The following is a 55,486-nucleotide window of genomic DNA, read 5'->3' as shown; positions in this document are numbered from 1 at the left end:
TGCCCTGGCCGGCGATGACGTCCGGATGGTCGTAGGGCGGGATCAGCGTCATGCCGTGCTCCTCGGCGAGCCGGCGGCCTATGGCTTCGCGGTCCTCGGTGTAGCGGTTGTAGAGCACGACCTTGCCGCCGTAGCCCTTGGTGGCGGCCACCTTCGCGGCCGGCGCGTCCTCCGGCATGACGATGGTGGCGGGGATGTCCAGCAGCCGCGCGGACAGGGCGATGGCTTGCGCGTGGTTGCCTGACGAGAAGGCGACCACGCCGCCCTTGCGCTGCCGCGCGTCGAAGCGCGACAGCGCGTTGTAGGCGCCGCGGAACTTGAAGGCGCCCATGCGCTGCAGGTTTTCGCATTTGAAGAACACTTGCGCGTTCAGTTCCTCGTCCGCGGTGCGGGAGGTGAGCACGGGCGTGCGGTGGGCGTGGCCCTCGATGCGGCGCGCGGCGGCGGCGACATCCTCGTAGGTCGGTGAAGCGAGCATGTGGATTTCCTTTTTTTCAGTGGTGATTACCAGGGCCAGGCGACGGCGGTGCCCACGCCGCGCGCGAGGGCCCGTTCATGGATGAGCCGCGCCACCGTCAAGTCCTGCAGCGCGATGCCGGTCATGTCGAAGATGGTGATGTCGTCCGGCTTGCGGTGCGCGTGCGCGCGGCCGCCCAGCAGCTCGCCCAGCTGCGCGCAGGGCAGCTCCGGCGCCCATTGCAGCTCGCCGATCTGGCGCGCCTGCACGTGGTCGTCCACGAACAGCCGCGCCCTGCGCAGCAGGCCCTCGGGCAGTTCGCGCTTGCCCCGGGTGTCGGCGCCGACGCAGTTCAGGTGCGTGCCGGGGCGCACCGCGTCGGCGTGGAACAGCGGGCCGCCGGCCGGGGTGGCGGTGATGACGATGTCCGCCAGCGCCACCGCGCTGTCGCGGTCCGCCGCCGGGCCGATGTCGCAGCGGTCCGAGAACAGCTGTTCGAATCCCGCGTCGCGCCGCCCCGTGGAGCCGACGTAGTCGACCCGCACCAGCGAGGGCATCAGCTCCAGCGCGAAGCGCAGCTGGACGCGGGCCTGGGTGCCGGTGCCGAACACGCACACGCGGGCGCTGTCGGCGCGCGCCAGCTGCGTCAGCCCCAGCGCGCCGGCGGCGCCGGTGCGCTCCGTGGTGACGGCGTTGCCGTCGATGACGCAGCGCGGCCGGCCCGTGGCGGGGTCGATCAGCATGATGGTGGCCTGGTGGGGCTCCGCGCCAAGGGCGCGGTTGCCGGGCCAGAAACCGGCCGTCTTGAAGCCCAGCAGGCCCTGGCCGGGCACGTCGCCGGACTTGATGCCCCACACGCCTTGTGGCAGCTGCTGGCGCACCATGGGGAACACCCTGCCCTCGTCGCTGTTGTGCAGCACGAAGGCGGCGCGCACCGATTCCAGCACCGCGCGGGTGTCCATCAGCGATCGCGCCTGGGCGCCGTCGATCAGCAGCAGTTCGTCATTTCGCATAGCCATACACCGTCGCCCTTGAAACGCCCAGGTGCTGGGCGATGATTTCCATGGCGCGCCGCACGTCCAGGCAGCCCGCCTCCCTCAACTCCGCGATCAGCGCGCGCCGCTCGTCCGCCTTCAGCGCCCGCGGCGTGCTCGATAGCCGCGCCGCGTACTGGTCGATGCGGCGGCGTATGCCGTCCGCGCCCACCGGGTCCAGCGACTCCAGCGGACCGGCGGCGCCGCCGGCCACGCGGCCGAACTGTTCCAGCACGCTTTGCAGGCCGTGAAACATGGTCAGGTCGACATTGATGCACAGCGCCGCCACGTAGCGGCCGGTGGAGTCCTTGACGCCGATCGAGGTGCTCTTGGCCTGCCGGCCGTCGGCGAAGCGGTTGGCGTAGTTGGCCAGCACGGCCGGGTAGTCCGGGTCGCCGATGCGCGCCAGGCCCAGCTCCGTGGCCGGGCCGCCGGGCTCGCGGCCGGACAGGTTGTTGTGGATGGCGGCGATGGCGTGGCGCGGGTCCAGCAGGTCGTGCACCACCACTTCGCAGAAGGGCGCGAGCGTCTGGCCCAGGCCTTCGGCCACGGTCTTGAGCTGCTCCAGCAGCAGCTTCTGTTCGGGGGTTTTGCGTATGGTCTTAGGCATCTGGACAGAATATCCAAAATTGGACATTCCGTCAAATCCCTTTCAGCGCATGGCCGGCGTGACGCTGGCGGGGAATTGCGGCACGCGGCGGTGCCTGGTGGCCTGCTCGAAGGCGTAGGCCATGCCGATCAGCGCGGCCTCGCTGTAGCTGCCGCCCACCAGCGACAGGCCGATCGGCAGGCCGTGCACATAGCCGGCCGGCACCGTGATGTGCGGGTAGCCGGCCACCGCCGCCGGCGACGAGAAGCCGCCGCCGAAGTGGTCGCCGTTGACGAAGTCCGTGAGCCAGGCGGTGCCGCCGGTGGGCGCGACCAGCGCGTCGAGCTGGTGCTCGGCGAGCACCTGGTCGATGCCCTCGTCGCGGGCGTAGCGGCGGTTGTTGGCCAGCGCGTCGAGGTAGGCCGGGGTGTCCAGGCCGCCCTTCTGCTCCGCGCGCTCCAGGTACTCCTGGCCGAAGTAGGGCATCTCCTTGTCGCCGTGGCGGCGGTTGTAGGCGATGACGTCGGCCATGCTCTTGACCGGCGCGGACGGCGCGTAGGCGGCCAGGTATTCGGCCAGCCCTGCCTTGAATTCGTACAGCAGCACGTCGGTCTCGGTGTCGCGGTACTTGCCCGCGTTGGGCACGCGCACCTCGACCAGCGTGGCGCCCTGCTCCTCCAGCACCTTCAGCGCCAGCGCGATCTGGGCGTCGATGTCGGCGCGGCGGCCGAAGTAGTTGCGCGCCACGCCCAGGCGCTTGCCGCGCAGGCCGTTCGGGTCGAGCGCGGCGGCGTAGTCCACCGCGTGCGGCGCGCCGCCCAGCGTGGCGGGGTCGGCGGGGTCGGCGCCGGCCATGGCGGCCAGCATCAGCGCGGCGTCGGCCACGCTGCGCGCCATCGGGCCGGCCGTGTCCTGCGAGTGGGCGATGGGGATGATGCCGCCGCGGCTGACCAGGCCCAGCGTGGGCTTGATGCCGACCAGGCCGCAGATGGACGCCGGCGAGACGATGGAGCCGTCGGTCTCGGTGCCGACCGCCAAGGTGGCCAGGCCGGCCGCGACGGCGGCGGCCGAGCCGGAACTGGAGCCGCTGCAGCTGCGGTCCAGCGCGTAGGGGTTGCGCGTGAGGCCGCCGCGCGCGCTCCAGCCGCTGACCGACTGGGTGGAGCGCATATTGGCCCACTCGCTCAGGTTGCTCTTGCCGATGATGACGGCGCCGGCCGCGCGCAGCCGCGCCACCACGTGGGCGTCGCGCTCGGCGCGCACGCCGGCCAGCGCCAGCGAGCCGGCGCTGGTGCTCATGCGGTCGGCGGTGGCGATGTTGTCCTTCAGGATCACGGGGATGCCGTGCAGCGGGCCGCGCAGGCGGTGGTGCAGGCGCTCGCGGTCCATCTCGAGCGCGATCTTGAGCGCCTCCGGGTTCAGCTCAATGATGGCGTTCAGGCGCGGGCCGGACTTGTCGACGCTGCGGATGCGCGCCAGGTATTGCGAGGCCAGCGCGTGCGCGGTGAGCTTGCGGGCCGCCATCAGCTCCTGCAGGGCTTGCACGCCGGCGTCCAGGATGCCGGGCTTGTAGACGGCGGCCATGGCCGGGCCGGCCGACGCCACGGCCGCGACGGGGCCGGCCGCCACGCCCGCCAACACCCCCATCCGTACGAATTCTCTGCGATCCATGCCGCCTCCGCCTCATTGGCATTGCTCAGCAGTACCGTGCGACGGTATTTTTCTTAGCTGATGCACAATTTGTCGGCCAATTCCTGACAACCTTTAATAAGAACTTCAGACCATGCAAGCAAACACCACAACTGTAATCCAGAGCGGCCTCGCCACCACCGACATCGGTCCCCGGCTGTCGGCCAATGGCCGCTACGCCGCGTTCGCCACCACGCAGAGCCTGCTGCCGGCCGACACCGCCGCCATCGCGGACATCTATGTGAAGGACTTGCAAACCGGCGCGCTGACCCTGGCCTCGACCGCCTCCAACGGCGGCCTGCTGACGGCGGCCTCGAGCGGCGTCAGCGTCAGCAACGACGGCAACACCATCGTTTTCCAGAATAATGGCACGCATGTGGGCGTCATGGTGAAAAACCTGGTCAACGGTGCGCTCGGCAGCGCCTCGACCAACGCGGCCGGCGTGGAGTCGAATGGACACAGCTACAACGCCGTACTGGCCGGCAATGGCGGCCATGTCGCCTTCCTCAGCAAGGCCACCAACCTGGCCGGCACCGACAGCAACGGCTTCGACGACGTGTACGTGAAGAACCTGCAGAGCGGCGCGGTGGTCAACGCGTCCACCACGGCGGCCGGCGCGCAGGCCAACGCGCCGAGCTCCGAGCTCAACATTTCGGCGGACGGCCGCTACGTCGCCTTCACCAGCTACGCCGACAACCTGGTCGCCAACGACAACAGCAACGCCGACATCTTCCTGAAGGACTTGGCGAACGGCAACCTGATCCGCATCTCCACCGATTCGAACGGCGCCGCCGCCAACGGCAACAGCGACCACGCGTCGTTCTCGGCCGACGGCCGCTACGTGGTGTTCTCCAGCTCGGCCAGCAACCTGGTGGCCGGCGACACCAACGGCGTGCGCGACGTGTTCCGCAAGGACCTGGTGACGGGCCAGACGGTGCGCGTGTCGGTCAACGCGGACGGCGGCCAGGGCGGCGGCGAGGCGGCCGACGCGTCGATCTCGGCCGACGGCCGCTACGTCGCCTTCTCCAGCGCGTCCAACCTGACGGCGGGCGACGGCGATGGCAAGGTCGACGTCTTCATCAAGGACGTGCTGACGGGCGCGCTGACCCGCGTGTCGCAGAACGGCGGGACGACCCAGTTCAACTACCTTGAAGGCAACGCGCTGGCCGGCAACGGCCTGGAGCTGCTGTACACCAGCATCACCGGCGGCACCCGCGCGCTGGTGCACGCCAAGGTGGGCGCGGGCTTCGGCTCGACGACGGGCGAGACCCTGTCCGGCACCGCCGGCGCGGACGTTATCAACGCCAACCAGGGCGCCGACACCATCACCGGCCAGGGCGGCAACGATGTCATCGACGGCGGCGGCGGCCTGGACACCGCGGTGTACCTGGGCGCGCGCGCCAACTACACCATCACCGCCACAGCGGCCGGCACCGTCATCGCCAACACCAGCGGCGGCGACGGCACCGACACGCTGGCCAACGTGGAGCGGGTGCACTTCGCCAACGCCGACGTGGCGCTGGACGTCAACGGCACGGCCGGCGTCGCCTACCGCCTGTACCAGGCCGCCTACGACCGCGTGCCGGACGCCGCCGGCCTGGGCTACTGGATCAAGCAGATGGACAACGGCCTGGGCCGCTTCGACGTGGCCGGCCACTTCATGGCGGGCGCGGAGGCGCAATCGGTGTACGGCGTGAACCCCAGCAACGACACCGCGCTGAACCTGTTCTACAACCACGTGCTGCACCGCAACGCCGACTCGGCCGGCTTCGCCTACTGGCTGAACGTGCTGGACAGCCATATCGCGACCCAGTCGCAAGTGCTGGCCAGCTTCGCCGAAAGCGCGGAGAACCAGGCCGCGCTGATCGGCACCATGCAGAACGGCATGACCTACGTGCCCTGGGCCGGCTGATCGCCAGCGGCATCCGCGCCGAAGCGCGCGGACGAAAAAAAAACGCTGCCGAAGGCAGCGTTTTTCATGGGGCGGGCGGTCTTAGTTGCGGACCACGCGCTTGTACTCGTTGGTGCGGGTGTCGATCTCGATGATGTCGTCCTGGCTCACGAACAGCGGCACTTGCACGGTGTGGCGCTTGCTTTCGATGGCGTTCTCGATCTTGGCTTCCTTCAGGACGTTGCCCGAGGTGTTGCCCTTGACGGCCGGCTCCGAGTACACGACCAGGCGCGCGATGGTGGTTGGCAGTTCAACCGAGATCGCCTTGCCGTCGTAGAACACGGCTTCGCATTCCATGCCGTCCTTCAGGTAGTTCAGGGCGTCGCCCAGGTTTTCCTCTTCGATTTCGTACTGGTTGTACTCTTCGTCCATGAAGACGTACAGCGGGTCGGCGAAGTAGGAGTAGGTCACCGGCTTCTTGTCCAGCACGACCACGTCGAATTTGTCGTCGCCGCGGAACACGTTTTCCAGCGGAGCGTTGGTCAGAAGATTCTTCATCTTCCATTTGTAGGTGAAGCCCGTGCGGCTCGAGCCGTTGACATCGGAACGCAGGACGATGAAAGGCTTGGCGTCAACCATGATGATGTTGCCAACACGAATTTCTTTTGCGGGTTTCATAGCGAATGTACGTATAAAGGAGGTTGCGTAAAAATCATCTGTCGCCTGCTGGCTGGCCTATGGCGCCGTGAGCTCTAGTGTGATCGAATAAAACTACGTGAGAGTAACCCGGCAGTATACCTTATTTTTCGCGGGCCGCACACTGGAGCGAGGCCGCGAAGGCCAGGAGATTGGACGCCAGATCGCCGTTTTCCAACATCTGCCGCCGCCACTCGGCGGCGCGGGCGGCGATGCCGGCCATGTCCGCCCTCAGCGACAACCACTGGGCGGACCAGTCGGCCTGGCGGGCGTCGTTCCAGCCCAGCGAGAAGTCGTTGGCGCTGGCGATGCCGGCCGAGTAGCGCTGCAGGAAGGCGCGCAGTTTCTTGTGGTGCAGGTTCTCGTCCTGCGGATAGATGTGCCAGATGAAGGGCTTGCCGGCCCACTGCGCGCGCACGATGGAATCCTCGCCGCGCACGAAGTTCAGGTCGCAGGCCCACAGCAGCTTGTCGTAATCGGGCTGGGCGACGAAGGGCAGCACGCGCACGGTGAGCGCGCCGCGCGTGCGCGAGGCGCCCGCCTTCGGCTCCCCGCCCAGGAAGGCTTGCACGGCCACCGGGGCGACGCCCTCGGGCACCAGGCAGGCGACCGGCGCGTCGCCCTCGCGCCAGGCCTCGAACAGGGCCGGCACCGGCGCGTGCGGGTAGCAGAACAGCGACACCTTGAACGACGCCATCTCCTCCGGCGTGACGCCGAAGCGCGCCAGGAAGGCCGCCATTGCCGCCGGGTCCGCCTGGAATCGCTGGCGCTGCGCCTCCAGCGCGCCTTCGCGCAGCAGGCCGCCCGTCTTGGCGGTGAAGCCGGGGAAGTAGAAGTGCTTGGTCAGCGGCAGGCGCGGATGGGAAGACGGCAGCGTGTGGCAGCCCTCCACCCACTCCTCCGCGCTCAGGCCCTCGAGGTTCAGCCACACGGGACGGGGCTCGCGTCGCGCCATGGCGGCGATGTAGGCGGGCGGGATGTCGCAGCCGAAGAATTCGATGACGATGTCGGCGATGTCGGCCGTGTCGAACTCGCCGTCCTGGCCGCGCCAGTGGCGCACCAGAATCCCCCCCGGCGCGCCACCCAGCCACTGGAACTCGGCGGCCGTGTCCACCTCGGGGCAGATGCGCTGGAATGTTTGCAGATCGTCCACCCACAGGGTGACGGCGATGCCGTGCTCGTTGTGCAGCTGCCGCGCCAGGCGCCAGCAGATGCCGATGTCGCCGTAGTTGTCGACGACCTTGCAAAACAGGGCGAGCGTGGCGCGCATGGGAGTGGAGGTCATGGTCGGGGGCGGATAAGCAAAAAGCCGCTCTCGGCGGCTTTTTCTGTAGTGGCGTCCCCACGGGGATTCGAACCCCGGTACTCACCGTGAAAGGGTGATGTCCTAGGCCTCTAGACGATGGGGACGTCGTGAAGCGTGGGCGAATTGTAGCATGGGGAATTGGCGTTCATCAAGTCCGCGCCCCTCGCGAACCCGGGCGCGATTCAGCCGAAATGGGTGGCGCGCGTGAGGAAGGTGTAGTCGCCCTCCACCATCATCATGGCGCACAGGACCAGCAGCGCCAGCGGCGGCACCAGGATGGTGTAGATCAGCGCCAGCCGCTCCCAGCGCAGGTGCATGAAGTAGGCGACGATGAGGCCGGCCTTGGCCATCATCAGGACCAGGATCAGCGTCCAGCGCAGATAGCTTTGCACGTGGAAGAAGTCGACCAGGTAGGACAGCGTGCTGAGCAGGAACAGCAGGCCCCATATCTTGAAATAGACGCCGATCGGATGCTGCGTGTGCCCTTCCTGGGCGGCGCCGGGTGTGCTTGCGGTGGACATATGCCCTCCCCTACCACAGGTAGAAAAACGCGAAGATGAAGACCCAGACCAGGTCCACGAAGTGCCAGTACAGACCGGCGATTTCGACGATGTCGTACTTGCCGCCGCCGCGCGCCCGCTCGTAGTGTCCGTTCTGCAGGCGGCGCGCCACGACGCCGAGGTAGATCACGCCGGCCGTCACGTGCATGCCGTGGAAACCGGTGATCATGAAGAAGCAGGAGCCGAACTGCGCCGCGCCCATGGGATTGGCCCAGGGCCGCACGCCCTCATGGATCAGCTTGGTCCATTCGAAGGCCTGCATGCCGACGAACATGGCGCCGAACAGCGCGGTCACCCACATCAGCCGCGCGGCGGTCTTGCGGTCGCCGCGGTAGGCGAAATTGACGGCCATGGCCATCGTGCCGCTGCTGGTGATGAGCACGAAGGTCATGATGGCGATCAGTATCAAGGGCAGGGTCGCGCCGGCGATCGTCAGCGCGAACACCTCGCTGGGATTGGGCCAGGGCTCGGTGGCGGACAGGCGCACCGTCATGTAGCCGGTGAGGAAGCTGCCGAAGATGAAGGTGTCGCTGAGCAGGAAGATCCACATCATCAGCTTGCCCCAGGGGACGTGGAAGGCGGCCTTGTCGCCGGACCAGTCGTCCACCATGCTGCGCAGGCTGCCGCCGTCTCGCGTGTCCATGATCACCTCGCTTGCGGCGGCCTGATGCCGACGCTTTCACACACCACTTGCACCAGATCCGGAGTGACCAGGAACAGCAAGGCGAACAGCGCCAGCCACAGCACCAGCAGATAGTGCCAGTACCGCGCGCACAAGGCGATGCTGCCCGCCAGGCGCGAGCGCCGCCGCGCCCGCGCCGCGCCGCCGGAATGCCCGGCGCCGCGCAGCATCGCGCCGCCGGCGATGGCGGCCGCCAGCAGGCCGCCGATGACGTGCAGGCCGTGCAATCCGGTCAACAGGTAGAAGAAGCTGTTGGCCGGGTTGCCGTCGACGCGGTAGTCCATGGCCATCATCGCTTGCCAGGCCCACAGCTGCGCCAGCAGGAAGGCCAGCGACAGCGCGCACGCCAGGATGCCGGCGCGCCGGCCGGCCGGGCCGTGCGCCGAGCGCCGCGCCACCTCCCAGGCGACGCTGGCCAGCGCCAGCAAGGCCGTGCTGAACCACAGCTGCGCCGGCACGTAGCGCAGCGGCTGCCAATCGGCCATCGCCATCCGCATCACGTAGGCGATGCCGAACAGCATGAACAGCGACGTGACCACCGCCATGAAGACCCACAGCCCCACCTTGCGCGCGTCCACCGCGGGCACGGTGCTTTTTGACAGATCGAGCGCGCTCATGCCGGCCTCTCCTTGCCGCCCAGCGGCCGTGTCGGCGCGGGCGCGCCGCCAAGCGCATCCTCGTCCGGGCCGACGTTTTGCGGGATGTAATCGCTGCCCGTGCCCGGCTGTCCGTAGTCGTAGGCGCCGCGGTACACCACCGGCAGCGACGGTCCCCAGTTGCCGTGCGTGGGCGGGGTTTCCGGCGTAAACCATTCCAGGCTGGCGGCGCGCCAGGGGTTGCCGCCGGCCGGCTTGCCGCGGAAGGCGCTGTAGCCGATGTTGAACACGAACAGCAGCTGCACCACGCCGACGATCAGCGCGGCGATGGTGATGAATTCGTTCAAGGCCTGCGCCGACGGCGGGATGAAACTGTAGTTCTCGTACGCGTAGTAGCGGCGCGGCATGCCCAGGATGCCGAGGTAGTGCATGGGGAAGAAGATCGCGTAGGAACCCAGGAAGGTGACCCAGAAATGCAGCTTGCCGAGGCCCTCGTTGAACATGCGCCCGGTGACCTTGGGATACCAGTGGTAGATGCCGCCGAACACCGCCAGCACGGGCGACACGCCCATCACCATGTGGAAGTGGGCCACCACGAAATAGGTGTTCGACAGCGGGATGTCGACGCTGACATTGCCGAGGAACAGGCCGGTCACGCCGCCCAGCACGAAGGTGCTGATGAAGCCCAGCGCGAACAGCATGGGCACGGTCAGGTGTATGTCGCCGCGCCACAGGGTCAGGGTCCAGTTGTAGACCTTGATCGCGGTGGGCACTGCGATCACCAGCGTGGTCACGGCGAAGAAGAAGCCGAACAGCGGATGCATGCCGCTCACATACATGTGGTGCGCCCACACCACGAAGCTGAGCCCGCCGATCACCACGATGGCCCACACCATCATCTTGTAGCCGAAGATGCATTTGCGGGCGTGCACGCTGACCAGGTCGGAGATGATGCCGAACGCCGGCAGGGCCACGATGTACACCTCCGGATGGCCGAAGAACCAGAACAGGTGCTGGAACAGCAGCGGGCTGCCGCCTTTGTGCTCCAGGTGCTGGCCCATGGAAACGACGGCCGGCATGAAGAAGCTGCTGCCCAGCGTCTTGTCGAACAACATCATCACGCCGCTGACGAACAGCGCCGGGAAGGCCAGCAGCGCCAGGATGGTGGCCACGAAGATGCCCCACACCGTCAGCGGCATGCGCATCAGCGTCATGCCGCGCGTGCGCGCCTGCAGGATGGTGGACACGTAGTTCAGCCCGCCCATGGTGGCGGCCGCGATGAACACCACCAGCGAGACCAGCATCACGATGATGCCCCATTCGATGCCCGGCGTGCCCTGCATGATGGCCTGCGGCGGATACAGGGTCCAGCCGGCGCCGGTGGGGCCGCCGGGCACGAAGAAGCTGGCCACCAGGATCAGCACGGACAGCAGGTAGAACCAGTAGCTGAGCATGTTCAGGAAGGGGAACACCATGTCGCGCGCGCCCACCATCAGCGGAATCAGGTAGTTGCCGAAGCCGCCCAGGAACAGCGCGGTCAGCAGGTAGACCACCATGATCATGCCGTGCATGGTGATGAACTGGTAATAGCTGGACGGGTCGATGAAGGAGAATTTGCCCGGATAGCCCAGCTGCAGCCGCATCAGGTCCGACAGCACCAGCCCGATCAGCCCCACCACGATGGCGGTGAGCGCGTACTGGATCGCGATGACCTTGTGGTCCTGGCTCCACACGTATTTGGTGACCCAGCTTTGCGGGCCGTGGCCGTGATCGTCGTCGTGCTCGTCGCCGTGCGTCATTGCTGCCTCCCGGAGCTACTACTCATTTCACGGATTTGATATACGCCACCATGGCCGCCAGTTCCGCGTCGGTGAACGGCTGCCGCGGCATCACGGGCGGGAAGCCGCGCACATTGCTGGCCTTGGGCTCGGCGATCGCCTGCTTCAGGTAGGCATCGTCCGCCACCACGGTCTTGTCGCCGTCCAGGTTTTCCGTCTTGCCGTACAAGCCCTTCCAGGTCGGCCCCACGCCGGGGGCGCCGTCCACGCTGTGGCAGGCCATGCAGCCGCGCGCCTGCGCCAGCAGCTTGCCCTGGGTGGCGACGTCGCCGGCCGCCGCCGCGGGCGCGGGCGCGCCGCCCTCCTCCACCGGCGGTGGCGCCGCGCCCGGCGCGGCCGCCCTCAGCTTGGCGAAGGTGGGCTGGGCCGCCAGCCAGGCCTGGTAGGCCGGCTCCTCGTCCACGATCACCCAGCTGCGCATATTGGCGTGGCCGACGCCGCACAGCTGCGCGCACAGCACCTCGTATTTGCCGACGATGGTGGGCGTGAACCAGAACGAGGTCACCATGCCGGGCACCATGTTCATGCGCGAGCGGAACTGCGGCACATAGAAGTCGTGCAGCACGTCCTGCGAGCGCAGCAGCACCTTGACCGGCTTGTTGACGGGGATGTGGATTTCCTGTGTGTCCACCAGCAGGTCGTCCTGTCCGTTCGGATCCTTTTCGTTGATGCCGAAGGGATTGACGGAACTGATGTGGCTGACGTCGGTCTGGCCCATCTTGCCGTCCTTGCCGGGCAAGCGGTAATGCCAGCGCCATTGCTGGCCCATGACCTCGAACTGCATCGCGTCCGACGGCGGCGTGATCAGCTTGGCGTACACGTCCAGCCCCGGCGCCAGCAGGACGACGATGCCCAGCGTGGTGACGCCGATCAGCCACCACTCCAGCTTCTTGCTGCCATGCTCGGGGGACGCGCGCACGCCTTCGCGGTGGCGGAAGCGTATGACCGCGTATGCGACAAACAGGTTGATGATGACGAAGACCGCGCCGGTCATGTACAGCGTCAGCATCAAGGCGTCGTCCATCTGCTGCCAGTTGGAGGCAAGCGGGGTCAGCCACCAGGGACTGGCGGCGTGGAACGCCACGGCGCCAATCACGATAAGGATCAATGCCAATGCAAGCGCCATGTGCAGCTCCCGCGTTCAAATGTTTCGTTGAAAGAGCCTCTGAGCCATGCTCGAACCGCCTGTCATGCCCAACGAACCACGTACACGGTGCTGTTAAGGGAGCTTCTGTTCCATCTTGCGATAAATGTAGGCCGCCGACATGCCGAAGATCACGTGGCCGATGGCCGTCGGCCAGCCGCGCAACTCGGCGAACCAGGAGAAGGCCCCGGCCATGCCGTAAAAATTCAACACATAGAGGATCAGGCCGAACGCGGCGCCCGCCAGCAGCACCATGCCGGTGCTGGAGTCGAGCTGGAACGGCGCGATGAGGGCCGCCAGCATGATGCCGAAGGCCACGCCCAGGATGTAATGCACGGCCAGCGCCGCGGCGAGCACGCCGAAGCTGTAGCCGCTGGACTGGAGCACGTCCCAGCCCATGACCATGGCGGCGATCATGCGGGTCGCGAGCCAAGGGTTGGGGTCGGCTGAAATGGCGGTCCATGCCAGTTCCAGCATCATCAGAATACCGCCGGCGCCAAAGCCGGCCACCGCCGCGGCCGCCCAATCAGGCTGACGCGCGACCCAGCGGTGCGAGTGCATATGCAGTTCCATGACCGTCTCCCGGTGCGTTCGGCAGCTTCGGACGGCTGCCATGAACCTGGTTCAGTTTAGGTCAGTTTCGCCAACATGCAAACTCGGCAAAATTGCAATCGATCCACGGCTGTGACTGGCATGAAAAAGGAGGGCGGAAACAAAAAAAGCCGCCCATGGCAGCTTGTTTGTCGCGTGTCGCGTGACACTGGCGTCCCCACGGGGATTCGAACCCCGGTACTCACCGTGAAAGGGTGATGTCCTAGGCCTCTAGACGATGGGGACCAAGGAACTTCCGTTGAAACCGCTCGTTCCGCGCGAATGGTGGAGGTAAGCGGGATCGAACCGCTGACCTCTTGCATGCCATGCAAGCGCTCTCCCAGCTGAGCTATACCCCCCGGGCGCAGAACATTTACTTCCACTTCTACTTCTACTGCCACTACGAAACCTTGGCGTCCCCACGGGGATTCGAACCCCGGTACTCACCGTGAAAGGGTGATGTCCTAGGCCTCTAGACGATGGGGACCGCGAACCGACCGTATTCTGCGCGATGGTGGAGGTAAGCGGGATCGAACCGCTGACCTCTTGCATGCCATGCAAGCGCTCTCCCAGCTGAGCTATACCCCCTCTGGCGCAGAACATTTACTTCTACTGCTACTTCCACTTCTACCGCCACTACGAAACCTTGGCGTCCCCACGGGGATTCGAACCCCGGTACTCACCGTGAAAGGGTGATGTCCTAGGCCTCTAGACGATGGGGACCCTGAACCTACCGTACCGCACTGTCCGCGCTATGGTGGAGGTAAGCGGGATCGAACCGCTGACCTCTTGCATGCCATGCAAGCGCTCTCCCAGCTGAGCTATACCCCCTCTGGCGCAGACAAAATAAAAGCCGCTCCCGGGCGACTTTTGTTACCACCACTTGCTCGCTATCCCGGCGCACCGGAACTACAACCAATCAGCACAACAAAACGTACAACCTGGCGTCCCCACGGGGATTCGAACCCCGGTACTCACCGTGAAAGGGTGATGTCCTAGGCCTCTAGACGATGGGGACCGTGGACTGCTTTTACTTCTTACTTTTCACTACAACTTCGGCATTTCTTCTCAAACTTGGTGGAGGTAAGCGGGATCGAACCGCTGACCTCTTGCATGCCATGCAAGCGCTCTCCCAGCTGAGCTATACCCCCGTTTGCGAAGAAACAGGAGTATAGCAGAGGCTCCACAGAATGCAAATACTGGATTGCAACTTTGCGAAAAAATCAGAGGGTTTTACAGATATTTCGCCACACGGGCCGCAACAGTGGCGCGGCCGAAGATCTGCAGCACCGCGTCGATGGCCGGGGTTTGCAGCTGGCCGGTGACGATCAGGCGCAGCGGCATGGCGATCTGCGGCATCTTCAAGCCATTGGCCGCCAGCACTTCCTTCAGCATCGCGGCGATCGCCTCCTTGGTCCACTCCACCGTCTGGACGCGCTCGGCGAACAGCGCCAGCGCCGGCTTGACGGCGTCGGTCAGGTGCTGCGCCAGCAAGGCCGCGTCCGGTTGCGGCTCGCGGAAGAACAGCATGGCCGCGTCCGCCAGTTCGTTGGTGGTGTTGGCGCGCTCCTTCATCAAGCCCAGCACGGTGGCCAGGTCCGGCGCGCCGTCGAAGACCGCGCCCGCCTCCAGCATGCGCGGCTTGACCAGCTCGCCCAGGCGGCCGTTGTCGGCCTGCTTGATCCAGTGGTTGTTCAGCCAGGCCAGCTTTTCGTTGTTGAACTGGGCGGCCGACGCGGTCAGGTGCTCCAGGTTGAACCACTCACAGAACTGCGCCATCGAGAACACCTCGTCGTCGCCGTGGCTCCAGCCCAGGCGCGCCAGGTAGTTCAGCATCGCCTCCGGCAGGAAGCCCTGGGCCGGGTATTCCATCACGCTGACGGCGCCGTGGCGCTTGGACAGCTTCTGGCCGTCCGGACCGAGGATCATCGGCAGGTGGCCGTACTCCGGCAGCGGGGCGCCGATGGCGCGCAGGATGTTGATCTGGCGCGGGGTGTTGTTGACGTGGTCGTCGCCGCGCAGCACGTGGGTGATCTTCATGTCCCAGTCGTCCACCGCGACGCAGAAGTTATAGGTCGGCGTGCCGTCCGGGCGGGCGATCACCAGGTCGTCCAGTTCCTTGTTGGCGATGGTGATGGCGCCCTTGACGACGTCGTTCCACGTCACCTCGCCATCGAGCGGATTCTTGAAACGCACCACCGGCTTGCGGTCGGCCGGCACCGGCGGCAGGGTCTTGCCCTGCTCCGGGCGCCAGGTGCCGTCGTAGCGCGGCTTGTCGCCGGCGGCGCGCATGCGCTCGCGCATCGCTTCCACTTCCTCGGGCGACGAGTAGCACAGGTAGGCCGTGCCCTCTTGCAGCATCTGCGCCACCACCTCGCGGTAGCGGTCCATGCGCTGCATCTGGTAGAACGGGCCCTCGTCGTGGTCCAGACCCAGCCACTTCATGCCGTCGATGATGGCCTGCACCGCTTCCGGCGTCGAGCGCTCCACGTCGGTGTCCTCGATGCGCAGCACGAAGGTGCCGCCGAAGTGGCGCGCGTAGGCCCAGGAATACAGCGCCGTGCGGGCGCCGCCCAGGTGGAGGAAGCCGGTCGGGCTGGGAGCGAAGCGGGTGCGGACGGGAGTTGCGGTGGTCATGGAGTGTCGGAGCGTATGAGGTAAAACGGCTATTTTACCGCGTTGCGCCACCGATCCGAAGCGAGCTGAGCCCCGTTTGGGGGCGGCCGGGGACGCCGAGTCCCAAATGGGGCTCAGCTCGCTGCTTCGGCGTACTTATTTGACCGTGACGTTGATGGTCTTGCTCAGGCCGCTGCCGTAGGACTGGTGCGCGCCGTTGGCGAATTGCATGGTGAGCTTGTATTTGCCGGGCGGCAGGGTGACGTCGGTTTCGGTCTGCCCCTTGCCGAAGTGCAGGTGCTTGTCGTCGAAGGGGATGGACTCGCCGGCCTTCAGGCTGTCGCCATTGATGATGAGGTGGTGGTGGCCGGTGTTGGCCGCCATCTCGCCGGCCGGCTTCACGTCCATGCCGCTGACGGCGAATTTGACCTTGAACGGGCTGGTGACGGTGGCGCCGTCGGCCGGCTCCGTGAAGGAAACCGATTGGGCCGATGCGGAGAACGCCGCCAGGCCGAGTACTGCGGAGAGAACAAATTTCATGGTGTCGCCTTTCATGAGTTATAAAAGCGACACCATTATGCCCGACCTGGCTGATCAGTCGTTTTTGATTACGATGCTGGGGAACTTGCTGGTCATGTCCTTGGCCTTCTCCGCCACCTTGATCGCGATCTTGCGCGCGATCTGCCTGTAGACCGCCGCCACCGGACCGTCCGGATCGGCCACCACGGTGGGCTTGCCGGAATCGGTCTGCTCGCGGATCGCCATCGTCAGCGGCAGCGCGCCCAGGAACTCGGCGTTGAAGTCGGCGCACATCTTTTCGCCGCCACCATGGCCGAAGATCGCCTCCTGATGGCCGCAATTGGAGCAAATATGCGTGCTCATGTTCTCAACCACGCCCAAAATCGGGATGCCGACCTTCTCGAACATCTTCAGGCCCTTGCGCGCGTCCAGCAGCGCGATGTCCTGCGGCGTGGTGACGATGACGGCGCCCGTCACCGGCACTTTCTGCGACAAAGTCAGCTGGATGTCGCCCGTACCCGGCGGCATGTCGACCACCAGGTAGTCCAGGTCGCGCCAGTTGGTCTGCTCCAGCAGCTGCTGCAGCGCCTGGGTCACCATCGGGCCGCGCCACACCATGGGCTCGTCCGGATCGATCATGAAGCCGATCGACGACACTTGCACGCCGTGGTTTTCCAGCGGCTCCATGGTCTTGCCGTCCTTGGTTTCCGGACGGCCGCTGATGCCCAGCATCATGGGCTGCGACGGGCCGTAGATGTCCGCGTCCAGCACGCCGACCGAGGCGCCCTCGGCCGCCAGCGCCAGCGCCAGGTTGACGGCGGTGGTCGACTTGCCGACGCCGCCCTTGCCGGAGGCGACCGCGATGATGTTCTTCACGTTCGGCATCAGCTTCAGGCCGCGCTGCACCGTGTGCGAAATGATCTTGCTGTATACATTAGCGGAGACCTTGCCCGCGCCCGGCAGCGCCTGCACGGCGGCGGTCACGCTGGCGCGGATGGCGTCGAACTGGCTCTTGGCCGGATAGCCCAGTTCGATATCGAAGGAAATGTCGGCGCCCTCCACCCTCAGGTTGCGGACCGCCTTGGCGCTGCAGAAATCCTTGCCGGTGTTCGGGTCTGTTACTTGCGACAATGCCGCTTTGACGTCTTCTACTGTGATGCTCATGTGAATCTCCGTGTGTGATCCCGAAGTCTAGCGCAAAATTGACTGAAAAACAGCGCGGCCGCCACGGCCCCGGTGCGCAGAGGCGGCCAGCGCTGGTAAAATGCTCTTTTTCCCACCAACAAAGCGCATCAACCATGACCCGCAAGCTGTTCGTCACCACCGCCCTGCCCTACGCCAACGCTGCCTTCCACATCGGCCACATGATGGAGTACATCCAGGCCGACATCTGGGTCCGCTATCAGCGCATGCAGCGCGACGGCGCGAACGGGGAAAATAAGCAGCGCGAGGTGCACTTCGTGGGCGCGGACGACACGCACGGCACGCCGATCATGATCGCGGCGGAGAAGGAAGGCATCACGCCGCAGGAATTCGTGGCCAAGATCGCCGCCGGCCGCGCCCAGTACCTGGACGGCTTCCACATCGCCTTCGACAACTGGTATTCGACCGACTCGCCGGAAAACGTGGAGCTGTCGCAAGGCATCTACCGCAAGCTGCGCGACGCCGGCCTGATCGCCACCAAGGTGGTGGACCGCTTTTTCGACCCGGTCAAGGGCATGTTCCTGGCCGACCGCAACATCAAGGGCGAATGCCCGAAATGCGGCGCCAAGGACCAGTACGGCGACAACTGCGAGGTGTGCGGCGCGGCCTACCAGCCGACCGAACTGGTGAACCCGTTCTCCGTGTTCACCAACGCCACGCCGATCCTGAAGCCGTCCGAGCAGTACTTCTTCAAGCTGTCCGACCCGCGCTGCTTCGAATTCCTGCGCGACTGGCTGAACACGCCCGGCCGCCTGCAGCCGGAAATGGTCAACAAGGTCAGCGAATGGCTGGGCGAGGCCGGCGAGAAGCTGGCCGACTGGGACATTTCGCGCGACGCGCCTTACTTCGGCATCCCGATTCCCGACGCGCCGGGCAAGTTCTTCTATGTGTGGCTGGACGCGCCGGTCGGCTACCTGGCCAGCCTGAAGAACTACTGCGGCAAGAAAGGCATCGATTTCGACGCGCTGCTGAACGATCCGGCCACCGAGCAGATCCACTTCATCGGCAAGGACATCGTGTCCTTCCACCTGCTGTTCTGGCCCGCGATGCTGCAATTCGCCGGCCATCCGGTCATCGACAAGCTGAAAGTGAACGTGCACGGCCACCTGACCGTGAACAATGAAAAGATGTCCAAGTCGCGCGGCACCGGCATTTCGCCGCTGCGCTACCTGAACCTGGGCATGAATCCCGAATGGCTGCGCTACTACATCGCCTTCAAGCTGAACTCCAAGGTGGAAGACCTGGACTTCACCGGCGACGACTTCGTGGCCCGCGTCAATTCCGACCTGATCGGCAAATACGTCAACATCGCCAGCCGCTGCGCCGGCTTCATCGCCAAGAAGTTCGACGGCAAGCTGGCCGCCGGCCTGTCGGACAGCGCCATGGGCTGGATCAAGCGCGCCCTGACCAACGCCGAGGGCGCCGAACGCCAGGCCAGCATCGCCGCCAACTTCGACAACCGCGAATTCGGCAAGGCGCTGCGCGAGATCATGGAGATCGCCGACGTCACCAACCAGTACGTGGACGAGAACAAGCCATGGGTGCTGGCCAAGGACGAATCGAAATCCGCCGAGCTGCACGAGGTCTGCACCACCGCGCTGATCCTGTTCCGCCAGCTGACCATCCTGCTGTCGCCGGTGCTGCCCGGCGTGGCCGCCAACGTGGCCAAGTTCCTCAACGACGAGCAGATGGTGTGGGCCGACACGGAACTTTCCACCGGCGCCGTGTTCCAACCCATGCTGAGCCGCGGCATCGGCGCCTACACCCACCTGATGACCCGCGTGGACGCGAAGATGATCGAGGAACTGTTCGACGCCCCGTCGCAAATCGCCGCGGCCGGCGCCGCGCCGGCGGTGGCGGCCAAGCCGGCTCCCGCCGCGAAAGCCGCGCCGCTGGCGCCATTGGCCGCCAATGAGGGCGTGGAGGAATTGGCGCCCGAGATTAAAATCGACGATTTCGCGAAAGTCGATTTGCGCATCGCCAAAATCGTCAATTGCGAACACGTGGACGGCTCGGATAAATTGCTGCGCCTGACCCTGGACGCCGGCGAAAGCCGTCACCGCAATGTATTCTCCGGCATTAAATCGATGTACCAGCCGGAAGACCTGATCGGGAAATTGACGGTGCTGGTGGCGAACCTGGCGCCGCGTAAAATGAAATTCGGTATTTCGGAAGGGATGGTATTGGCCGGCTCCGCCGCCGATGAAAAAGCCAATCCAGGCATTTACATCCTGAATCCGTGGCCGGGCGCCGAGCCGGGCATGCGCATACGCTAAGCGCGCCATTAAAGGATCCGCATGAACATCGTGGTACGGGAAGCGACGGATGACGATGCCAGGTTAATTGCCGACCTCACGCGCGCCGCGTGGGCCGGCAAGGTGAATGTCACTTCCAGTGGCCACCGTGAAACCGCCGTGATCGTCCTGCAGCATTTGCGGGACGGCGGCGGTTTTATTTTATTGGTGGACGATGAACCTGTGGGATCGGTGCGCTGGCTGCCTTTGGACGCCGAGCCGGATGTATGGGAAATACTGCGCATGGGCGTATTGCCCGCCTATCGCGGCAACAATATCTCCCAGCATTTATTGGAAGCGGTGATCCATCACGGATTGGAAGCGGGGATACGGGAATTGCGCATAGCCGTGCGCGGCGACCAGCCGCAGCTGATCGGTTTTTACAACGCTTATGAATTCGAATTGGCGGAAGAGCTGGAATACACCCACGCCAACCCACTGGAACCCGCCCCCTTCGTCATGCGGCGGCAATTAAGGCACTAGCGGGCACTTTCGGCTTCAATGGATCCGTTGGTTTATCCTGGCATCCCGCCAGGATCACGGCCAGCGCGATCAACGCCATTTTCACGGTAGGCATAGCGTCCTCCTCTTTTACCCCACCTTAACAAAAACACCCCCTGCCCGGCGCACGCCTGCCCGGATCACGCCAGTTTCTGGCGTGATCAGACCAATATCTGGCATGAAACGGGCGAAAAAGCGCCCCGCGCTGGGCCACGCGACGCTTTTCAGGTACGGCGGGAGGAAACGACTATGCCGCCGACAATCAGCAGGAAGGCGGCCGCGTGATATAAACGCGGCGCCTCGCCGAGAAAGGCGGACGATAACAATGCCGCGAACAGCGGCGTCAAATTACTGAAGAACGCCGCCACGCTGGGACCGGCGCGTTGCACGCCCGCGCCCCAACAGCGGAAAGCGATGACGGCCGGACCAATGGCCACATAGGCCAACGCCGCGATCAAAGTCCAGCTCCAATAAATATGCCGCTCCGCCATCGCCCATTCACCGGCGGCGAACAAGCCGGACCAGGCCGCGCCGAATCCCACTTGAGCCAGCAGGAAACTGGCCCAATTCGCGCGCAGGCTCGCGGGTTCGCTTGAGCGGGTCAATAACCAGCTATATAAAGACCAGGCGATGGTGGCCAATATCATGAACATATCGCCCGCCACCAGCCGCAATTCGAGCAGGTGATTCAATTCCCCTCGCACCAATACCAGCACCACGCCGGCGATCGATAATATGGCCCCGAATATCTGCTGTCGCGTCACGGCGGCGCCGAAAAACATCCAGCCGGTCAGCATCATCCAGACCGGCATGCCGGCGGCCACCAGGGTCACGTTAATCGGCGTGGAAGTTTGCAAAGCCAGATATTGCAAGGCGTTATACATGCCCACGCCCAGCAGGCCCAGCAGGGAATAGCGTTTCCAGTACTGCCATAATCCGCTGTCGCGGCGGAATACCGGGCCCGCCAGCGGCAGCAATATCAACAAGGCGATAATCCAGCGCAGGAAATTGAGGGTAAGCGGCGGCACCATTTCGTGCACCATGCGGCCGACGATGGCATTGCCGGCCCACAGCAGGGGCGCCAGCGTCAATAAAAAGGCGGTATAGGGATTCATGGCGACCCATTCTACCGGCATCGCAAAATGCCTGCCGAGCCCCCAAAAAAAAGCGCCCCCGGGGAGGCGCCAAGAAAGACAGGCTGAAGATGCCCGTCTTTGGAGAAAGTCAGTGTGCATCGGTGAAAGCGCCTGAAACAAGCCGCACCACCGGCATTGCTTCCGCGTTCTTTCTGATACCCGCGACCGAGATGCAGAATACGGCACGCGCGCCGCCGCGAGATCAGCACGGCGATATACATGTGGTCGGTTTAGCAATAGCTCAGCGACTTGTGGAAGGATGGCAACAACCCGCCGGCGTGCTTGTAAATGACGTTGCCACGAGTAAAATGGCACGGTCAATATTGCCTGGCGACCAACATGGAACTCATTCAACGACCGATATTCCTGTCCGCGATCGCGCTGGCGGCCGTGCTCGCCCCCGCCGTTTCCAGTGCGCAGGCCACCAATGTGCAGGTCTACGGCATCGTGGACATGTATCTCGGCCGTTCCGCCACCAGCGGCACGCCCGGCGTCCATGTCGCCAACAGCGGCGGCATGACCACCTCCTTCTGGGGTTTGGGCGGCACAGAGAGCCTGGGCGGCGGCCGCTCCATGACCTTCGCCGTCGAGGGCTTCATGCGCGCCGACACCGGCGAGGGCGGCCGCACCGCCGGCGAGGCCATGTTCTCGCGCGCCGCCTACGTGGGCATGAACGACAGCTGGGGCTCGGTCAAGTTCGGCCGCATCCCCAGCCCCTTGTTCCAGGCCACCGGCGCGCTGAACCCCTTCGGCTTCTCCACCCGCTTCGCCCCGCTGATGACGCAGATGTGGATCGCCCCCTACGGCAGCGCCGTCGCCGGCGACTCCGGCTGGAGCAACGCCATCCATTACACCTCGCCCACGGTGGGCGGTTTCAACCTGGTCGGCCAGGTCGGCCTGGGCGAGACCCCGGGCAACAGCTCGAACAACAACGCCATCGTGGTGCTGAAATACACCGGCGCCGCGCTGTCCTACGCGCTGGCCGCGCAGGAGATCAAGAACGGCCTGAACGTGACGGCCGCCGCGCCCAGCCAGCGCACCCGCTTCGCCGGCGCGTCCTACGACCTGAAAGCGGTGAAGCTGTACGCCAGCTACGACAGGAACAAGACCGAGCTCAGCGGCCGCGACACGCGCATGCTGCACGCGGGCGCCGCCATTCCGCACGGCGCGGGCCGCTGGATGCTGGGCTGGGCGCGCGCCAAGGAGCGCACGGCGGTCCGGGCGCCGTTCCGCCGCGACACCGCCAGCGCCGGTTACGACTACAACCTGTCGCTGCGCACCGACCTCTACGCGGTGGCCGTGTACGACAAACTGGGCACCGCCGGCAGCGGCAACACGGTGGCCACCGGCATCCGCCACCGTTTCTGAAGCCCCCGCCTAGATCAGAACCCACCGCCGGCGCTCCCGGCGGGGTAAAATAGACGTTGCTCTTTTTTACGCTTCCCATCGATATGAAATTATCCAAACAACACAGCATGTACGAGTCGGACCACACCCTGTTCATCAAGTCGCTGCGCGAACAGAAGCCGGGCCTGGAACAACGCCAGCGCGAAGGCCGCTCCCTCCTGTGGGACAAGGAACCGACCGCGCTGTCCGAGCAGGACCGCGTGCGCGCCTCGACGGTGAAACAGCAGGCCTACGTCTACCAGAACAAGCTGTAACAGTCCCCTAGCATGTCGCACGGGCCAGTGGCGAACGACGCGGACGCGGACCTCGCCGTCGCCGTCGCAGACGTGGCGCCCCCCGGGGCGCAGGCCGGGGCCGATGGCGCGGTCGCGGCCGACGGCGCCGCCTTGGCGCGCCTGTACGGCGAGCCCCTGCTGCGCATGCCCACCGACCTCTACATCCCGCCGGACGCGCTGGAAATCTTCCTCGAGGCGTTCGAGGGACCGCTGGACCTGCTGCTGTACCTGATCCGCAAGCAGAACTTCAACATCCTCGACATTCCGATGGCGCAGGTCACCCTGCAATACCTGAAGTACGTCGACCAGATCCGCCTGTCCAACCTGGAACTGGCGGCCGAATACCTGCTGATGGCGGCGATGCTGATCGAGATCAAGTCGCGCATGCTGCTGCCGCAGCGCCAGTCCGAGATCGAGGTCGAGGCCGGCGACCCGCGCGCCGAGCTGGTGCGGCGGCTGCTGGAGTACGAGCAGATCAAGCTGGCCGCCTACGACCTGAACACCATCCCGCAAGTGGACCGCGACTTCGTCCGCACCCAGATCTTCATCGAGCAAAGCCTGCAGCCGACCTGGCCGGACGTGGTTCCGGCCGACCTGCAGGCGGCCTGGCTGGACGTGATGAAGCGCGCCAAGCTGGTCCAGCACCACAAGATCAGCCGCGAGGAGCTGTCCGTGCGCGAGCACATGACGGCCATCCTGCGCAAGCTGCAATCGATGCGCTTCATCGAGTTCGGCGAGCTGTTCGACGTGGCCGGCGGGCCGCCGGTGGTGGTGGTCAACTTCGTCGCCATGCTGGAGCTGGCCAAAGAGACGCTGATCGAAATAACCCAGGCCGAGCCGTTCGCGCCCATCTATGTACGGCTGGCCTATTCCCCGGCTTGACCATTCCGAGAAAACAACCATGAAAATCATCTCCTCCATCCAAGAACTGCGCGACCAGCTCAGCGGCCAACTGCGGACGGCCTTCGTGCCGACCATGGGCAACCTGCACGAGGGCCACCTGTCCCTGATGCGCCTGGCGCGCAAGCACGGCGACCCGGTGGTGGCCTCCATCTTCGTCAACCGCCTGCAGTTCGGCCCGAACGAGGACTTCGAGAAATACCCGCGCACCTTCCAGGCCGACGTCGAAAAGCTGGAGAAGGAAGGCGTGTACGTGCTGTTCGCGCCGACCGAGAAGGACATGTACCCGGAGCCGCAGGAATACCGCGTGCAGCCGCCGGACGGCCTGGGCAACACGCTGGAGGGCGAGTTCCGGCCCGGCTTCTTCGGCGGCGTGTGCACCGTCGTGACCAAGCTGTTCTCGTGCGTGCAGCCGCGCGTGGCCGTGTTCGGCAAGAAGGACTACCAGCAGCTGATGATCGTGCGCAACATGGCGCGCCAGCTGGGCATGCCGACCGAGATCATCGCGGCCGAGACCTACCGCGCCGAGGACGGGCTGGCGCTATCGTCGCGCAATATGTACCTGTCCGAGACCGAGCGCGCCGAGGCGCCGGCGCTGTTCCAGACCCTCAATTTCGTCGCCAATGAAATGCGCGCCGGCCACCTGGACATCTTCCAGCTCGAGCACAAGGCGATGGACGACCTGGCCAAGCGCGGCTGGAAGCCGGACTACATCTCCATCCGCAAGCGCAACGACCTGCAACCGCCGTCGGCCGGCGACCTCGCGCAAGGCAGCGAGCTGGTCGTGCTCGCCGCCGCCAAGCTCGGCACCACCCGCCTGATCGACAACCTCGAAATCTAATCCGCCAACGACTGTTGCCGCCAACACATCGGTGTCAGGCGCGACATTCGGACAAATCGCGCGCATAGCGCACAAAATGTCCGAATGTCGCGCCTGACACCGATGTTTTTTTGATAAGGTGGTTAGCCGGCGATGGTTTGGGTCCAGGCGAGCGCGGCGAGGTGGGCCTGGTTGACCTCGGCCGGGCTGAGGTTCACGGCGGCGGCCAGCGAGGAGACCAGGGCGCTGTTGAGCTCGCAGGCCTCGGCCAGCGCCAGGTAGGGGCCGTATTTGCCGGAGCGCGTCAGCAGCGCGGCGACCACGTCGTCCGACAGCTGGATGCTGGACAGCACTTCCTCCATCGGGATGCCCAGCAGCCGGTCCAGCAGGGAGAACATGCCGGCCACGAAGATGTTTTCGGCGTCGGCCTTGCCCAGCGCCTTTGCGCCCAGCAATTCGGCCAGGCGGCCCCGCACCACGGCCGTTTCCAGCAGCACCGGCGAGTAGCCGCTGCTGCTGGCCGTCGCCAGCAGCAAGGTCAGCCAGCGATACAGCGGGGCGTAGCCCAGCATGGAGATGGCCTGGCGCAGCGAGGTGATCTCGCGCCCCGTGCCGAAGCCGGCCGAGTTGATGTAGCGCAGCAGCTGGTAGGAGACCGCCGCGTCGCGCTTGAGCACGTCCTCGATCTGCTTGATCTCGGCGTTCGCGTTGACCATCTGCATCAGCTGCATGATGATGGCCTGCGCCGTGTTCATGCCCTTGTTGTCGGCGCCGGGACGCGGCGTCAGGTGCAGCTTGCCGACGAAGGCGTCCAGCCCCAGCGCGGCGCAGGCGTCGAAGTCGTTCCAGGTGGACACCGGCCGCCCGATCATGCGCAGGGTCGAGGCCTTCAGCGCGGCGTAGGCGCGCGCCTGGCTGGCCACGTCGGCGCCCGTGAATTTCACCTCGACGTAGGAGCAGATGGTGCCGAGCCGGCTGCCGACGCGCGCCAGGTCGGCCTCGCGCAGCAGGATGCCGACCCCGCCCACCCGCAGCGCCTGCACGGCGGCCAGCGTGTCGGGGTTGGCCAGCATCGACGCCTTGATCGACAGCACCGTGTGCTCGGGCGGCATGTTGTGCAGCGCGTCGGTGGACAGCATGCCGGGCACCGCCTCCAGGAACAGCGTCTTGCTGCGCAGCAGCCAGCCGCCCTCCTCGTTCTGCACGTTGGCGGCGACGAAGCCGACCAGGTCCTCGAGCTCGGCCAGCGTGGGCGCGGCCGCGCCCAGGCGCTGCCAGCACAGCTCGTAGCCGACCACGCGCTGCCGCGGATCGAGCAGCGGCTCGCGGACAAGGAAATTGGTTTGATGCATGGGTGTGGTCGCTATAAATGAAAAGGCCGGCGCACGCGCCGGCCCGTGCTATCAGGCTGCAGATCAGCACGCGTCCGCCGCCGGCCGCGCGCGGGGCGCCGGCCGGGCGGCCTCGTCAAGCGCCGAGTTTTTCGAAGATCTTGTTCAGCTTCTCGTCCAGCGTGGCGGCCGTGAAGGGCTTGACCACGTAGCCGTTGGCGCCGGCCTGCGCCGCCGCGATGATGTTTTCCTTCTTCGCCTCGGCCGTCACCATCAGCACCGGCAGCTTGGCCAGCGCGGGGTCGGCGCGGATGTTTTGCAACATGGTCAGGCCGTCCATGTTCGGCATGTTCCAGTCGGATACCACGAAATCGAACTGCTCCGCGCGCAGCTTGGCCAGTGCCATCACGCCGTCCTCGGCTTCGTCCACGTTGGCGTAACCCAGTTCTTTCAACAGATTCCGGACGATGCGGCGCATCGTCGAAAAATCGTCAACAACTAAAAATTTCATCTTTGGATCAGCCATGAATTACTCCGTTGATTCTCTTACGCGGTTGTTAATAGTGTTTATAAGCACCAGCTCTTTGTAGGATAGCATTTTCGTTGCTCTTAGGCGAACAAAGTAGCAGTAATACGTCACTCTAGACCCGCAGCGCGCGCGCGCCGTGGGTGGCCAGGTGGCCCAGCACCATGCCCGGCAGCGACTGCAGCGGGCCCACCTCGTGCGTGCCGCCGACCGCGATCGCCTCGCGCGGCATGCCGAACACCACGCAGCTGGCCTCGTCCTGGGCGAAATTATACGCGCCCGCGTTCTTCATCTCCAGCATGCCGGCCGCGCCGTCCTTGCCCATGCCGGTCAGGATAACACCGACCGCGTTCTTGCCGGCGTATTGCGCGGCTGAACGGAACAACACGTCCACCGACGGCCGGTGCCGGTTGACCGGCTCGCCCTGGTCGATCTTGGTCATGTAGTTGGCGCCGCTGCGGGTCAGGGTCAGGTGCGAGTGGCCGGGGGCGATGTAGGCGTGGCCGGGCAGCACCCGCTCGTTGCCGGCCGCCTCCATCACGGCGATCTTGCACAGCGAGTCCAGGCGCTTGGCGAAGGAGCGCGTGAAGCCCTCGGGCATGTGCTGGGTGATCAGGATGCCGGGGCAGTCGGACGGCATCTGCATCAGGAATTCGCGGATCGCCTCGGTGCCGCCGGTGGAGGCGCCGATGATGATCAGCTTCTCGGACGACATCAAGGGGTTGCGCAGCTGCGGCAGCTGGCCCTGGCCCTCGGCGCCGGCCTGCGGCAGCGTGCGGGCGCGGATGCGCGCCTTGGCGGCGGCGCGGATCTTATCGGCGATCAGCTCGGCGTACTCGCGCATGCCGCTCTGGATCGAGATCTTCGGCTTGGTGACGAAATCGACGGCGCCCAGCTCCAGCGCGCGCATGGTGATCTCGGAGCCGCGCTCGGTCAGCGAGGACACCATCACCACCGGCATGGGCCGCAGCCGCATCAGCTTTTCCAGGAAGTCGAGGCCGTCCATTTTCGGCATCTCCACGTCCAGCGTCAGCACGTCGGGGTTGGTCTGCTTGATCAGTTCGCGCGCCACCAGCGGGTCCGGCGCCACGCCCACCACCTGCATGTCGGGCTGGCTGTTGATGATTTCGGTCATCACGCTGCGGATCAGCGCGGAGTCGTCTACGATCAGGACTTTGGTCTTCATGATAAAACTGCTTTCCGGCCTTTCGAGCCTTTCTGGTTATCGGGTCAACAAAGGCGTCAGAACAGCTCCACTTCGCCCGCCACCGGCTGTTTCTTCAGGCGGCTGGCGTATTCGATCTCGCGCTTGGCCAGCGTGTCGTTGTGCGACTGCATCAGCTTCTTGACCAGCACCTTGCCGGTGCGCGGGAAGAAATACACCTTGCGCGGGTAGATGTCGTTCAAGTCCTCGGCCACGATGCGGATCTTCTCGTTGCGCAGGAAGCTTTGCACGAAGGCGGCGTTGCGCTCGCCCACGTTGATGGCGGTGAAGCCCTTGAGCACCGCGCCGCCGCCGAACACCTTGGCCTCCATGTTCTCGCGCCGCGCGCCGGCCTTGAGCAGGTCGTTGATCAGGATCTCCATCGCGTAGGTGCCGTAGCGCGCCGAGGCCGACACCGGGCTGCCGTCGCCGCCGCCGTCGGGCAGCATGAAGTGGTTCATGCCGCCCAGGCCCGTGACCCGGTCGCGGATGCAGGCCGACACGCAGGACCCCAGCACCGTCACGATCAGCATGTCCTTGTTGGTGAAGTAGTACTCGCCGGGCAGGATCTTGGCCGCGTCGCAGTCGAAGGTCCGGTCGTAATAGACATTGGTGGCAAATTGTTCTAAGTCCATGGCGTGCTTTCACTCGTTACGACGACACTTTTTGGCCCGCGCCACGGCGTTCGTCCAGCTCGTACACGGTCTTGCCGCGCAGTTTCAAGGAATCCGACACGTACAGGAAGTTCTCGGAATGGCCGGCGAACAGCAGCGCGTCCGGTTTCATCAGGGGGACGAAACGGGACAGTATTTTACGCTGCGTCGCCTTGTCGAAGTAAATCATCACGTTGCGGCAGAAGATCACGTCGAACGGGCCGCTCACCGGCCACTGGTCGCCCAGCAGGTTGAGCTGCTTGAAGGTGATCATCTGGCGCAGCTCGGGCCGCACGCGCGCGTAGCCCTCCTTGTCGCCCTTCCCTTTCAGGAAAAAGCGGCGCTGCCGCTCGGGCGACATCTTCTCCAGCCGGTCCATGCCGTACACGCCGGTGGCGGCGGTGGCCAGCACGTTGGTGTCGATGTCGGTGGCGACGATGGTGGCCGGCGGCGTCATGGTGTTGAACGCCTCGCACAGGGTCATGGCGATCGAGTACGGCTCCTCGCCGGTGGAGGCGGCCGAGCACCAGATGGTGATCTGCTCGCCGCGCCGGTGCCGCACATGCTCGGCCAGCAGCGGAAAGTGGTGCGCCTCGCGGAAGAAGGAGGTCAGGTTGGTGGTCAGCGCGTTGGTGAAGGACTCCCATTCGTCGCCCAGGCGTCCGCCCTCCAGTTCGTCCAGGTACTGCACGAAGCTGGTGATGCCGGTGGCGCGCAGGCGCCGCGCCAGGCGGCTGTAGACCATTTCCTGCTTGCTGTCGGCCAGCGAGATGCCGGCCCGCTTGTAGATCAGGCCACGGACCCTTTCGAAGTCCCTGGCGTTGAAGTCGAACTCTTTGACGGAGTCTTTAGATTGCGGCATTTGTTAAGTCCTATTCATACAACCCGGAACAATGCCGACATCGCGCGCCGGCCGTCCCCGCGCGGGCGGGGACGGCGCGGCGACTAATATCAGAACTCTTCCCACTCGTCCGTCGGGGCCGCGGTGGCCAGTTTCTTCGGCGCGGCCTTCGGCGCCGCCTGGCGCGTGGCCACGGCGGTGCGCGGGGCCGGCGCCGGCGCGCGCGGCGCCGGCGCGGGCGCCGGGGCGGCCCTGCGCGCCGCGCCCATCGCGTCGCCGGCCAGTTTGAAGATGCTGACCGCCTCCGCCAGTTTCTGCGCCTGCTCCTGCATGCTCTCGGCGGCGGCCGCCGCCTCCTCCACCAGCGCGGCGTTCTGCTGCGTCATCTCGTCCATCTGGGTGATGGCCTGGTTGACCTCCTCGATGCCGTTGCTCTGCTCCTGCGTGGCGGCCGTGATCTCGCCCATGATATCAGCGACCTGCTTGATCGAGGTGACGATCAGTTCCATGGTCTGGCCGGCCTCGTCGACCAGGCGCGAACCGGCGTCGACCTTGTCGACCGAGTCGCCGATCAGCTCCTTGATCTCCTTGGCGGCGCCGGCCGAGCGCTGCGCCAGGTTGCGCACCTCGGCCGCCACCACCGCGAAGCCGCGGCCCTGCTCGCCGGCGCGCGCCGCCTCCACCGCGGCGTTCAGCGCCAGGATGTTGGTCTGGAACGCGATGCCGTCGATCACGCCGATGATGTCGACGATCTTGCTGGACGAGGCCTTGATCGAGCCCATGGTGTCGACCACCTGCGACACCACGCTGCCGCCCTTGACCGCCACCGACGACGCCGACACCGCCAGCTGGTTGGCCTGGCGCGCGTTGTCCGCGTTCTGCTTCACGGTCGAGGTCAGCTCCTCCATCGAGGAGGCGGTCTCCTCCAGCGAGCTGGCCTGCGACTCGGTGCGCGAGGACAGGTCGGCGTTGCCGGAGGCGATTTCCTGCGAGGCCACGGTGATGGTCTCGGTGCTGGTGCGCACGTCGGACACGGTGCGCACCAGGCTGTCGTTCATGTCCTTCAGCGCCTGCAGCAGTTCGCTGGTCTCGTCGCGGCCCTCGACCTCGACCTGCGAGGTCAGCTCGCCGCCGGCCACCTTCTGCGCCACCGCCACCGCGCCGGCCAGCGGCTTGGTGATGGAGCGGGTGATGATCAGCGCGCCCAGCACGCCCAGCGCCACCGCCACCGCGCCCAGCGTCATCAGGATCATCATCAGGCGGGTGTCGGCCGAGACCGAGCCCTCCAGCACGTCGTGGGCCGCCTTCTGCTGCATGTCCACCAGCGAGTTGAGCGCCGCCAGCGTCCGCTGGTTCAGCGGGTCGATGCGGCTGGCGATGACCTTGGCCGCGCCCTCCGAGTTGAACGCCAGCACCTGGCCGATGGCCTCCTTGAAGGCCACGTCCACGTCCTTGTCCAGCGCCGCGATGTCGGCCAGGATCTTCTTCTCCGGTTCGTGCAGGCCCAGGCTTTGCAGCTTGTCGCGCGCCGCCTCGTAGCGCTTGCGCTGGTCCTTGACCTTGGCCTCCTCCTTCTGCATCAGGCTCACGTCCGACTGCAGCCCGATGTTGCGCATCGCGATGCCGGTCTCCAGCATCGCGCTCTTCATGGCGCCCGCCTGCAGGTTCTTGGCGGTGGTCAGTTCCAGGCCGGCGCGCAGCTCGCCCTTGTTGCGGTAGTTCAGCACGTTGGTCAAGAACACCATCGCGACCAGGATCAACAGGATGCTGCCGAAACCGATGCCGAGGCGTGTGCCGATTTTGAAGTCGCGTAAGTTCATCTCGTGTCCCCCTTGTTTGCTTTGCCCCGGCGGCGCGCCCCTCTTGGTGTGGCGTCGCCGTCCGGGCGTCCCTGCTTGTTGTTGTTATTGAATCAGGCGGCCAGCTTGTCGATCAGGCCCATCTCCGGGCTGGACATCAGCTTGTCGATGTCGACCAGGATCAGCATGCGCTCGTCGATGGTGCCCAGGCCGATCATGTACTCGGTGGAGAAGGCGGTGCCCATCTCCGGCGCCGGCTTGACCTGGTCGGGCGTGAGCGTGGTCACGTCCGACACCGAGTCCACCACCATGCCCACCACGCGGCCGTTGATGTTGAGGATGATGACCACGGTGAACTGGTCGTACACCGGCTCGCCCAGCTTGAACTTGATGCGCATGTCCACCACCGGGATGATGATGCCGCGCAGGTTGATCACGCCCTTGATGAACTCGGGGGCGTTGGCAATGCGGGTCACCGCCTCGTAGCCGCGGATTTCCTGCACCTTCAGGATGTCGATCCCGTACTCCTCTTTGCCCAGCGTGAACGCCAGGAATTCGCGGCCGGCGATGTCGTGGTTGCCGGCGTTCTGGATAGCGTCTGACATATGGTTACCCTACCTTCCAACTAGTATCATGAAAAAATGGATTCGTCCGCCAGCTGGCGGGACGAGCGTATCAGCGCCGCGACGTCCAGGATCAGCGACACGCCGCCGTCGCCCAGGATGGTGGCGCCGGAGATGCCCGCCACCTTGCGGTAATTCGATTCCAGGTTCTTGACCACCACCTGCTGCTGCCCGACCAGGTCGTCGATGAACAGGGCCGCCTTGCGGCCGTCCGTCTCGAGGATGACGACGATGCCCTCGGACGGGTCGGTGAAGCGCGGCGCGATCTCGAACATCTGGTACAGCGGGATCAGCGGCAGGTATTCGCCGCGCACCTTGATCACCTTGCCCTTGCCGGAGATTTCCTTCACGTCGTCCGGCGCCGGCTGCATCGACTCGATCACGAAGCCCAGCGGCAGGATGTAGATCTCCTCGCCGACCCGGATCGACATGCCGTCCAGGATCGCCAGGGTCAGCGGCAGCGAGATCGAGATCGTGGTGCCGAAACCCTTGGCCGAGCGGATGTCGACCGAGCCGCCCATGGCCGCGATGTTGCGCTTGACCACGTCCATGCCCACGCCGCGGCCGGACACGTCGGTCACGGTCTCGGCGGTCGAGAAGCCGGGCGCGAAGATCAGCTGCCACACCTCGGCGTCGGCCATGTTGTCCGACACCGCCAGCCCGTTCTGCCTGGCCTTGGCCAGTATCCTCTCACGATTCAGGCCGCCGCCGTCGTCCGATACCTCGATGATGATGTTGCCGCCCTGGTGGCTGGCCGACAGGAACAGGCGGCCGGCGTCGGTCTTGCCGGCGGCGCGCCGCACCTCCGGCATCTCGATGCCGTGGTCGATGCTGTTGCGCACCAGGTGCGTCAGCGGGTCGACGATGCGCTCGATCAGGCCCTTGTCCAGCTCCGTGGCGGCGCCGTTGGTGATGAAGTCGACCTTCTTGCCCAGCTTGGCGGCCAGGTCGCGCACCATGCGCGGGAAGCGCGAGAACACGAAGTCCATCGGCATCATGCGGATCGACATCACCGCCTCCTGCAGGTCGCGCGTGTTGCGGGTCAGCTGGCTGACGCTGTTGAGCAGGCGCTCGTGCACCATCGGGTCCAGCGTGTCGACGCGCTGCTCGATCATGGCCTGCGTGATCACCAGCTCGCCCACCAGGTTGATCAGCTGGTCCACCTTCTCGATCGAGACGCGGATCGACGACGACTCCGCGCCGGCGGCGGCGGCGGGCTTGTCGCCCTCCTTGCGCACCACGGCGGCGGCCTTCTTTTCCTCCTCCACCGGCGCGGCGGCCGGCGCCGGCTCGTCCTTGATGCCGGCCTTGGCGCGGATCTGCTCGACCGGCTCGAAGAAGCCGTAGCCGCGCGCCTCGTCCGAGCCCCCGGCCGCCTCGGCGCGGATCTGCTCCAGCGGCTGGAAGAAGCCGTAGCCGGGGTCCCCGCCGACGGCGGCGCCGGCCGACGGTTCGACCGGGTCGAAGAAGCCGTAGCCCTGCGCGGCCTCGACGCGGCTGCGCTCCGCGCTTTCGCGCGCGGCCTGGGTCGGCGTCAGCGCCGGCAGTTCGGACACCTTCATGTCCTCCGGATCGAGGACGAAGGAGCAGATCGAATTGATGTCGTCCAGGCTTTCATGCGTGGTGACGACGATGGCGGTGCGCCCGCCGTCCAGCGGCGTTGTCGACACGTTGCCCAGCAGGCCCAGCTCGGCCGCCAGCGCCATCACCTCGCGCTGGTCCATTTGCGGCAGCTCCAGGCGGTAGCGGCGCCCGCCGCTGTGGTCCACCGTGTTCTCCGGGATGGTCTGGAAGGCCGGCGCCATGTGCGCCATGGCAGCCACCTCCTCCTGCGACAGCGACTGCAGCATCATGCGCACGTTCGCCACCGCGTCCTGGTCCACGGCCGCGCCCAGGCGGTGGCCGTCCAGCTGCATCTTGAGGATGTCCTTGGCCGCCAGGAAGGCGTCCACGTGCTCGGAGGTCAGCGGCATCTCGCCCTTGCGGATGCGGTCCAGCAGCGTCTCCAGGATGTGGGTCACCTCGGTCATGTCGTTCAGGCCGAACGTGCCGGCGCCGCCCTTGACGGAATGGGCGGTGCGGAAGATCGCGTTCAGATCCTCCTCGGTCGGCGCGGCGAGATCGACCGCCAGCAGCAGCCTTTCCATTTCAGCCAGCAGCTCCTCGGCCTCGTCGAAGAAGACCTGGTAGAACTGGCTAATGTCGATGGTCATGGCGCGACTCCATCATTTGCTAAACACATGGCAGCCCCTCAGCCGATGACCTTTTTGACGACCTCGATGAGCCGCTGCGGATCGAAAGGCTTGACCAGCCAGCCATTGGCGCCGGCGGCGCGGCCCTTGGCTTTCATTTCGTCGGACGATTCGGTGGTCAGCATCAGGATCGGCACCTTCTGATAGCTGGGCAGTTCACGCAGGTGCTTGATCAGCTGCAGGCCGTCCATGCGCGGCATGTTCTGGTCGGTCAGCACCAGGTCCACGGTCTGCGTCTTGGCTTTTTCCAGCCCATCCTGGCCGTCAACCGCCTCCACCACCTGGTAGCCCGCCGCTTTCAGGCTGAACGCCACCATCTGGCGCAGGGAGCTGGAGTCGTCAACTGCAAGTATTGTTTTGGCCATCGTTTTCTCACTCTATCAAATGGGGCGACCCGCCCCGCATTACATTAAGTTGCCGCGGCGAGTCCAGCCTAGAACAGCTCGATATCGCCACTTTCCAGATGTTTCTGGCTCACCGCCTTGCGCAGCACGCTGCGCAGCTCCAGGCTTTGGATGGCCAGCGCCATGCTGACCTTGCCCAGCAATTCCACTATCTCGTCGTTGTCGCTGTCGGGCACCATCTCGGCGCCGTGCGCGCCCAGCGTGCCGAGGAACTCGCGCAGCCCGGTCACCCGCTTCAGGGTGCGGTCGATCAGCTGGCTCGTCATGTCCTGGAACTGCATGCTCGTCACGGCCGCGTTGACATAGGTGCCGACCTGCTCGGACAGCGCCTCCAGCTGCGCCTTCTGCTCGGCGCTGGGGGTGCCGCCGGCCAGCAGCAGGTTGATGGCGGCCTGCTGCGCGTTGACCGTCTCGTGGATGGCCATGAAATTGCGCGACAGCTTGTCGATCGCCTCCTCCAGCAGCAGGTTGGTCTGGATCAGGTCCGTTTCCACTTCCGTGAGGTGCTTGCGCCCGTGGTCCGACACGCCGGACAGCAGGCGCTTCACATGGGACCCCAGGATCTTTTTTCTCGTCATATCAGTCTCGTATCATTGCCGGCCGCTGGCGGCGTCCTTGCTGCGTGTTCGTCTCATTTGCCCGGCGCGGCGGCGCCGGCGGCCTCGGCCCCGGCGGCGCCCGCGCCGACCTCCATCTTGGCCGCCCCCTCCCGCATCACGCCCTCCTCGGTGCGCTTGTTCATGACAATGATGCTGATGCGGCGGTTGATGGGGTTGAACGGATCCATGCGGTCCAGGTGGGCGGCGGCCGCCAGGCCCACCACCCGCAGTATCTTGGTGTCCAGCATACCGCCGGCGATCAGCGCGCGGCGCGAGGCATTGGCGCGGTCCGCCGACAGCTCCCAGTTGCTGTAGCCGGCGTCGCTGAAGTACGGCGTCGAATCGGTGTGGCCCGACAGGCCGACCTTGTTCGGCACGTCGTTCAGCACCACGCCGATCTCCTGCAGGATCTCGCGCGTGTAGGGCTGCAGGTTGGCGCTGGCCAGCGCGAACATGGGCCGGTTCTGCTCGTCGACGATCTGGATCCGCAAGCCCTCGCTGGTGAAGTCCAGCAGCAGCTGCTTCTTGTACTTCTTCAGCAGCGGATTGCTCTCGATCTTGGCCTCGATCTTCTCCTTCAGCGCCTGCAGCCGCTGCATCTCCTGGCGCTCCAGCTCCTGCTTGGCGGCCGTCAGGTTGAAGGTGCGCTGCTTGGACGCGGGATCGTCGGCCAGCTTGACCTGGCCCTCCTTGCGCGTCAGGTCCTTGCCGCCGCCGGGGATCACGGACGAGCTGTCGCCGCTGCCCGAGCCGCCCTGCATGGCCACCTTGAGCGGCGTCTTGAAGTATTCCGAGATGCCGTTCAAGTCGCCCTTGGTGGTCGAGCCGAGCAGCCACATCAGCAGGAAGAACGCCATCATCGCGGTCACGAAGTCGGCGTACGCGATCTTCCAGGCGCCGCCATGGTGCGCATGGCCGCCCTTCTTGATGCGCTTGACGATGATAGGCCGCATTCCCTCGTCAGCCATACCGGTTCCTTGTTGTTTCCATCATTTCAAATGATACGTGAGGCGGGCGCTTACTTGGTCTTGGACTTCTTGATGTGATCCTCTAACTCGGCGAACGACGGGCGTTCGGTCGAGTACAGCACCTTGCGGCCGAATTCCACGGCCAGGGCCGGCGCGTAGCCATTCAGGCTGGCCAGCAGCGTCACCTTCACGCATTGGAACATCTTGGTCTCCTCCTCCAGCTTCTGCTCGTGCAGCGTGGCCAGCGGACCGACGAAGCCGTACGCCAGCAGGATGCCGAGGAAGGTGCCGACCAGCGCCTTGGCGATCAGCAGGCCCAGCTCGGACGGCGGGATGCCCACCGACTCCATGGTGTGCACCACGCCCATCACGCAGGCCACGATGCCGAACGCCGGCATGCCGTCGCCCAGCTTGGCGATGGCGCCGGCCGGCACCATGCCCTCGTGGTGGTGGGTCTCGATCTCGTTGTCCATCAGGTTCTCGATCTGGAACGCGTCCATGTTCCCGGACACCATCAGGCGCAGGTAATCGCTCATGAACTCGACGATGTGATGGTCCTCCATCACGGCCGGATACTTGCTGAACAGCGGGCTCTCGTGCGGGGCGTCGATGTCGCCCTCGATCGACATCAGGCCCTCCTTGCGCACCTTGGACAGCACGTCGAACAGCAGCGACATCAGCTCCATGTACAGCTCTTTGGTGTAGCGCGAACCGCGGAACAGCTTGGGAATGGCGGCGATGGTCGCCTTGATGGCCTTGCTGTTATTGCCCACAAAAAAGGCGCCTATCGCGGCGCCGCCGATCTGCAACAATTCAACGGGTTGGAACAGTGCCGCCAGGTGTCCGCCGGCGATGACGAAGCCGCCGAACACGCAACCCAGCACCACGATATATCCGAGTATGACTAACAAGAGTTCCAGCTCCGTAGAGAGTAAGGGTGGGTAAATTTACACGTAGAACTACAATAGCGTGAGACGGCCCCTGCGGGCAAGCAAAAGACGCTTAAAAGCGCCATACATAGAGTGAAGGTGCATGCTCTGTGGTAACTATGGTCTTGACGGGCGGGCAAGCGGCGATCTCGAACTCGTAACTGACGAGCAGCGAGCCGGGCCGCATTTCGGCCGAGGCCTTGGCCCACAGGCCCGGCATGGCGGCCGGCGACAGGTAGGCGAACACCAGGTCGTAATCGCCGAAATCGAGCGACTCGTAATCGCCCCGCACGAAGCGCGCGCCGCCGCCGGACAGCGCCGCGCGCGCGCGCGAATACAGCCAGGGCAGCGGCGCCAGCTCGATGCCGGTGACGTCGCAATCGGGCCGCGCGCGCGCCAGGTGCAGCACCATGCCGCCCATGCCGCTGCCCACGTCCACCACGCGCGGGCGGCGCCCCTCGCGCGGCGGCGGCAGCTCGCGCGCCACGGCCTCCCACACGGCGGGATTGGACGGGTACAGCGGCACCTGGGTGCGGTAGGTGGACCAGTACAGCCCCACCAGCAGCAGGAACACCAGCAGGTACAGCACCGGCGGCAGCGCCAGCATGCCGGCGGCCAGCACGGCGGCCGGGAACAGCAGCTGGATCAGCCGCCACCAGGGCGCCAGGCCGAGCTTGAAGGTGAACAGCGCGGCCAGCATGCCCTGCACCACGGCCACCAGCCCGAGGCTGACCGGCACGCGCAGCGTGGCTAGCAGATAGATAGTGAACAGCGTGGCGGGATAGGCGGCGCATTGCAGCAGCAAGGCTTGCACGGCCGGAATGCGCAAAAGCCGGCGCGGGTTCATGCCCCGCCCCGGCCTGGGGAGTACGCGGAACGGAGGAAAATCACGCGGCCTGGATGTCGGCTTCCCGCGCTTTCTTGGTCTTGCCGGCGCGCGAGGGCATGTGGCACAGGCCGCAGACGTAGCCGCCGTGCAGGTCCATGGTGTTGACCACGAATTTGCCCTGGCATTTGGCGCAGGGGGCGAGCTTGAGCATGTCGCTGTTGAAGAAGCGCACCAGGGTCCAGGCGCGGGTCAGCGACAGCAGCGGCTCCTCGCCCGGCTCCGGCGGCATTTGTTCGAGGTACAGCTGGTAGGCCTTCATCACGGCGTGAATGCCGGTGGCGCCGGCGTGCAGCACCAGGAAGCTATGGATGTTCAGGAACAGCGACGAGTGGATGTTCGGCTGCCAGGTCAGGAACCAGTCGGTCGAGAACGGCAGCATGCCTTTCGGCGGCGACACACCCTTCAATTCCTTGTACAGCTTGAGCAGGCGTTCGCGCGACAGCGACACTTCCGATTCCAGCAACTGCAAGCGGGCGCCCAGGTTGATCAGCTCGATGGCCAGCTGGATCTCCTGCGCTTCGGTCACGACACTCTTCTTGCTCATGGTGCACTCCTGGAAAGGACGGCTGGCTGTTTAAGCGATTTCTTCGGCGGGCTGGCCGGCCATCAGGATGGCGGCGTGCGACTGGGCCAGCGTGCGGTCCTTGCTGTAGTTGGTCAGCATGCCGAGGATGGCGCCGTCGTCGAAGCGGAAGCGGGCCAGCATCATGTTGCCGCCGGCGAGCTTCAGGATTTGCGCGTTGCTCATGCCTTCGATCAGTTCGGCGATGTCGGCGGAGATACCCAGGCGGAAGATTGCCGTGACCTTGTCCGCGCGGATCATCTGCTGAGCCAGCATCAAATAGCTCAGGTTTGCGTCGCGAATTTCGGCCATCATGTCGTTAGCAGTCATTTCCATCTCCTCGTTGAACTCGTTAGACACGCATTTGCGTTTCCGTTGAGATACATTCTGCTGGAGCAAGCTCAGCGCGAGAAGTGGAGACTGGCGGTATTTTTCGTCCGGGAATGGCGGACACGCCCTGTCAGCGTTTGTCTGACAAACGCAGGGCGCTAGAGCGGAACGCCAGTGTTGGCGCGGGTTTCGAGGTAACTACTCTCAAGCAAGTTTCCTGTTCTAAACGTCAAAAAAGAAGGGTATTGCTGACTCTTTTTTGCGACATCTAAACCTGTAACGGCGGGTTTTTCAGGAACTTTAGGGTTCTGAGGAAAAAATTTGAAAAAATTTCGAACTTTTTTCCATCAATCCGGGACGCTTTTCGGCGTATCTTGAAAAGGGTAACGGCGGGGTTTTGGGGAACTTTAGGGTTTTTTTGAATTTTTTTTGAAAAACCTCAAAATTGTTTCCGCCGCCCTGTCCGGGGCGCAAAGTTGCTACACTTCGGCTTCCCATATAGATGAAGCTTAAAGCATCCAGCCATGACTACCCGTAATGACTGCCTGACACGCGACGCGCAAGATCCGCTCGCCCCCTTGCGCGACCAGTTCGATCTGCCCACCGGCGTGATCTACCTGGACGGCAACTCCCTCGGCGCCCGGCCCAAGGCCTCGCTGGCGCGCGCCCAGCACGTGATCGCCCATGAATGGGGCAAGGACCTGATCCGCAGCTGGAACGCCGCCGGCTGGTTCGACATGCCCAAGCGCCTGGGCAACCGCCTGGCGCCGCTGATCGGTGCGGCGGACGGCGAAGTCGTCGTCACCGACTCCACCTCGCTGAACCTGTTCAAGGCCCTGGCCGCCGCCATCCACCTGCAGGCCGGCCACCCGGAACGGGCCGCGCGGCGCGTGATCGTGACGGAGCGTAGCAATTTCCCCACTGATATATATATGGCGCAAGGCCTGTCCAGCTGGCTGGACCGCGGCTACAGCGTGCGGCTGGTCGACAGCGTGGACGAGATCGCCACCGCCGTGGACGCCGACACGGCCGTGCTGATGCTCACCCACGTCAACTACCGCACCGGCCACCAGCACGACATGGCCGCCTTGAGCGCCCTCGCCCGCCAGCGCGGCGCGCTGGCGCTGTGGGACCTGGCCCACTCGGCCGGCGCGGTGCCGGTCGACCTGCACGGCGCCGGCGCCGACTTCGCCGTCGGCTGCACCTATAAATACCTGAACGGCGGCCCCGGCGCCCCGGCCTTCATCTGGGTGCCGAAACGCCACCAGGCCGGTTTCACGCAGCCGCTGTCCGGCTGGTGGGGCCACGCCGCGCCGTTCGCCATGGCGCCCGACTTCGCGCCCACCGAGGGCATAGGCCGCGCCCTGTGCGGCACCCAGCCCATCGCCTCGCTGGCCATGGTCGAATGCGGCCTGGAGATCTTCGAACAGACCACGATGGCGGCGGTGCGCGCCAAATCGTTGGCGCTGACCGACCTGTTCATCGAACTGGTGGAGGCGCGCTGCGGCGGCCACCCGCTGGGCCTGGCCACGCCGCGCGAGCACGCGCGGCGCGGCAGCCAGGTCAGCTTCACCCATCCGCACGGCTACGCGGTGATGGCCGCCCTGATCGCGCGCGGCGTGATCGGCGACTACCGCGAGCCCGGCATCATGCGCTTCGGCTTCACCCCGCTCTACACCAGCCACGCCGACGTGTGGGACGCGGTGGAGATCCTGAAACAAATCCTGGACGACCAGGCCTACGACACCGCCGCCGAGCGCGGCGCGGTAACCTGAGGAGCGGCCATGAGCGACGACAAAGACAGCGGCGACGCGGCCGGCGGCTGCCCGATGCACGCCCAGCCCAAGCCGGACGCCAAGGCCGCAGGGGATTGGCACGGCGCCCGGATGGACTTCAGCAAGTCGATGAGCTACGGCGACTACCTGGGCCTGGACCGCATCCTCACCGCCCAGCACCCGCGCTCGCCCGAGCACAACGAGATGCTGTTCATCGTCCAGCACCAGACCAGCGAACTGTGGATGAAGCTGATGCTGCACGAGATGCACGCCGTGTGCGCCAACATCCAGCGCGACAACCTGCCGCCCGCCTTCAAGATGCTGGCCCGCGTGGCACGCATCATGGACCAGCTGGTGCACGCCTGGGACGTGCTGGCCACGATGACGCCGCCCGAGTACACGGCGATCCGCCCCTACCTGGGCGCATCGTCCGGCTTCCAGTCCTACCAGTACCGGGAAATCGAGTTCATTCTGGGCAACAAGAACCCGAATCTGCTGAGCGTGCACGACACCACGCCGGACACCCACGCGCTGCTGGAGCGGGTGCTGCGCGCGCCGTCCCTGTACGACGAGGCCATCAAGCTGCTGGCCCGCAACGGCCTGCACATCGCCCCGGAGCGGCTGGAGCGCGACTGGTCGCAGCCGACCGTGGCGGACGAGTCCGTCAAGGAGGCCTGGCTGGCGGTCTACCGCGACCCGGCCAAATACTGGGCGCTGTACGAACTGGCAGAAAAGCTGGTGGACATGGAAACCGCGTTCCGCTTCTGGCGCTTCCGCCACGTCACCACGGTCGAGCGCATCATCGGCTTCAAGACCGGCACCGGCGGCACCGCCGGCGTCAGCTACCTGCGCAAGATGCTGGACGTGGTGCTGTTCCCGGAACTGTTCGCGCTGCGCACCGCCCTGTAAGCTTAATGCGTACTTCCGGGAAATGATGATACATTTGTATCCATGTCAAATCATCAACCCGAGGAGTGTGCATGGAATACCAAGTCCTGACCCTGGCCGGCCTGTGGAACTCAGGCCCGCAGCACTGGCAGACACAATGGGAAGTGAAGCATCCGTCGTGGAAGCGCGTGCCGCACAGCGACTACGAGACGCCGGACAGCGATAAATGGGTGGCCGAGCTGGACGCCGCCATCGCCGCCTGCGAGCGCCCGCCGGTGCTGGCCGCGCATAGCCTGTCGTGCTCGCTGGTGATGCGCTGGGCGGCGTCCGGCTCCAGGCACAGGATCGCCGGCGCCTTCCTGGTCGCCCCCAGCGACACCGAGGGCCCGTCCTACCCCAGCTGCACCACCGGCTTCCAGCCCATGCAACTGCAGGCGCTGCCCTTCCCCGCCATTGTCGTCTCCAGCAGCAACGACATCTACGTCGGCGAGGCGCGCGCGCGCCAGTTCGCCGAGGCCTGGGGCGCCCGCTTCGTCTCCATCGGCCCGGCCGGCCACATCAACGGCGACGCCGGCTACGGCCCGTGGCCCGAAGGCGAGGCCATGCTGCTGAAGTTCTGCGAGGAGTTGAACCGCTAAGCCCGTCTCTTAATGACGAGCAATGCAATATTGCAATCTTTGCATTATTTCAGGTGTATGCCTATAGTGATAGGACTCCACCCACAACAATGAAAAGGTTGCGATATGAAGACTCCGCTGAAAACGGGTTTGGCGCTATGCGCGTTGCTGCTGGGCGCGGCCGCGCACGCGGCGCCGACCACCTATGTTGCCAACCTCAACGGCCTGGCCGAATTCCCGCCCAACGAGTCGCCCGGCACGGGCGGCGCGGTCGTGGTGTTCGATCTGGAGGCCCACACGCTGAACCTGGACGTGCTGTTCAACGGGCTGGTCGGCACCACCACCGCCGCCCACATCCATTGCTGCACCGCGCTGCCGGGCCTGGAGAACGCGGGCGTGGCGACGGAGACGCCGACCTTCGGCGGTTTCCCGCTCGGGGTCAGCGGAGGCATGTATTCGCAGAGCTATGACACGACGCTGACGGACAGCTGGAATCCGGCCTTCATCGCCGCCAACGGCGGCACCACCGCCGGGGCGGAGGCCGCCTTCAACGCGGGCCTGAACAGCGGCAGGGCCTACCTGAACATCCACTCCACCGTCTGGCCCGGCGGCGAGATCCGCGGCTTCCTGCAGCCCGTGCCGGAACCCGGCCAGTGGGGCATGCTGCTGATGGGCATACCGGCCGTGCTGGCCTGGCGGCGCCGGCGGTCCTGATGGCTTAAGCACCAATGAAAAACGGGCCGCGAGGCCCGTTCGTTTTACTTCGCCGCTCCGCTCAGCAGCATTTCATTGAGCCGCTTGACGAAGGCCGCCGGATCGCTCAGCGAACCGCCCTCGGCCAGCAGCGCCTGGTCGAACAGGATGTGCGACCAGTCCGCGAACTGCGCGCTTTCCGCGTTCTCGTACTTCAGGCGCGTCACCAGCGGGTGGTTCGGGTTGATCTCCAGGATGGGCTTCGATTCCGGCGCCGACTGGCCCGCCGCCTTCAGCATGCGCAGCAGGTTGCCCGACAGCTCGTGCTCGTCCGCCACCAGGCAGGCCGGCGAATCGGTCAGGCGGAAGGTCACGCGCACTTCCTTGGCCTTGTCGGCCAGCGCGGTCTTCATCCGCTCCGTCAGTTCCTTGTACGAGGTCTCGGTTTCCTCGTGCTCCTTCTTCTCGGCCTCGTCCTCAAGCGCGCCCAGGTCCAGGCCGCCCTTGGCCACGGACACCAGTTCCTTACCTTCGAACTCGGTCAGGAAGGACAGCATCCACTCGTCCACGCGGTCCGTCATCAGGATCACTTCCACGCCCTTCTTGCGGAAGATCTCCAGGTGCGGGCTGTTCTTGGCTGCCTTGTAGGCCTCGCCGGTGACGTAGTAGATCTTGTCCTGGCCTTCCTTCATGCGCGCCACGTAGTCGGCCAGCGAGACGGTCTGCTCGTCGCCGTCGTTGTGCGTGGAGGCGAAGCGCAGCAGCTTGGCCAGGCGATCCTTGTTGACCGCGTCCTCGCCCACGCCCTCTTTCAGCACCTGGCCGAACTCGGTCCAGAAGGCGGCGTACTTGTCCTTCTTGTCCTGCTCCTCGGCGTTCGCCAGCTCCTCCAGCATGCCCAGCACGCGCTTGGTCGAGCCTTCGCGGATCACCTTCACGTCGCGCGATTCCTGCAGGATCTCACGCGACACGTTCAGCGGCAGGTCGGACGAGTCGATCACGCCCTTCACGAAGCGCAGGTAGGTCGGCATCAGCTGCTCGGCGTCGTCCATGATGAACACGCGCTTGACGTACAGCTTGATGCCGCCGCGCTTGTTGCGGTCCCACAGGTCGAACGGCGCCTTGGCCGGGATGTACAGCAGTTGCGTGTACTCGCTGCGGCCCTCGACCCGGTTGTGGGTGTAGGTCAGCGGCGCGGCGAAGTCGTGCGAGACGTGCTTGTAGAATTCCTCGTACTGTTCCGGCGTGATGTCGGACTTGCTGCGCGCCCACAGCGCGCTGGCCTGGTTGACGGTCTCGGTCTCGTCCTTCAGGACGGTTTCCTTCTTCTCCTCGTCCCATTCCTCTTTTTGCATCACGATGGGCAGGGAGATGTGGTCGGAGTACTTGCGGATGATGGATTTGATCTTCCAGCTCGACAGGAACTCGTCCTCGCCTTCGCGCAGGTGCAGGATAATGTCGGTGCCGCGCGACGGCTTGTCGATCTGCTCGACCGAGTAGTCGCCCTCGCCGGACGATTCCCAGCGCACGCCTTGCGAGCCGTCCAGGCCGGCGCGGCGGGTTTCCACGGTGATCTTGTCGGCCACGATGAAGCCGGAATAGAAGCCCACGCCGAACTGGCCGATCAGGGCCGCGTCGGCCTGCTGGTCGCCGGACAGTTTGCCGAAGAACTCCTTGGTGCCGGACTTGGCGATCGTGCCCAGGTGCGAAATGGCTTCCTCGCGGCTCATGCCGATGCCGTTGTCCGAGATGGTGATGGTGCGGGCCGCCTTGTCGAAGCCGACCTTGATCTTCAGCTCGTGATCGTTACCGTACAGGGCGTCGTTGTTGATCGCCTCGAAGCGCAGCTTGTCGGACGCGTCGGAGGCGTTCGAAATCAATTCGCGCAGGAAGATTTCCTTGTTCGAGTACAAGGAGTGGATCATCAGTTGCAGCAGTTGCTTTACTTCTGCCTGAAAGCCCAGGGTTTGCTTTTCGGTGGTGTCGGCCATTTTTACCTCAATAGTCTTGTCAATAATCACGGTGGGTGCTGCTCGAGTCACCGGCAGATGAGGATGATCAAGTCTATTTCAAGAGCTTTCAGGCAACAAACTTCCGCGGCGCCCGCCGCCTCGCGTAGACACCCGCCACGCCCAGGCCGCCCAGCAGCATGCCCCACGTGGCCGGCTCCGGCACCGGCGTCAGGATCGCGCCCACGCACGCGCCGGCGGCGTTGCAGGCCGTGCCGGCGATCTGGCCCAGGTCGTTGATGCCGCGCGCGTCGCGGATGTGCCATCCGGCGGCCGGGGAGATCAACTGGTCGAGCAGCGTCATTTCGCCGCCGGCGTAGACGAAGCCGCCCGCGCCGCTGTAGCCCACCACCTGCCCGGCCTGGTTGATGTCGTAGGCGATGCTGACGCCGCCGTCCGGGGAGCCCAGGTCCGTCATCACGCCGTTGACGTACAGGAAGGCGTGCGAGGTGGCGTTGTTCAGCGTGTTGCTGAAACCGACCGCCGCGCCGGCGTCGTTGATGGCGTAGGCGGCGCTGCCGCTGCCGCCCAGGGTGCCCATGTCCACCATGGCCGCGCCGTCGTGGATGAAGGCGTGCGAGAACCAGCCGCCGGGCAGTTCGCTCTGGCCCACCACCACGCCGGACCGGTTGACGTCCTCGGCGTAGCTGTTGCCGCCCAGCGTGCCCAGGTCGGTCGCGACGCCATTGTCGTAGGCCACGGCGTGGTATTCATAGACGTCCCATTCGGGCTTGTGGACGGCCTGTGAGGCGCCCACCGCACGGCCGCTTTCGCTCACGGCGTTGAGCCACGAATAGCGCCCCTGCAGCAGCGGCGGCAGCGTGCCGAACACGCCGCCGGCCGCGTCGTAGGTGGCCGCCGTGGTGCGGTTGCTGGCCAGGTCGCCGCCCAGGCCCGCCACCACGCCCTGGTCGTTGACCCGCCTGGCGCGCTTGAGCGCCGGCGCGTCGAACCAGGTGGTGGTGGCGTCGGCCAGGCGCAGGAAGGCGCGGTCCGCGCCGGGATCGGACATCCAGGCCGCGCCGACCACGTCGCCCCGGTTGTTGATGTCGCGCAGCTCGACGGTGTTGGCGCCGTCGGCCACCAGCGTCAGGCTATAGGAGCTCGCCGCGGAGCTTAAAGCGGGGGCGGCCAGCATGCACGGCAGCGCGACGGCGCGCAGACCGGCCTTCAACATGGCATACGGGAACATGGACAGCCTCTTCGATGGAGCCAGGGAGCGGCAATTCTAGTACGCCCGCATGCGCACGCATTATTTTTTAAACTATATTTTTATTTCACAAAGATTGTGAAATTTGGTGAGCCGCGCTGGCCCCGCCGTCCGGTAGACTGGCGTGCCGGCCGGCGGCGCTTTCGACCCGGTTCCGCCCGTTCCTCTTGGCCGCGTAGAGGGCCGCGTCGGCGCGGCGCAGCAGGCAGTCGAAGTCGGCGTCGCCCTCCTCCAGCACCGCCACGCCGATCGACACGGTGAGCGGAAGTGTTAAATCCCCCGCGACGAAGGGCTGCGCCGCCACCGCCAGCCGCAGGCGTTCGCCGGCGGCGTGCGCGCTGGCCCGGTCCACGTCCTCGAACAGCACCACGAACTCCTCCCCGCCCTGGCGCGCCGGCAGCTCCGCCTCGCGGCAAGCCACCTGCAGCTGCGCGGCCACGTGTTTCAGCGCCACGTCGCCGATGTCGTGGCCGTGGCGGTCGTTGATGGATTTGAAGTGGTCGATGTCGATCACCGCCAGGCCGAAGCCGTCGCCCTTGGCGCGCGCGGCGGCGTGGCGCCTGGCGCCGGCGTCCGCCAGGGTGCGGCGGTTGGCCAGCCCGGTCAGGTAATCGGTGGAGGCGGCGCGCTCCCATTGGCGCCGGATGCGCTCGGAGATCATCAGCAGGAAGGCCGTGGTGCCGATCACCGGCACCACGGCGACGACGATGGGGGTGGCGAAGTTGATCCAGTTGCTGGTGTCGGTGACGCTGTAGGCCGGGCCGATGTCCAGCGTGGCGAAGTACAGCACGCGCGCCAGCACGAACGCGATGACGGCGATGAAGATGCCCGTCATCACCAGGCGGCTGACCGCGCGGTCGCGCCGCTTCTGCCCCAGCAGGTTGCGCACGCAGCCCAGCATCATCACCACCCACGCGGTGGACACGATGAGGATGCGCGGCACCGTGTTGGCCTCCATGGCCGTGAACCAGAACACGCCGAAGGTGGCGGCGCCGGCCGGCAGCAGCAGCCACCAGCTGTCCGGCACGCCGTAGAACTGGCGCAGCGCGCGCCAGTAGCCGGTGAAGCCGAACATCACCAGGCCGTTGGCCAGCGGCAGGATGAAGCCTTTCGGCAGTTCGTCCTGCACCATGAACATCAGGCAGCCGCAGGCGTGCAGCAGGGTGGCGATGCGCCAGCTCACCGCGCTCGGACGCAGCGTGTGCGGCAAGTCGCGGTGCATCAGGCCCAGCACGCCGCCGTTGGCCAGCATCATCAAGGCGCCGATCAGAAAGACTGTTTTGGGTTCCATGCTGGGCTGACCGGTAATCGCGACTGTTGACTGAGTGTTATTGCGCCCGCATTTTACACTTTCAGTTCCCGTTCGAGGAAGCGCCATACCGCCGGGTCCTGCATCGAGGCGATATTGAGCCGCATGTGGCGCGACGGCAGTTGGCTGGGCGAGAACAGGCTGCCGGGCGCCAGCAGCAGGTTCTCCGCCATGGCGTGCTCGGTCAGCACGTTGGTGTCGCGGCCGGCGTCGGCCCAGACGAACATGCCGGCGGCCGGCGCCACCTCGATCTTCAGGCCCACGCGCTCCATCTGGCGGATGGTGCGCCCGCGCAGCCCGTCGAGCCGCGCGTGGATGCGGTCCACGTGCTTGCGGTACAAGCCCTCGGACAGGATCTTGTAGACCACGCGCTCGCCGATGTCGCTGGTGGACAGGGTCGCGAGCATCTTGCGGTCAGTCAGCCGTGTGGCCCGCTCCGGAGAGGCTGCGATGTAGCCCACCCGCAGGTTGGCGGCCATGGTCTTGGAAAAGCCGCCCAGGTAGATCACGTGGTTCAACTGGTCCAGCGCGGCCAGGCGCGTGGCCGGCTGCACCGAGCTGCCGGGATGCAAGTCGCAATAGATGTCGTCCTCCACCACGATGAAGCCGTGCTCCTCGGCCAGGCGCAGCACCTGGAAGGCCTTGGCGCCGGACAGCGACGTCGAGCTGGGGTTGTGCAGCACCGAGTTGATCACGTACAGCTTGGGCTTGTGCAGCGCGGCCAGTTGCGCCAACTGGGCGATGTCCGGCCCGTCGGCCAGGCGCGGTATGCCCACCACGTTGGCGCCCATGGCGGTGAAGGCGCCGAACATCAGGAACCAGGCGGGGTCGTCGACGAAGATGGTGTCGCCGGGGCGGGTGAATTCGCGCGCCACCAGGTCCAGCGCCTGCGTGACGCCGACCGTGGTGACGATCTGCTCCGGCGCCGCGCCGATTTCCAGTTCGGCCAGTTTGCGTTCCAGCTGCTGGCGCAGCGGCAGGAAGCCCTGCGGCGCGCCGTAGCTGACCAGCGTGGCGGGCGCCTGGCGGCTGATGGCGCGCAGCGCGTTGGCGATGCTGGCGCCGTCCAGCCAGTCGCTAGGCAGCACGCCGGTGCCCGGCACCTGCTGGTGCGGCACCTGGCGGAAGATGTTACGCACCAGCCAGACCACGTCCAGCGGCCGGGCGTCCGCGCCGCCGAGCAAGGACCCGTCGCCGGCCCGCGCGGACGCCGCCGCGCCGGCCTGCGCGCGCACGCTGGCGTTCATAGGCGCGCGTTCGCGCACGAAGAAGCCGGCGCCGCGGCGCGACTCCAGGTAGCCCTGCGCCACCAGCTTGTCGTAGCTGGCCACCACGGTGAAGGCGGACACGCCATGGGTGCCGGCGAACTGGCGTATCGAGGGCATGCGCGCGCCGCTGCGCAGCAGCTTGTCGTCGATGCGGGCGGCGACCGAGCGCACGATCTGGTCGATCAGCGACTCGCCCGACTCGCGCGACAACTGCGCCAGCAGCGGCGCGGCGCGCGGCCGCGCCGGGCGTACGGGTTCGGAATTCGGCGTTGTGTTGGTCATATCACCGTCACAGTATGAGAAGTTATATGTTGAAGTGTATTGGCACTGTATTGGGCTTCTCCGCTAGCATACAGCCAACGCCATTTCACCGAAAGCCCCCCATGTCCGCTCCGCCCAACGCCATCGCGCCCGCCACCGGCCGCCTGTCCGACGAAACCGCGGGCATGCTGCTGGGCCTGGCCGGGGTCGCCGTCTTCAGCCTGACGCTGCCCTTCACCCGCATGGCGGTGGGCGGCTTCGACGCGTCCTTCGTGGCGCTGGGCCGCGCGCTGGTGGCGGCCGCGCTGGCGGGTGCCTGGCTGTACTGGAAGCGCGTGCCGCCGCCACCCCGCTCCGCCCTGCCCCAGCTGGCCGTGGTGGCGCTGGGCTGCGTGATCGGCTTCCCGTGGCTGACCTCCATCGCCATGCGCAGCCTGCCCGCCTCGCACGGCGCGGTGCTGGTGGGCATCCTGCCGCTGGCCACCGCCATGTTCTCGGCGCTGCGCGGCCACGAAAAACCGTCGCTGGGATTCTGGGTGATGGCCCTGCTCGGCTCGGCCCTGGTGGCGGGCTTCGCGCTGCGCCAGAGCGGCGGCGCCTTCCACCAGGCCGACCTGGCCGTGTTCGCCGCCGTGCTGCTGGCGGCCGTGGGCTACGCGGAGGGCGGCCAGCTGTCGCGCACCCTGGGCGGCGAGCAGGTGATCAGCTGGGCGCTGGTGCTGTCGGCGCCGGTGCTGCTGCCGCTGGTGCTGTGGCTGTGCCGGGACGACGCGCCGGCCATGCTGAACGCAGGGGCGCGCGCCTGGGCCGGCTTCGCCTACGTGTCCGTGTTCTCGATGTTCATCGGTTTCTTCTTCTGGTATCGCGGCATGGCGCTGGGCGGCGTGGCGCGCGTGGGCCAGGTGCAGCTGCTGCAGCCCTTCCTCACGCTGCTGGGCGCGGCCGCGATTCTGGGCGAAAGCCTGGAGCCGAGCAATATTCTGTTCGCTTTGGCCGTTATTTCCGTAGTTGCTACGGGCCGCCGGATGCGGATCAAGAGCTAGAACGACGTACAATATCGGCTTCCCGCTGAACTCTTTCATAACCAATTGGAACATCCCATGTCCGTATACGAAAAACTGAAATCGCTCGACATCACCCTGGCCGCGCCGGCCGCGCCGGTCGCCGCCTACGTCATGCACGTACAGACCGGCAACCTGGTATTCATCTCCGGCCACATCGCGAAGAAGCCGGACGGTTCGATCTGGGCGGGCCAGTTGGGCAAGAACATTTCCACCGACGAGGGCAAGCAGGCCGCGCGCGGCGTGGCCGTGGCCCTGATCGGCACGCTGCAGGAAGCCTGCGGCGGCGACCTGAACCGCGTGAAGCGCATCGTCAAGCTGACCAGCCTGGTGAACTCCACCGCCGATTTCACCGACCACCACCTGGTGACCAACGGCGCCTCCGAGCTGCTGGGCGACGTGTTCGGCGACGCCGGCAAGCACGCCCGCGCCGCCTTCGGCGTGGCGCAGATTCCGCTGGGCGCCTGCGTCGAGATCGACCTGGTGGTCGAAGTGGCCTAAGCAATGAAGCACGGGCGGCGCCTATCCGGCGCCGCCCTTCCGCGGCCGCCACAAGCGCGCCTGTTCCGTAGCATCCTACCGAGAGTCCAGTATGAAAATCGAAAATCCAAACCCGTTCCAGTGGCACTTCGCCGAGCGCGCCAGCCAGATGCAAAGCTCCTTCATCCGCGAGATCCTGAAGGTGACCCAGCAGCCTGAAATCATTTCCTTCGCGGGCGGCCTGCCGTCGCCGGCCACCTTTCCGGTGGAGATCATGAAGGAGGCGTTCGACAAGGTCTTGTCCGATTCCGGCAAGGTCGCCCTGCAATACGGCCCGACCGACGGCTACCTGCCGCTGCGTCAGTGGATCGCCGATTCCCTCTCGACCGGCGGCGCGAAGATCGTGCCGGAACAGGTGCTGATGGTGTCCGGCTCGCAGCAGGCGCTGGACCTGCTGGGCAAGGTGCTGATCGACGAGGGCAGCAAGGTGCTGGTGGAAACGCCGTCCTACCTGGGCGCGCTGCAGGCCTTCTCCGTGTACCGTCCGAATTTCGTGTCCGTCGACACCGACGACGACGGCCTGGTGCCGTCGTCGCTGCACGACGTGGCCGCCGGCGCGCGCCTGCTGTACGCGCTGCCCAACTTCCAGAACCCCACCGGCCGCACCCTGTCGGTGGCGCGCCGCCACGAACTGGTGGAGACCTGCGCCCGCCTGAACCTGCCGCTGATCGAGGACGACCCATACGGCGCATTGAGCTACAAGGGCGACCCGCTGCCCAAGATGGTGGCGATGAACCCGGACGGCGTGATCTACATGGGCTCCTTCTCCAAGGTGCTGACCCCGGGCATTCGCCTGGGCTACGTGGTCGCCCCGCTGGCGATGGTGCGCCGGTTGGAACTGGCCAAGCAGGCCGCCGACCTGCACACCTCGCAGCTGACGCAGATGGTGGTGCACCACGTGATCAAGGACGGCTTCCTGGAGAAGCACATCCCCACCATCCGCACGCTGTACGGCGACCAGTGCCAGGTGATGCTGGACGCGATGGCCGAGCACTTCCCGGCCGGCGTGAGCTGGACCAAGCCCGAAGGCGGCATGTTCATCTGGGTCACGCTGCCCAAGCACATCAACGCGATGGAGCTGCTGGACGAGGCCATCAAGCAAAAGGTCGCCTTCGTGCCGGGCTCGCCGTTCTACGCCAACGAGCCACAAACGAACACGCTGCGCCTGTCCTTCGTGACGGTGCCGCCGGAGCGCATCCGCGCCGGCGTCGCCATCCTGGCCAAGCTGATCGCCGACCGGATGTGATGTAACGCCCTCCCGCGTGGACGCGCCCGCGTCCACGCGACCGCCCCGCCCGAACCGTCCCGCCGCGACCGTTGCCAGGCCGCCACAGCGACCGTATTGCACCACAGCATCACTACCAACAGTATTTAAATTTCATAGCAGGAACTGCAATATTCCCCGCTTTCGCCTATTCTCGCCCGCTTCCAGCGAAAAACGTCTGATGTTTTTTTACAATTTGAATTGGCAAAGCAGTATGATTTGAACAGATAGTCACTTAGACCTATGTGAGATTCGATGATCCCAGGTGGTACAAGCTACTCCCCGCGCCGCGACGCAGCGATCCTGATTGTCGACGACGCGCCGGCCAGTCTGAGCGTGCTGCGCAAGATGATGGTCGAGCAGGGATACCATACTTATATCGCCACCTCCGGTGAACGGGCGGTGCAGATAGCCAAGCGCGTGCATCCCGACCTGATCCTGCTGGACGTGGTCATGCCCGGCATGGGCGGGCTGGAAACGTGCCGCCAGCTGAAGGCCAATCCGCTCACCCAGCGCATCCCCATCATCTTCATCAGCGCCAGGACCGAGACCGAGGACGTGGTGGCCGGCTTCGACACCGGCGCGGTGGACTACATCGGCAAGCCGCTGCGCATGGCCGAGGTGTGCGCCCGCGTGCGCGCCCAGCTGCAGATGCGCATCGACACCGAAACCCAGCAGGAGCAGGCCGACCGCCTGCGCACCATCGTCAACAGCATGGCCGAGGGCCTGCTGGTCATCGAGCCGGACGGCCGGGTGCAGTTCACCAATCCCGCCTGCGACCACTACCTCGGCTACCGCGAGGGCGAGCTGGCCGGGCGCACGCTGTTCGACCTGCTCAATCCCCTGGTGGCGCAGGAATACCTGGACTATTTCGCGCGCTACGCGGCCGATCCGGAAACGGCGCACAGCCACGGCACGCGCGAGGTCATCATCCGCCACAAGCTGGGCACCTCGGTCTGCATGGACCTGACGCTGACGCCGATGTACTCGCGCCAGCCGCTGTTCATCGGCCTGCTGCACGACATCACCCACCACAAGATGTCGGAGGACGCCCTGCAGCGCGCGGCGATGGTGGACCCGCTGACCAAGATACCGAACCGGCGCCACTTCGACACCTTCCTCGAGAAGGAATGGCAGCGCGCCATGCGCAGCGGCGCCCCGCTGTCGCTGGTGGTGCTGGACGTGGACCACTTCAAGCTCTACAACGACACGCTGGGCCACGCGGCGGGCGACATCTGCCTGCAGCAGGTGGCGCAGGCGATCAACGCGCACGCGCTGCGCGCCACCGACCTGGCGGCGCGCTACGGCGGCGAGGAATTCGTGCTGCTGTTCGCGGAAACGGACGCCGACTCCGCGCACGCGCTGGCCGAGTCGATACGCACCCACGTGGAGGCGTTGCAATTGCCGCATCCGCGCTCCATCACCTCGGCCTGGATCACGGTCAGCGTCGGCGTGGCGACGATCTATCCGCACCACATGGACAACACCGAATCGCTGTTCATCGCCGCCGACCAGGCGATGTACGAGGCCAAGGAAAACGGCCGCAACCAGGTGCGCGCCACCAAGACCTCCAACGCACCGATCGATGCGTTGACGGCGATGGCCAGCCACTAGACCCGGCTTAGAGCTTGTAGTCCGCGTCCGTGCGATCCAGCTTGCGTATCAGCGCCGGCCAAACGAACTTCCCGCCCATCCCGCCGGTCTGCACCCGCATCGCCTCCGCCACACCCTTCACGATCTCCGGATGCACCTGCGTCAGTTCCCCGCCCGCCTGCGCGGCCAGCTGGATCCGGCAGGCCGCCTCGAAGGTGTACATGGCCAGGAAGGCGTCGGCGATCGACGACCCGCACACCAGCAGCCCGTGATTGCGCAGCACCATGAAGTTCGCGGCGCCCAGGTCCGCCTGCAGGCGCGGCTTCTCCTCGGCGCGGAACGCCACGCCCTCGTATCCGTGATACGCCAGCGACGCCAGCACAAAGGTCGATTGCTGCGAAATCGGCAGCACGCCGCACTTCTGCGCGCTGACCGCGACGCCGGCCCGCGTGTGCGTGTGCAGCACGCACTGCGCGTCCTCGCGCGCCTCGTGCACGGCGCTGTGGATGACGAAGCCCGCCGGGTTCACCGGGAACGGCGAGTCGATCACCTTGTCGCAGTGCCGGTCCACCTTCACCAGCGACGACGCGGTGATCTCCTCGAACATCAAACCGTAAGGGTTGATCAGGAAGTGGTGCTCCGGCCCCGGAACGCGCGCGCTGATGTGGGTGAACACCAGGTCGCTCCAGCCGTGCCGCGCGACCAGGCGGTAGCAGGCGGCCAGGTCGACGCGCAACTGCCATTCCTCGGGGCTGACCAGATGTTGTACCGATGCGATTTCCATATGCAGTCTCCTTTGTTTGTTCAGGCTAGTATGGCCGCGGGCTGGACTGCGAACTGTCAAAGTCTTTACAATCGCGCTCATGCCCGCTCTCATGTTGAAATCCAACCCCTGGTTCACCGCCCTGCCCCAGGCCGTGCGCGAGACCATGCTGCGCGAATCGGAAATCGTCCGCCTGCGGCGCGGCGAGATGCTGTTCCGCCAGGGAGATCCGCCGGGCGGCATGTACGCGCTGGTGCGCGGCGCGCTGAAGGTGTCGTCGCTGCGCGAAGACGGGCGCGAAGCCATCCTGGTGGTCATGGAGGCGGGAACGTGGTTCGGCGAGATCTCGCTGATCGACGGCGAGCCGCGCACGCACGACGCCACCTCGGTCGGCACCTCGGAGGTGCTGGTGCTGCCGCGCCCCGTGTTCGACGCGCTGATGGAGCGCGCCGACTTCGCCCGCGCGGTGGCGTCCATGCTGGCGTCGCGCCTGCGGCTGACGTACGGCATGGTGGAGGACGCCAACCTGCGCTCGACCCGCGCCCGCGTCGCGCGCCGCCTGCTGCTGCTCGCGCGGGGCAACGCCGCGCTGGTGTCGGCGCCGCGTCCGCACCTGACGGTGTCGCAGGAGGCGCTGGCCATGATGCTGGGTATTTCGCGGCAGACGCTGTCCAAGGAGTTGAAGCTGCTGGAGCAGCAGGACATCATCCGCATCGGCTACCGTTGCATAGAAGTCATCAGCGAGGCCGGCCTGAGGGAGGCGGATTGTTAACAGATTCTGTGGACAACTATGTTAGCAAGCTCGACTATCAAGATCTAAGCCACTGATTATAAACAACAAACCTCCGCTGCCAAATTCTTGCGCAGCCGGGTGGTCCGGGCATTTGTTAACAGATTCTGTGGACAACCATGTTAACAAGCCCGCCCGGGAGACCCTAAGTCGTTGTTTCCAAACGGAATAGTTATCCTGCATAAATTCGAGGCAGGGGGAAGTTATGCACAATCACGTCGCCTCCGGGTAGCCGGTGATGTCGGCGATGTCCGCGTACATGGGTTGCAGGCGCTGGTACATCCGCAGGTAGACGCGGCGGTACAGCTGGTCGTACACCTTGCGGTTGGCGGCGATGGGCTGGAACACCCGCCCGGGCCGCGTCATGGCGCCGATGGCGGCGGCGAAATCCTTGTGCAGCCCCAGGCCGGAGGTTTGGTAGATGCGGGAGCGCGCGACAGACCGGCCGAAGAATCGCGCCTTGGACCAGTTGGCGCAGGGTGCTCTTAACCTCGGACTTCAGGCAGAAGTCAAGAGCGCGGACGCCGAAGGCGTCCTATGGTGCGTCCCCTGCCCCCACAACTGTATAAAATCACAGTATGGAACGCCTTCAAGCCTTCAAATTCGCATTGAACCCCAACGGCGAGCAGCAACGCGCCCTGCGCCGCTTCGCCGGCGCCTGCCGTTTCGTTTTCAACCAGGCGCTGGAGGTTCAACAGCAACGCCATGAGGGCGGCGAGCGGAAGCTGGGCTACGCCGAACTGTGCAGGCTGCTCACGACATGGCGCAACGGGGCGGCGACCCCATGGCTG

At 65.6% G+C, this 55,486-nt stretch carries 54 protein-coding genes and 9 tRNA genes (1 of these 63 cut by a window edge); 17 read left to right on the top strand and 46 right to left on the bottom strand.

What is annotated here, in order from left to right; all coding sequences use genetic code 11:
- The 4 genes in view from BM436_RS24835 to BM436_RS24820 are tightly spaced (at most 42 nt apart) and all read right to left on the bottom strand, a layout consistent with a single transcriptional unit that may run on beyond the window.
- Positions 1 to 478, bottom strand: the beginning of a protein-coding gene (locus BM436_RS24835; protein WP_093558218.1) for a threo-3-hydroxy-L-aspartate ammonia-lyase. Its footprint begins 485 nt before the window's first position; the window shows 478 of its 963 coding nt (coding positions 1–478); its start codon is at positions 476 to 478; the stop codon falls past the left edge of the window.
- Positions 479 to 504: 26 nt separating this feature from the next.
- Complete coding sequence (locus BM436_RS24830; protein ID WP_093558217.1) at positions 505 to 1,470, bottom strand: ornithine cyclodeaminase family protein; 966 nt, start codon at positions 1,468 to 1,470, stop codon at positions 505 to 507.
- Positions 1,460 to 2,101 carry a helix-turn-helix transcriptional regulator gene (locus BM436_RS24825; protein WP_093558216.1) on the bottom strand — a complete coding sequence of 214 codons (642 nt, stop codon included), beginning with the start codon at positions 2,099 to 2,101 and terminating at the stop codon, positions 1,460 to 1,462. Before BM436_RS24825 ends, BM436_RS24830 begins: the two co-directional genes overlap by 11 nt.
- A 42-nt stretch (positions 2,102 to 2,143) precedes the next feature.
- Entirely contained in the window at positions 2,144 to 3,751 is a 1,608-nt protein-coding gene (locus tag BM436_RS24820; RefSeq protein WP_093558215.1) for an amidase, read from the bottom strand.
- A 112-nt stretch (positions 3,752 to 3,863) separates the two neighbouring features.
- On the opposite strand from BM436_RS24820, the gene BM436_RS24815 reads away from it, so the two are divergent.
- Positions 3,864 to 5,681, top strand: coding sequence for a DUF4214 domain-containing protein (locus BM436_RS24815; protein ID WP_093558214.1), 1,818 nt, complete (start codon positions 3,864 to 3,866; stop codon positions 5,679 to 5,681).
- Positions 5,682 to 5,762: 81 nt separating this feature from the next.
- On the opposite strand, the gene BM436_RS24810 is transcribed toward BM436_RS24815, so the two are convergent.
- The 20 genes from BM436_RS24810 to apbC form a co-directional block, all read right to left on the bottom strand.
- Entirely contained in the window at positions 5,763 to 6,338 is a 576-nt protein-coding gene (locus BM436_RS24810) for an elongation factor P (RefSeq protein ID WP_093558213.1), read from the bottom strand.
- A gap of 121 nt (positions 6,339 to 6,459) precedes the next feature.
- The gene (earP, locus tag BM436_RS24805) at positions 6,460 to 7,641 is read right to left on the bottom strand and encodes an elongation factor P maturation arginine rhamnosyltransferase EarP (protein WP_093558212.1); all 1,182 of its coding nucleotides are present in this window, start codon (positions 7,639 to 7,641) and stop codon (positions 6,460 to 6,462) included.
- A gap of 49 nt (positions 7,642 to 7,690) precedes the next feature.
- A tRNA-Glu gene (locus BM436_RS24800) sits at positions 7,691 to 7,766 on the bottom strand.
- A gap of 78 nt (positions 7,767 to 7,844) precedes the next feature.
- Positions 7,845 to 8,183 (bottom strand): cytochrome C oxidase subunit IV family protein, encoded by a 339-nt coding sequence (locus BM436_RS24795; protein ID WP_093558211.1) that lies wholly within the window; start codon positions 8,181 to 8,183, stop codon positions 7,845 to 7,847.
- Positions 8,184 to 8,193: 10 nt separating this feature from the next.
- Complete coding sequence (locus BM436_RS24790) at positions 8,194 to 8,865, bottom strand: heme-copper oxidase subunit III family protein (RefSeq protein ID WP_229490681.1); 672 nt, start codon at positions 8,863 to 8,865, stop codon at positions 8,194 to 8,196.
- Between the two features lie 2 nt (positions 8,866 to 8,867).
- Positions 8,868 to 9,521 (bottom strand): cytochrome c oxidase subunit 3 family protein, encoded by a 654-nt coding sequence (locus tag BM436_RS24785; protein ID WP_093558210.1) that lies wholly within the window; start codon positions 9,519 to 9,521, stop codon positions 8,868 to 8,870.
- Complete coding sequence (locus tag BM436_RS24780; protein WP_093558209.1) at positions 9,518 to 11,299, bottom strand: cytochrome c oxidase subunit I; 1,782 nt, start codon at positions 11,297 to 11,299, stop codon at positions 9,518 to 9,520. Before BM436_RS24780 ends, BM436_RS24785 begins: the two co-directional genes overlap by 4 nt.
- A gap of 22 nt (positions 11,300 to 11,321) precedes the next feature.
- A complete protein-coding gene (locus tag BM436_RS24775) occupies positions 11,322 to 12,464 on the bottom strand; it encodes a cytochrome c oxidase subunit II (RefSeq protein WP_093558208.1) in 1,143 nt (380 codons plus the stop codon).
- Positions 12,465 to 12,557: 93 nt separating this feature from the next.
- Positions 12,558 to 13,055 (bottom strand): hypothetical protein, encoded by a 498-nt coding sequence (locus BM436_RS24770; RefSeq protein WP_093558207.1) that lies wholly within the window; start codon positions 13,053 to 13,055, stop codon positions 12,558 to 12,560.
- Between the two features lie 188 nt (positions 13,056 to 13,243).
- Positions 13,244 to 13,319: transfer RNA gene (locus tag BM436_RS24765), tRNA-Glu, on the bottom strand.
- A gap of 37 nt (positions 13,320 to 13,356) precedes the next feature.
- Positions 13,357 to 13,432 (bottom strand) — tRNA-Ala (locus tag BM436_RS24760).
- A gap of 52 nt (positions 13,433 to 13,484) precedes the next feature.
- Positions 13,485 to 13,560 (bottom strand) — tRNA-Glu (locus BM436_RS24755).
- 25 nt (positions 13,561 to 13,585) lie between these two features.
- Positions 13,586 to 13,661: transfer RNA gene (locus tag BM436_RS24750), tRNA-Ala, on the bottom strand.
- Between the two features lie 59 nt (positions 13,662 to 13,720).
- Positions 13,721 to 13,796: transfer RNA gene (locus BM436_RS24745), tRNA-Glu, on the bottom strand.
- 32 nt (positions 13,797 to 13,828) lie between these two features.
- Positions 13,829 to 13,904, bottom strand: a tRNA-Ala gene (locus BM436_RS24740).
- A 111-nt stretch (positions 13,905 to 14,015) separates the two neighbouring features.
- Positions 14,016 to 14,091, bottom strand: a tRNA-Glu gene (locus BM436_RS24735).
- A gap of 57 nt (positions 14,092 to 14,148) precedes the next feature.
- Positions 14,149 to 14,224 (bottom strand) — tRNA-Ala (locus BM436_RS24730).
- 82 nt (positions 14,225 to 14,306) lie between these two features.
- Complete coding sequence (gene gltX / locus BM436_RS24725; protein ID WP_093558206.1) at positions 14,307 to 15,710, bottom strand: glutamate--tRNA ligase; 1,404 nt, start codon at positions 15,708 to 15,710, stop codon at positions 14,307 to 14,309.
- Between the two features lie 135 nt (positions 15,711 to 15,845).
- On the bottom strand, positions 15,846 to 16,229 hold the full coding sequence (locus BM436_RS24720; protein ID WP_093558269.1) for a DUF4399 domain-containing protein: 384 nt from the start codon (positions 16,227 to 16,229) through the stop codon (positions 15,846 to 15,848).
- A 54-nt stretch (positions 16,230 to 16,283) separates the two neighbouring features.
- The gene (apbC, locus tag BM436_RS24715; RefSeq protein ID WP_093558205.1) at positions 16,284 to 17,372 is read right to left on the bottom strand and encodes an iron-sulfur cluster carrier protein ApbC; all 1,089 of its coding nucleotides are present in this window, start codon (positions 17,370 to 17,372) and stop codon (positions 16,284 to 16,286) included.
- 134 nt (positions 17,373 to 17,506) lie between these two features.
- On the opposite strand from apbC, the gene metG reads away from it, so the two are divergent.
- Together metG and BM436_RS24705 are read left to right on the top strand one after the other, a co-directional pair.
- Positions 17,507 to 19,687, top strand: a complete 2,181-nt coding sequence (metG, locus tag BM436_RS24710; RefSeq protein ID WP_093558204.1) for a methionine--tRNA ligase — start codon at positions 17,507 to 17,509, stop codon at positions 19,685 to 19,687.
- Positions 19,688 to 19,708: 21 nt separating this feature from the next.
- Positions 19,709 to 20,188, top strand: a complete 480-nt coding sequence (locus BM436_RS24705; protein WP_093558203.1) for a GNAT family N-acetyltransferase — start codon at positions 19,709 to 19,711, stop codon at positions 20,186 to 20,188.
- 242 nt (positions 20,189 to 20,430) lie between these two features.
- Here the strand turns inward: BM436_RS24705 and BM436_RS24700 are convergent, their stop codons facing one another.
- Positions 20,431 to 21,321 (bottom strand): DMT family transporter, encoded by an 891-nt coding sequence (locus tag BM436_RS24700; protein ID WP_093558268.1) that lies wholly within the window; start codon positions 21,319 to 21,321, stop codon positions 20,431 to 20,433.
- A gap of 360 nt (positions 21,322 to 21,681) precedes the next feature.
- On the opposite strand from BM436_RS24700, the gene BM436_RS24695 reads away from it, so the two are divergent.
- The 4 genes from BM436_RS24695 (at position 21,682) to panC (ending at position 24,765) form a co-directional block, all read left to right on the top strand.
- On the top strand, positions 21,682 to 22,710 hold the full coding sequence (locus BM436_RS24695) for a porin (RefSeq protein WP_177307480.1): 1,029 nt from the start codon (positions 21,682 to 21,684) through the stop codon (positions 22,708 to 22,710).
- Between the two features lie 83 nt (positions 22,711 to 22,793).
- Positions 22,794 to 23,003 carry a DUF3460 family protein gene (locus BM436_RS24690; protein WP_093558201.1) on the top strand — a complete coding sequence of 70 codons (210 nt, stop codon included), beginning with the start codon at positions 22,794 to 22,796 and terminating at the stop codon, positions 23,001 to 23,003.
- A 12-nt stretch (positions 23,004 to 23,015) separates the two neighbouring features.
- Positions 23,016 to 23,906 (top strand): segregation and condensation protein A, encoded by an 891-nt coding sequence (locus BM436_RS24685; protein ID WP_093558200.1) that lies wholly within the window; start codon positions 23,016 to 23,018, stop codon positions 23,904 to 23,906.
- Positions 23,907 to 23,925: 19 nt separating this feature from the next.
- Positions 23,926 to 24,765: a pantoate--beta-alanine ligase gene (panC, locus tag BM436_RS24680; protein WP_093558199.1), complete on the top strand. Its 840-nt coding sequence runs from the start codon at positions 23,926 to 23,928 to the stop codon at positions 24,763 to 24,765.
- A 122-nt stretch (positions 24,766 to 24,887) separates the two neighbouring features.
- Here the strand turns inward: panC and BM436_RS24675 are convergent, their stop codons facing one another.
- From BM436_RS24675 to flhD, 15 genes are all read right to left on the bottom strand, one after another.
- A complete protein-coding gene (locus BM436_RS24675; RefSeq protein WP_093558198.1) occupies positions 24,888 to 26,096 on the bottom strand; it encodes an EAL and HDOD domain-containing protein in 1,209 nt (402 codons plus the stop codon).
- Between the two features lie 115 nt (positions 26,097 to 26,211).
- Positions 26,212 to 26,601 (bottom strand): chemotaxis response regulator CheY, encoded by a 390-nt coding sequence (cheY, locus tag BM436_RS24670; protein ID WP_028104141.1) that lies wholly within the window; start codon positions 26,599 to 26,601, stop codon positions 26,212 to 26,214.
- A 115-nt stretch (positions 26,602 to 26,716) separates the two neighbouring features.
- Positions 26,717 to 27,787: a protein-glutamate methylesterase/protein-glutamine glutaminase gene (locus BM436_RS24665; protein WP_093558197.1), complete on the bottom strand. Its 1,071-nt coding sequence runs from the start codon at positions 27,785 to 27,787 to the stop codon at positions 26,717 to 26,719.
- Between the two features lie 56 nt (positions 27,788 to 27,843).
- Positions 27,844 to 28,440, bottom strand: coding sequence for a chemoreceptor glutamine deamidase CheD (gene cheD / locus BM436_RS24660; protein ID WP_093558196.1), 597 nt, complete (start codon positions 28,438 to 28,440; stop codon positions 27,844 to 27,846).
- Between the two features lie 16 nt (positions 28,441 to 28,456).
- Positions 28,457 to 29,320 (bottom strand): CheR family methyltransferase, encoded by an 864-nt coding sequence (locus BM436_RS24655; RefSeq protein WP_093558195.1) that lies wholly within the window; start codon positions 29,318 to 29,320, stop codon positions 28,457 to 28,459.
- 89 nt (positions 29,321 to 29,409) lie between these two features.
- Complete coding sequence (locus BM436_RS24650; RefSeq protein WP_093558194.1) at positions 29,410 to 31,119, bottom strand: methyl-accepting chemotaxis protein; 1,710 nt, start codon at positions 31,117 to 31,119, stop codon at positions 29,410 to 29,412.
- A 92-nt stretch (positions 31,120 to 31,211) separates the two neighbouring features.
- Positions 31,212 to 31,703: a chemotaxis protein CheW gene (locus BM436_RS24645; RefSeq protein ID WP_093558193.1), complete on the bottom strand. Its 492-nt coding sequence runs from the start codon at positions 31,701 to 31,703 to the stop codon at positions 31,212 to 31,214.
- A 26-nt stretch (positions 31,704 to 31,729) separates the two neighbouring features.
- On the bottom strand, positions 31,730 to 33,934 hold the full coding sequence (cheA, locus tag BM436_RS24640) for a chemotaxis protein CheA (protein WP_093558192.1): 2,205 nt from the start codon (positions 33,932 to 33,934) through the stop codon (positions 31,730 to 31,732).
- Positions 33,935 to 33,972: 38 nt separating this feature from the next.
- Entirely contained in the window at positions 33,973 to 34,338 is a 366-nt protein-coding gene (locus BM436_RS24635; protein ID WP_093558191.1) for a response regulator, read from the bottom strand.
- A 68-nt stretch (positions 34,339 to 34,406) separates the two neighbouring features.
- A complete protein-coding gene (locus BM436_RS24630) occupies positions 34,407 to 34,955 on the bottom strand; it encodes a chemotaxis protein (RefSeq protein ID WP_093558190.1) in 549 nt (182 codons plus the stop codon).
- 53 nt (positions 34,956 to 35,008) lie between these two features.
- The gene (gene motB, locus BM436_RS24625; RefSeq protein ID WP_093558189.1) at positions 35,009 to 35,944 is read right to left on the bottom strand and encodes a flagellar motor protein MotB; all 936 of its coding nucleotides are present in this window, start codon (positions 35,942 to 35,944) and stop codon (positions 35,009 to 35,011) included.
- Positions 35,945 to 35,994: 50 nt separating this feature from the next.
- Positions 35,995 to 36,855, bottom strand: coding sequence for a flagellar motor stator protein MotA (gene motA, locus BM436_RS24620; protein ID WP_093558188.1), 861 nt, complete (start codon positions 36,853 to 36,855; stop codon positions 35,995 to 35,997).
- Positions 36,856 to 36,946: 91 nt separating this feature from the next.
- Positions 36,947 to 37,720: a class I SAM-dependent methyltransferase gene (locus tag BM436_RS24615; RefSeq protein ID WP_093558187.1), complete on the bottom strand. Its 774-nt coding sequence runs from the start codon at positions 37,718 to 37,720 to the stop codon at positions 36,947 to 36,949.
- A gap of 40 nt (positions 37,721 to 37,760) precedes the next feature.
- Positions 37,761 to 38,306, bottom strand: a complete 546-nt coding sequence (gene flhC, locus BM436_RS24610; protein ID WP_093558186.1) for a flagellar transcriptional regulator FlhC — start codon at positions 38,304 to 38,306, stop codon at positions 37,761 to 37,763.
- A 30-nt stretch (positions 38,307 to 38,336) separates the two neighbouring features.
- Positions 38,337 to 38,654: a flagellar transcriptional regulator FlhD gene (gene flhD, locus BM436_RS24605; RefSeq protein ID WP_093558267.1), complete on the bottom strand. Its 318-nt coding sequence runs from the start codon at positions 38,652 to 38,654 to the stop codon at positions 38,337 to 38,339.
- Positions 38,655 to 39,178: 524 nt separating this feature from the next.
- On the opposite strand from flhD, the gene kynU reads away from it, so the two are divergent.
- The 4 genes from kynU (at position 39,179) to BM436_RS24585 (ending at position 42,648) form a co-directional block, all read left to right on the top strand.
- Positions 39,179 to 40,429 (top strand): kynureninase, encoded by a 1,251-nt coding sequence (gene kynU / locus BM436_RS24600; RefSeq protein WP_093558185.1) that lies wholly within the window; start codon positions 39,179 to 39,181, stop codon positions 40,427 to 40,429.
- Between the two features lie 9 nt (positions 40,430 to 40,438).
- Entirely contained in the window at positions 40,439 to 41,338 is a 900-nt protein-coding gene (gene kynA / locus BM436_RS24595; RefSeq protein ID WP_093558184.1) for a tryptophan 2,3-dioxygenase, read from the top strand.
- A 71-nt stretch (positions 41,339 to 41,409) separates the two neighbouring features.
- Complete coding sequence (locus tag BM436_RS24590) at positions 41,410 to 41,955, top strand: RBBP9/YdeN family alpha/beta hydrolase (RefSeq protein WP_093558183.1); 546 nt, start codon at positions 41,410 to 41,412, stop codon at positions 41,953 to 41,955.
- 105 nt (positions 41,956 to 42,060) lie between these two features.
- The gene (locus tag BM436_RS24585) at positions 42,061 to 42,648 is read left to right on the top strand and encodes a CHRD domain-containing protein (RefSeq protein ID WP_093558182.1); all 588 of its coding nucleotides are present in this window, start codon (positions 42,061 to 42,063) and stop codon (positions 42,646 to 42,648) included.
- 44 nt (positions 42,649 to 42,692) lie between these two features.
- Here the strand turns inward: BM436_RS24585 and htpG are convergent, their stop codons facing one another.
- From htpG to BM436_RS24565, 4 genes are all read right to left on the bottom strand, one after another.
- Positions 42,693 to 44,618 carry a molecular chaperone HtpG gene (gene htpG / locus BM436_RS24580; protein WP_093558181.1) on the bottom strand — a complete coding sequence of 642 codons (1,926 nt, stop codon included), beginning with the start codon at positions 44,616 to 44,618 and terminating at the stop codon, positions 42,693 to 42,695.
- 88 nt (positions 44,619 to 44,706) lie between these two features.
- Positions 44,707 to 45,828 carry a PEPxxWA-CTERM sorting domain-containing protein gene (locus BM436_RS24575; RefSeq protein ID WP_093558180.1) on the bottom strand — a complete coding sequence of 374 codons (1,122 nt, stop codon included), beginning with the start codon at positions 45,826 to 45,828 and terminating at the stop codon, positions 44,707 to 44,709.
- A gap of 85 nt (positions 45,829 to 45,913) precedes the next feature.
- Positions 45,914 to 47,137 carry a GGDEF domain-containing protein gene (locus BM436_RS24570; protein ID WP_093558179.1) on the bottom strand — a complete coding sequence of 408 codons (1,224 nt, stop codon included), beginning with the start codon at positions 47,135 to 47,137 and terminating at the stop codon, positions 45,914 to 45,916.
- A 53-nt stretch (positions 47,138 to 47,190) separates the two neighbouring features.
- Entirely contained in the window at positions 47,191 to 48,705 is a 1,515-nt protein-coding gene (locus BM436_RS24565; protein ID WP_093558178.1) for an aminotransferase-like domain-containing protein, read from the bottom strand.
- Positions 48,706 to 48,806: 101 nt separating this feature from the next.
- Here BM436_RS24565 and BM436_RS24560 point away from each other — a divergent pair, with 101 nt between their 5' ends.
- The 4 genes from BM436_RS24560 (at position 48,807) to BM436_RS24545 (ending at position 53,163) form a co-directional block, all read left to right on the top strand.
- Entirely contained in the window at positions 48,807 to 49,727 is a 921-nt protein-coding gene (locus BM436_RS24560) for a DMT family transporter (RefSeq protein ID WP_229490679.1), read from the top strand.
- Positions 49,728 to 49,784: 57 nt separating this feature from the next.
- Positions 49,785 to 50,246 carry a RidA family protein gene (locus BM436_RS24555; protein WP_093558177.1) on the top strand — a complete coding sequence of 154 codons (462 nt, stop codon included), beginning with the start codon at positions 49,785 to 49,787 and terminating at the stop codon, positions 50,244 to 50,246.
- Between the two features lie 91 nt (positions 50,247 to 50,337).
- Positions 50,338 to 51,531, top strand: a complete 1,194-nt coding sequence (locus BM436_RS24550; protein WP_093558176.1) for an aminotransferase-like domain-containing protein — start codon at positions 50,338 to 50,340, stop codon at positions 51,529 to 51,531.
- A gap of 273 nt (positions 51,532 to 51,804) precedes the next feature.
- Entirely contained in the window at positions 51,805 to 53,163 is a 1,359-nt protein-coding gene (locus tag BM436_RS24545) for a diguanylate cyclase (RefSeq protein WP_093558175.1), read from the top strand.
- 7 nt (positions 53,164 to 53,170) lie between these two features.
- On the opposite strand, the gene BM436_RS24540 is transcribed toward BM436_RS24545, so the two are convergent.
- Positions 53,171 to 53,926, bottom strand: coding sequence for a class II aldolase/adducin family protein (locus BM436_RS24540; RefSeq protein WP_093558174.1), 756 nt, complete (start codon positions 53,924 to 53,926; stop codon positions 53,171 to 53,173).
- Between the two features lie 91 nt (positions 53,927 to 54,017).
- On the opposite strand from BM436_RS24540, the gene BM436_RS24535 reads away from it, so the two are divergent.
- Positions 54,018 to 54,677: a Crp/Fnr family transcriptional regulator gene (locus tag BM436_RS24535; protein ID WP_229490677.1), complete on the top strand. Its 660-nt coding sequence runs from the start codon at positions 54,018 to 54,020 to the stop codon at positions 54,675 to 54,677.
- Between the two features lie 231 nt (positions 54,678 to 54,908).
- Here the strand turns inward: BM436_RS24535 and BM436_RS24530 are convergent, their stop codons facing one another.
- On the bottom strand, positions 54,909 to 55,061 hold the full coding sequence (locus BM436_RS24530) for a hypothetical protein (protein ID WP_229490675.1): 153 nt from the start codon (positions 55,059 to 55,061) through the stop codon (positions 54,909 to 54,911).
- Positions 55,062 to 55,273: 212 nt separating this feature from the next.
- Here BM436_RS24530 and BM436_RS24525 point away from each other — a divergent pair.
- On the top strand, positions 55,274 to 55,486 hold a 213-nt coding region (locus BM436_RS24525; protein ID WP_177307478.1), incomplete at its 3' end, for a helix-turn-helix domain-containing protein.

Source organism: Pseudoduganella namucuonensis (assembly GCF_900116645.1).
Taxonomy (GTDB): domain Bacteria; phylum Pseudomonadota; class Gammaproteobacteria; order Burkholderiales; family Burkholderiaceae_D; genus Rugamonas; species Rugamonas namucuonensis.
The sequence above is the reverse complement of the archived record's forward strand: the minus strand, read 5'-3'. Positions and strand labels throughout refer to the sequence as shown.

Bases quoted from the DNA above. Each gene is read 5' to 3' on its own strand.
- BM436_RS24555 (WP_093558177.1), top strand. From the start codon at position 49,785: ATGTCCGTATACGAAAAACTGAAATCGCTCGACATCACCCTGGCCGCG.
- BM436_RS24700 (WP_093558268.1), bottom strand. From the start codon at position 21,321: ATGAATCCCTATACCGCCTTTTTATTGACGCTGGCGCCCCTGCTGTGG.
- BM436_RS24780 (WP_093558209.1), bottom strand. From the start codon at position 11,299: ATGACGCACGGCGACGAGCACGACGACGATCACGGCCACGGCCCGCAA.
- BM436_RS24825 (WP_093558216.1), bottom strand. From the start codon at position 2,101: ATGCCTAAGACCATACGCAAAACCCCCGAACAGAAGCTGCTGCTGGAG.
- BM436_RS24545 (WP_093558175.1), top strand. From the start codon at position 51,805: ATGATCCCAGGTGGTACAAGCTACTCCCCGCGCCGCGACGCAGCGATC.
- BM436_RS24665 (WP_093558197.1), bottom strand. From the start codon at position 27,787: ATGAAGACCAAAGTCCTGATCGTAGACGACTCCGCGCTGATCCGCAGC.
- BM436_RS24615 (WP_093558187.1), bottom strand. From the start codon at position 37,720: ATGAACCCGCGCCGGCTTTTGCGCATTCCGGCCGTGCAAGCCTTGCTG.
- htpG (WP_093558181.1), bottom strand. From the start codon at position 44,618: ATGGCCGACACCACCGAAAAGCAAACCCTGGGCTTTCAGGCAGAAGTA.
- BM436_RS24815 (WP_093558214.1), top strand. From the start codon at position 3,864: ATGCAAGCAAACACCACAACTGTAATCCAGAGCGGCCTCGCCACCACC.
- BM436_RS24575 (WP_093558180.1), bottom strand. From the start codon at position 45,828: ATGTTCCCGTATGCCATGTTGAAGGCCGGTCTGCGCGCCGTCGCGCTG.
- BM436_RS24530 (WP_229490675.1), bottom strand. From the start codon at position 55,061: ATGACGCGGCCCGGGCGGGTGTTCCAGCCCATCGCCGCCAACCGCAAG.
- BM436_RS24585 (WP_093558182.1), top strand. From the start codon at position 42,061: ATGAAGACTCCGCTGAAAACGGGTTTGGCGCTATGCGCGTTGCTGCTG.
- BM436_RS24685 (WP_093558200.1), top strand. From the start codon at position 23,016: ATGTCGCACGGGCCAGTGGCGAACGACGCGGACGCGGACCTCGCCGTC.
- BM436_RS24540 (WP_093558174.1), bottom strand. From the start codon at position 53,926: ATGGAAATCGCATCGGTACAACATCTGGTCAGCCCCGAGGAATGGCAG.
- BM436_RS24705 (WP_093558203.1), top strand. From the start codon at position 19,709: ATGAACATCGTGGTACGGGAAGCGACGGATGACGATGCCAGGTTAATT.
- BM436_RS24645 (WP_093558193.1), bottom strand. From the start codon at position 31,703: ATGTCAGACGCTATCCAGAACGCCGGCAACCACGACATCGCCGGCCGC.
- BM436_RS24770 (WP_093558207.1), bottom strand. From the start codon at position 13,055: ATGGAACTGCATATGCACTCGCACCGCTGGGTCGCGCGTCAGCCTGAT.
- BM436_RS24535 (WP_229490677.1), top strand. From the start codon at position 54,018: ATGTTGAAATCCAACCCCTGGTTCACCGCCCTGCCCCAGGCCGTGCGC.
- BM436_RS24675 (WP_093558198.1), bottom strand. From the start codon at position 26,096: ATGCATCAAACCAATTTCCTTGTCCGCGAGCCGCTGCTCGATCCGCGG.
- BM436_RS24785 (WP_093558210.1), bottom strand. From the start codon at position 9,521: ATGAGCGCGCTCGATCTGTCAAAAAGCACCGTGCCCGCGGTGGACGCG.
- BM436_RS24630 (WP_093558190.1), bottom strand. From the start codon at position 34,955: ATGACGAGAAAAAAGATCCTGGGGTCCCATGTGAAGCGCCTGCTGTCC.
- BM436_RS24550 (WP_093558176.1), top strand. From the start codon at position 50,338: ATGAAAATCGAAAATCCAAACCCGTTCCAGTGGCACTTCGCCGAGCGC.
- cheD (WP_093558196.1), bottom strand. From the start codon at position 28,440: ATGGACTTAGAACAATTTGCCACCAATGTCTATTACGACCGGACCTTC.
- BM436_RS24795 (WP_093558211.1), bottom strand. From the start codon at position 8,183: ATGTCCACCGCAAGCACACCCGGCGCCGCCCAGGAAGGGCACACGCAG.
- BM436_RS24720 (WP_093558269.1), bottom strand. From the start codon at position 16,229: ATGAAATTTGTTCTCTCCGCAGTACTCGGCCTGGCGGCGTTCTCCGCA.
- BM436_RS24775 (WP_093558208.1), bottom strand. From the start codon at position 12,464: ATGGCGCTTGCATTGGCATTGATCCTTATCGTGATTGGCGCCGTGGCG.
- kynU (WP_093558185.1), top strand. From the start codon at position 39,179: ATGACTACCCGTAATGACTGCCTGACACGCGACGCGCAAGATCCGCTC.
- panC (WP_093558199.1), top strand. From the start codon at position 23,926: ATGAAAATCATCTCCTCCATCCAAGAACTGCGCGACCAGCTCAGCGGC.
- cheY (WP_028104141.1), bottom strand. From the start codon at position 26,601: ATGGCTGATCCAAAGATGAAATTTTTAGTTGTTGACGATTTTTCGACG.
- BM436_RS24565 (WP_093558178.1), bottom strand. From the start codon at position 48,705: ATGACCAACACAACGCCGAATTCCGAACCCGTACGCCCGGCGCGGCCG.
- BM436_RS24570 (WP_093558179.1), bottom strand. From the start codon at position 47,137: ATGGAACCCAAAACAGTCTTTCTGATCGGCGCCTTGATGATGCTGGCC.
- BM436_RS24695 (WP_177307480.1), top strand. From the start codon at position 21,682: ATGGAACTCATTCAACGACCGATATTCCTGTCCGCGATCGCGCTGGCG.
- gltX (WP_093558206.1), bottom strand. From the start codon at position 15,710: ATGACCACCGCAACTCCCGTCCGCACCCGCTTCGCTCCCAGCCCGACC.
- flhC (WP_093558186.1), bottom strand. From the start codon at position 38,306: ATGAGCAAGAAGAGTGTCGTGACCGAAGCGCAGGAGATCCAGCTGGCC.
- motB (WP_093558189.1), bottom strand. From the start codon at position 35,944: ATGGCTGACGAGGGAATGCGGCCTATCATCGTCAAGCGCATCAAGAAG.
- flhD (WP_093558267.1), bottom strand. From the start codon at position 38,654: ATGACTGCTAACGACATGATGGCCGAAATTCGCGACGCAAACCTGAGC.
- BM436_RS24690 (WP_093558201.1), top strand. From the start codon at position 22,794: ATGAAATTATCCAAACAACACAGCATGTACGAGTCGGACCACACCCTG.
- BM436_RS24590 (WP_093558183.1), top strand. From the start codon at position 41,410: ATGGAATACCAAGTCCTGACCCTGGCCGGCCTGTGGAACTCAGGCCCG.
- BM436_RS24635 (WP_093558191.1), bottom strand. From the start codon at position 34,338: ATGGCCAAAACAATACTTGCAGTTGACGACTCCAGCTCCCTGCGCCAG.
- BM436_RS24820 (WP_093558215.1), bottom strand. From the start codon at position 3,751: ATGGATCGCAGAGAATTCGTACGGATGGGGGTGTTGGCGGGCGTGGCG.
- BM436_RS24560 (WP_229490679.1), top strand. From the start codon at position 48,807: ATGTCCGCTCCGCCCAACGCCATCGCGCCCGCCACCGGCCGCCTGTCC.
- BM436_RS24650 (WP_093558194.1), bottom strand. From the start codon at position 31,119: ATGAACTTACGCGACTTCAAAATCGGCACACGCCTCGGCATCGGTTTC.
- BM436_RS24790 (WP_229490681.1), bottom strand. From the start codon at position 8,865: ATGGACACGCGAGACGGCGGCAGCCTGCGCAGCATGGTGGACGACTGG.
- cheA (WP_093558192.1), bottom strand. From the start codon at position 33,934: ATGACCATCGACATTAGCCAGTTCTACCAGGTCTTCTTCGACGAGGCC.
- metG (WP_093558204.1), top strand. From the start codon at position 17,507: ATGACCCGCAAGCTGTTCGTCACCACCGCCCTGCCCTACGCCAACGCT.
- BM436_RS24810 (WP_093558213.1), bottom strand. From the start codon at position 6,338: ATGAAACCCGCAAAAGAAATTCGTGTTGGCAACATCATCATGGTTGAC.
- kynA (WP_093558184.1), top strand. From the start codon at position 40,439: ATGAGCGACGACAAAGACAGCGGCGACGCGGCCGGCGGCTGCCCGATG.
- BM436_RS24830 (WP_093558217.1), bottom strand. From the start codon at position 1,470: ATGCGAAATGACGAACTGCTGCTGATCGACGGCGCCCAGGCGCGATCG.
- apbC (WP_093558205.1), bottom strand. From the start codon at position 17,372: ATGAGCATCACAGTAGAAGACGTCAAAGCGGCATTGTCGCAAGTAACA.
- BM436_RS24655 (WP_093558195.1), bottom strand. From the start codon at position 29,320: ATGCCGCAATCTAAAGACTCCGTCAAAGAGTTCGACTTCAACGCCAGG.
- earP (WP_093558212.1), bottom strand. From the start codon at position 7,641: ATGACCTCCACTCCCATGCGCGCCACGCTCGCCCTGTTTTGCAAGGTC.